Raw genomic sequence first — 47,364 nt, forward strand, 5'->3', positions numbered from 1 at the left:
CGGTGGGAAGCGCGTACGGCATCATTAATGGGATCGGCAATATTTGTGCCGCCTTTATTCCACTGCTGATGGGGATGGTGATGAGATCGGTGGGGTCGGTCAGCTCTGGCTTTTCCGTGCTGGTGGTGTCGCAGATTATCACCCTGCTGGCGGGGGGAATGTTGCTGCTGCGCATGCGTCGCGCAGCAGCAATCAGCGCGTAAGGCTTATTCGCCTTTTTTCGCAGCCTGGATATAGAGCATTTCCAGTGCCAGGGTCGCCGCGGCCAGCGCGGTGATCTCGGACTGGTCATAGGCAGGCGCCACTTCCACCACGTCCATCCCGACAATGTTCAGATCCTTCAGGCCGCGCACCAGTTTGATGGCGCGGTCTGAGGTCAGCCCGCCGATCACCGGCGTACCGGTGCCCGGCGCAAACGCCGGATCCAGACAGTCGATGTCGAAGGTCAGGTACACCGGCATATCACCGACGATCTGCTTAACCTGCGCGATGATGTCATCCACGCCGCGATCGTTCACCTGACAGGCGTCCAGCACGGTGAAGCCGTTGTCTTTGTCAAACTCGGTACGGATACCGATCTGCACGGAGTGGTTAGGATCGATCAGACCTTCGTTCGGTGCGGTGTAGAACATGGTACCGTGGTCGAACTCGCAGCCGTTCGCGTAGGTGTCGGTGTGCGCATCGAAGTGCACCAGCGCCATTTTACCGAAGTGCTTCGCGTGGGCGCGCAGCAGCGGCAGGGTCACGAAGTGGTCGCCACCGAAGGAGAGCATGCGTTTACCGGCAGCCAGCAGTTTCTCGGCGTGGGCCTGCAGCTTTTCGCTCATTTCACGCGCGTCACCGAAGGCGTACACCAGGTCACCGCAGTCCACCACGTTCAGGCGTTCGCGCATGTCGAAGTTCCACGGGAAGCGGTTATGCTCCCAGGCCAGGTTGGTGGAAACCTGACGGATCGCCGCCGGGCCGTGACGACCGCCCGCACGGCCTGATGTGGCCATATCAAACGGCACGCCGGTGATCACCCAGTCAGCATCGCTGTCGTACGGCTGGAAGTTCATCGGAAGGCGTAAAAAACCAAACGCGTTAGATACCAGAGAGTTGTCGTACTGATGACCTAAAGTGCTCATGTCCTGACCTCTTTTAAAGTCGATGCGTTAAAAACAGATGAAAAAAAATCCCCTCCGCGTCGTTAAACCCGACGAGGAAGGGATTGATTCGTAAATCGCTTATTGGGGCGAATTATCGCCGTTAATTCATACGGGTTCAAGTGAGTATAGCATTCTGCCGGATGACGGCTCCGCCTTATCCGGCCTACATTCGTAGGCCCGGTAAGCGCAGCGCCACCGGGCATCAGCGGCACAGCAGCCTGTTGCCCTCACCCCGGCCCTCTCCCACAGGGAGAGGGAGGTCAACCTACTCGTCTTCCAGGTATGTGTACCCGTACAGACCCGCTTCAAACTCTTCCAGGAACTGCTGCTGCAGCGCGTCATCCAGACCGGTGTTTTTCACCTGATCGCGGAATTGCGTCAGCAGGGTTTTCGGATCCAGCTGCACGTATTCCAGCATGTCCGCCACGGTGTCACCTTCGTCGGACAGCTCCACTTCCACGCTGCCGTCAGGGAAGACAAACACGTCAACCGCTTCGGTATCACCGAACAGGTTATGCATGTTGCCAAGGATCTCCTGATACGCGCCGACCATAAAGAAGCCCAGCATTGGCGGGTTCTCCGGGTCGTATTCCGGCATTGGCATGGTCGTTGCGATACCGTCGCCGTCAACATAGTGGTCAATGGCACCGTCGGAGTCACAGGTGATGTCCAGCAGCACCGCACGACGTTCCGGGGCGTGGTTCAGCCCTTCCAGCGGCAGAACCGGGAACAACTGATCGATACCCCAGGCATCCGGCATCGACTGGAACAGCGAGAAGTTGACGTAAATCTTGTCCGCCATACGTTCCTGCAATTCGTCGATAATCGGACGGTGCGCACGGTTGCTCGGGTCCAGCTGTTTCTGCACTTCATGGCACATGTTCAAATAAAGCTGCTCGGCCCACGCGCGCTCCTGCAGGCTAAAGGTGCCTGAAGAGTAGCCGACGTGAATATCATGCAGGTCCATCTGGCTGTCGTGCAGCCATTCGCGCAGTGAACGGCGCGTGCCTGGCTCGTGCATCTCCTGCCAGGTTTCCCACATGCTTTGCAGCGAACGCGGGGCATCGTCTTGCGGAGGCGTCGCTTCGGTGATTTCGCTGCGCTCAACGCCGATGATGTTAGAGACCAGCACCGTATGGTGCGCGGTCACCGCGCGGCCAGACTCGGTGATCACCGTCGGGTGCGGCAGGCCGTGCTCTTCACAGGCATCGCCAATCGCCCAGATAATGTTGTTCGCGTATTCGTTCAGGCCGTAGTTCACGGAGCAGTCGGACTGCGAGCGGGTACCTTCATAGTCCACGCCCAGGCCGCCACCCACGTCAAAGCACTGAATATTGACGCCGAGCTTGTGCAGCTCAACGTAGAAACGCGCTGACTCACGCACGCCGGTAGCGATATCACGAATGTTGGCCATCTGCGAACCGAGGTGGAAGTGCAGCAGTTGAATGCTGTCCAGACGACCGCGCTCGCGCAGAATTTCCACCAGTTGCAGTACCTGGTTTGCCGCCAGACCGAATTTAGATTTTTCGCCGCCGGAGGACTGCCATTTACCGGAACCCTGCGAGGCCAGACGCGCACGCACGCCAAGACGTGGCACCACGTTCAGGCGCTCGGCTTCTTCCAGCACGATAGCGATTTCTGTCATCTTCTCGATAACCAGATAGACCTTATGGCCCATCTTCTCGCCAATCAGCGCCAGACGAATGTATTCACGGTCTTTATAGCCGTTACAGACGATCACTGAACGGGTCATGCCCGCATGCGCCAGTACGGCCATCAGCTCTGCTTTTGAACCCGCTTCCAGGCCCAGCGGTTCGCCGGAGTGGATCAGGGATTCAATGACGCGGCGGTGCTGGTTCACCTTGATGGGGTAAACCAGGAAGTAGTCGCCTTTGTAACCGTAAGATTCACGCGCACGCTTGAACGCGGCGTTAATAGAACGCAGACGGTGTTGCAGGATCTGCGGGAAGCAGAACAGTGCAGGCAAACGCTGGCCCTGCGCCTCACGTGCTTTCACCAGTTTGGCGAGATCCACGCGCGCTTCAGGGACGTCCGGGTCCGGGCAGACGCTGATGTGGCCCAGCTCGTTGACGTCGTAGTAGTTATTGCCCCACCAGGCAATATTGTAAGTGCGCAGCATCTTGCTGGCTTCCTGGGAGCTCATCGCAACCTCCTGCATGGAACGTAGTACACCCTGTTCGCCCGCTGACGAAGGCGAAAAAGAAGACATGTCGTCAGACATAGCGAACCTCAACTCTTTGTATTAAGTGTAAAACAGTTGACTACTATCGCAGCGTTATACGGCGATAACAACCCATAAACGGCTCCGTTTCCCAGCAGAGTATGCTGAAATCCAGACCGTGCGACCGGTTTCTTATTCATATCATTGTAAAACACGTATCCGAACTCTGTATGACAAGGTTCGGCGAAACCACGAGAAAACTCTTGTATTAACAAGAGCGCCCTTGTTCAGTTTTCACAAAGCGTGACCGGCTCTGGAATCCTGAGAAGCGCCGAGATGGGTATAACATCGGCAGGTTTGCAGACTAGAAATGCGGGTTGCGGGAATCAAATGCGCGCCAGAACGGCTGCGCTGAATTAGCGGAAAACGATGGTTCATTATCTCGTATCACCTCCACGGCCGCCTCTGCTGAAACGGACCACAAGCCAAAGCTAAAAGTTCACTGCTTAACCCGGCTGGAAGTGGCGACACGATGAGTTCATCGAGCGCTTTTTTGGTATGAGCCGCGCGCCGCGTTTTATACCGAGAACAGGGGTAAAAAGCAAAAGATAAATACGCGGGTTGCCAGGAGCGTCAGGAAAAATTTCCAGTAATGAATTCAACTCAGTGAGAGCGTTGTCAAAAAAAACTGGAAATCGGGCGAAGAAGTGACCTAAAATAGCCATCCAGATGTTAATCCATCTATACTGATTAACACTCATACTGCCAGTGTCAAAAAACCTGCGGCCTTGGTAGAATTATCTCCTTTGGCTATTCCACACAGCAGCTTGAGCTAACCAAATTCCTCTTAGGTGAAATAAAACATGGCAAAACACCTGTTTACGTCCGAGTCCGTATCAGAAGGACATCCTGATAAAATTGCTGACCAAATCTCCGATGCGGTGCTGGATGCGATCCTGACTCAGGATCCGAAAGCGCGCGTAGCGTGTGAAACCTATGTCAAAACCGGCATGGTTCTGGTTGGCGGTGAGATCACCACCAGCGCATGGGTTGATATCGAAGAGATCACCCGTAACACGGTACGTGAGATCGGTTATGTACATTCTGATATGGGCTTTGATGCCAATTCCTGCGCGGTTCTGAGCGCAATTGGTAAACAGTCTCCAGACATCAACCAGGGCGTTGACCGTGCCGATCCGCTGGAACAGGGCGCGGGCGACCAGGGCCTGATGTTCGGCTATGCAACCAACGAAACCGACGTGCTGATGCCAGCACCGGTGACCTACGCGCACCGTCTGGTGCAGCGCCAGGCTGAAGTGCGTAAAAACGGCACCCTGCCATGGCTGCGCCCGGATGCAAAAAGCCAGGTGACCTTCCAGTATGACGACGGCAAAATCGTCGGCATTGACGCGGTAGTTCTGTCTACCCAGCATGCCGAAGATATCGATCAGAAATCCCTGCAGGAAGCAGTGATGGAAGAGATCATCAAGCCTGTTCTGCCAACCGAATGGCTGAGCAGCGCAACCAAATACTTCATCAACCCAACCGGACGCTTTGTGATTGGCGGCCCAATGGGTGACTGCGGTCTGACCGGTCGTAAAATCATCGTTGATACCTACGGCGGCATGGCGCGTCACGGTGGTGGTGCATTCTCCGGTAAAGATCCATCAAAAGTGGACCGTTCTGCTGCTTACGCTGCACGCTATGTGGCGAAAAACATCGTTGCTGCAGGCCTGGCTGACCGCTGTGAGATCCAGGTTTCCTACGCCATCGGCGTGGCAGAGCCAACCTCCATCATGGTTGAAACCTTCGGTACTGAAAAAGTGCCTTCAGAACAGCTGACCCTGCTGGTGCGCGAGTTCTTCGACCTGCGTCCATACGGCCTGATTCAGATGCTGGATCTGCTGCACCCAATCTACAAAGAAACTGCTGCATACGGTCACTTTGGTCGCGAACATTTCCCATGGGAAAAAACCGACAAAGCCGCTCTGCTGCGTGAAGCTGCCGGTTTGAAGTAATCGACTACCCGCTGCTTAAACAGGCCAGCCTTTGTGCTGGCCTTTTTTATGGCGGGTGGCGGCAATGTTTGGAACCGCTTACACCTCACTTTCTATACCCCGCTTTCAGAATATTCTCTTTGCATGATCGCCTTTCTTCTGCTGTTACATTTCCTTTCAGTTAAGTCTGAAATTCAAACAAACGCGATGCACATCAATTAATTTACCTCTATATTTTCAAAGCTTTAATTATTTTTACGGTTGCAGCTTAGTGTAACCGATTACACCATTGTGATTTGTCTCACATATTTTTACGGGTCGCTCACCTACCCTTAACATCGATAAAACTGATAACCCAACTGGAGGGCATAATGCCTGACAATAATAAACAGGGGCGTACGTCCAACAAGGCGATGACTTTCTTCGTCTGCTTCCTTGCCGCCCTGGCAGGATTACTCTTTGGCCTGGATATCGGCGTGATTGCCGGCGCTCTTCCCTTCATCGCAGACGAATTCCAGATTAACGCACACACCCAGGAATGGGTGGTCAGCTCCATGATGTTTGGCGCGGCCGTCGGGGCCGTCGGCAGCGGCTGGCTCTCTTTCAAGCTGGGACGTAAAAAGAGCCTGATGATTGGCGCGATCCTCTTCGTCGCCGGTTCCCTCTTCTCTGCCGCCGCCCCTAACGTTGAAGTGCTTATTCTTTCCCGCGTGCTGTTGGGGCTGGCCGTGGGCGTGGCGTCTTATACCGCGCCGCTTTACCTGTCAGAAATCGCGCCGGAGAAAATCCGCGGCAGTATGATTTCGATGTACCAGCTGATGATCACCATCGGTATTTTGGGCGCTTACCTGTCCGATACCGCGTTCAGCTACAGCGGCGCATGGCGCTGGATGCTGGGCGTGATCATCATTCCAGCTGTTCTGCTGCTGATTGGCGTCTTCTTCCTGCCGGACAGCCCGCGCTGGTTTGCCGCCAAACGCCGCTTCCACGATGCTGAACGGGTACTCTTACGCCTGCGAGATACCAGCGCAGAGGCGAAGAATGAGCTGGAAGAGATCCGCGAAAGCCTGAAGGTGAAACAGTCTGGCTGGGCACTGTTCAAAGAGAACAGCAACTTCCGCCGCGCGGTGTTCCTTGGCGTGCTGTTACAGGTAATGCAGCAGTTCACCGGGATGAACGTCATCATGTATTACGCGCCAAAAATCTTTGAACTGGCGGGTTATACCAATACCACCGAGCAGATGTGGGGCACCGTGATCGTGGGGCTGACCAACGTGCTGGCGACCTTCATCGCGATCGGTCTGGTCGATCGCTGGGGACGTAAGCCAACGCTGACCCTGGGCTTCCTGGTGATGGCCGCCGGTATGGGGATTCTCGGTACCATGATGCACATGGGCATTCACTCTCCAACCGCGCAGTACCTGGCGGTAGGTATGCTGCTGATGTTTATCGTCGGGTTTGCAATGAGTGCCGGTCCGCTGATTTGGGTTCTGTGCTCTGAAATCCAGCCGCTGAAAGGGCGTGATTTCGGTATCACCTGCTCTACCGCGACCAACTGGATTGCCAACATGATCGTCGGTGCCACGTTCCTCACCATGCTCAACACGCTGGGCAATGCGAACACCTTCTGGGTCTACGCCGGTCTGAACCTGTTCTTTATTGTTCTCACCGTCTGGCTGGTTCCTGAAACCAAACACGTTTCACTGGAACACATTGAACGTAATCTGATGAAAGGTCGTCCGCTGCGCGAAATTGGCGCACACGACTAATCCTCTTGCGGGAGGCGCCTCTTGCGCCTCCCCGCTTCGCGCTTTATGCTCTGCCCCTATGAAAGCACCCCGTCTCCCCATCGCCATTCAGCAGGCCGTTATGCGCAGCCTGCGGGAAAAACTCGCCCAGGCCAACCTGAAGCTCGGCCGTAATTATCCGGAGCCGAAACTCGTCTACCAGCAGCGAGGAACCGCGGCGGGTACCGCCTGGCTGGAATCCTATGAGATCCGCCTGAACCCGGTTCTGATGATGGAAAATCAACAGGCGTTTATTGAGGAGGTGGTACCGCACGAACTGGCACACCTTCTGGTATGGAAACACTTCGGCCGCGTGGCTCCGCACGGCAAAGAGTGGAAATGGATGATGGAGGCGGTGCTCGGCGTTCCGGCACGCCGGACTCATCAGTTTGAACTGGAATCGGTACGCCGTAATACCTTCCCCTACCGCTGCCAGTGCCAGCAGCATCAGCTCACCGTTCGTCGCCATAACCGTGTGGTACGCGGCGAGGCAACCTACCGCTGCGTGAAGTGCGGCGAGCCACTGGTCGCAGAATAACCAACTGAACTTTCAGGAACTTTCCTGATCTGGCTGATTGCATACCGGAACAACTTTCGCTACGTTGCGGGCTCATTTTGACACGGAGTGTAAGATGTCCCGTAATTTCTCTCTCGCGGTTGCCTTTTTGACAACGGCCCTCTCCGGCCAGGCTCTGGCCGACGGTATCAACAGTTTCTCCCAGGCCAAAGCGGCAGGCGTGAAGGTCAACGCTGACGTGCCGGGCGATTTCTACTGTGGCTGCAAAATTAACTGGCAGGGTAAAAAAGGGATCGTTGACCTTGAATCCTGCGGCTATAAGGTGCGTAAAAACGAAAACCGCGCCAGCCGCATCGAGTGGGAACATGTGGTTCCGGCATGGCAGTTTGGCCATCAGCGCCAGTGCTGGCAGGATGGCGGACGTAAAAACTGCGCCAAAGATCCGGTCTATCGTCAGATGGAAAGCGATATGCACAACCTGCAGCCGGCGGTTGGCGAAGTCAATGGCGATCGCGGCAACTTTATGTACAGCCAGTGGAACGGTGGCGAAGGTCAGTACGGCCAGTGCGGTATGAAGGTTGATTTTAAAGAGAAAGTCGCTGAGCCACCCGCCCGGGCACGCGGCAGCATTGCCCGCACGTACTTCTATATGCGCGATCGTTACAACCTCAACCTTTCCCGCCAGCAAACCCAACTGTTTAACGCCTGGAATAAACAATACCCGGTCACCGAGTGGGAATGTCAGCGCGACGAACGCATCGCCAGGGTCCAGGGGAATCATAACCCTTACGTCCAGCGGGCTTGCCAGGCGCAAAAGAGCTAACCTACACTAGCGGCAATTCGCTTACACAGCATGACATATGGAATTTTTGACTATGCGTATTCCTCGCATCTATCACCCTGAACTGATTACCGCTGGCCGCGAAATCGCCCTGTCTGACGATGCCGCCAACCACGTTGGCCGCGTGCTGCGCATGGGGGCAGGCCAGGCGATTCAGCTGTTTGACGGCTCCAACCAGGTTTTCGACGCGGAAATTACGCGGGCGGATAAAAAAAGCGTGCACGTCAATGTGCTGCGCGGCGAAATCGATGACCGTGAATCGCCGCTGCACATTCATCTGGGCCAGGTGATGTCGCGCGGGGAAAAGATGGAGTTCACCATTCAGAAATCCATTGAACTGGGTGTAAGCCTCATTACGCCACTTTTTTCTGAGCGCTGCGGCGTTAAACTGGACGCAGAACGTCTGAACAAGAAGATCCAGCAGTGGCAGAAAATTGCCATTGCTGCCTGCGAACAGAGTGGCCGCAACCGTATTCCGGAGATCCGCCCGGCGATGGACCTGGAAGACTGGTGTGCAGAAGAGGAGAGCGGGCTCAAGCTTAATCTCCATCCGCGCGCCAGCTCCAGCATCAATACGTTGCCGCTGCCCGTTGAGCGTGTACGCCTGCTGATTGGCCCGGAAGGCGGCCTGTCGGCAGATGAAATTGCCATGACGGCGCGTTACCAGTTTACTGATATTCTGTTGGGACCTCGCGTTCTGCGCACTGAGACAACGGCACTCACAGCCATCACCGCGCTACAGGTGCGGTTTGGCGATCTGGGTTGACCCATTAACGGAGAAGAACATGATCAAGCTCGGCATCGTGATGGACCCCATCGCAAACATTAACATCAAGAAAGATTCCAGCTTCGCCATGCTGCTGGAAGCGCAGCGTCGCGGCTATGAGCTCCACTATATGGAGATGAACGATCTTTATCTGATCAACGGTGAAGCCCGCGCACGCACCCGCATCGTTAACGTCGAGCAGAATTACGACAAATGGTACGAATTCGGCAGCGAGCAGGATATTGCGCTCGCCGATCTCAACGTCATCCTGATGCGTAAAGATCCTCCGTTCGACACCGAATACATCTACTGCACCTATATCCTTGAGCGCGCAGAAGAAAAAGGGACGCTTATCGTCAATAAACCGCAGAGCCTGCGCGACTGCAACGAGAAGCTCTACACCGCCTGGTTCTCCGATCTGACGCCGGAAACGCTGGTGACCCGCAGCAAAACACAGCTTAAGGCATTCTGGCAGAAGCACGGTGATATCATCATGAAGCCGCTGGACGGCATGGGCGGTGCGTCTATTTTCCGCGTAAAAGAAGGCGACCCGAATATCGGCGTGATTGCCGAAACGCTGACCGAACTGGGTACGCGTTACTGCATGGCACAGAACTATCTGCCCGCGATTAAAGATGGCGATAAACGCGTCCTGATCGTGGATGGTGAACCCGTGCCTTACTGCCTGGCACGTATCCCGCAGGGGGGCGAAACCCGTGGCAATCTGGCGGCCGGTGGTCGTGGCGAACCGCGTCCGTTAACCGAAAGCGACTGGGAAATTGCCCGCCGCGTCGGCCCAACGCTGAAAGCCAAAGGCCTGATCTTTGTTGGCCTGGATATCATTGGCGATCGTCTGACCGAAGTGAACGTCACCAGCCCGACCTGCATTCGTGAAATTGAAGCGGAATTCCCGGTCTCGATCACCGGAATGCTGATGGACGCCATCGAAAAACGTCTCCAGAAATAACTTACCAATACTATTAGTGACAGCACCCCGGTTTGTCCGCATACTGGGGCTGTCGCTTTTTAAACCAGGAAACAGTACCTCTGACAATGAATTTACAGCATCACTTTCTTATTGCCATGCCTGCTCTCCAGGACCCGATTTTCCGCCGCTCCGTGGTTTATATTTGTGAATACAATGAAGACGGCGCGATGGGCATTATCATCAACAAACCGCTGGAAAACCTGCAGGTTGAAGGGATTCTGGAAAAGCTGAAAATTACAGCTGAAGCGCGCCTGCCGGAAATCCGTCTTGATAAACCGGTAATGCTGGGTGGCCCCCTTGCAGAGGATCGCGGGTTTATCCTGCATACGCCGCCCATTTTCTCTTCCAGTATTCGTATCTCTGACAACACGGTGATCACCACCTCCCGCGATGTGCTGGAAACGCTGGGCACCGCAGAGCAGCCTTCCGAAGTGCTGGTGGCACTGGGTTACGCCTCCTGGGAGAAGGGTCAGCTTGAACAGGAGATCCTGGATAACGCCTGGCTCACCGCACCTGCGGATATGAATATCCTGTTTAAAACCCCTATCGCCGATCGCTGGCGTGATGCGGCGAAACTGATTGGCATTGATATTCTGACCATGCCAGGCGTAGCGGGGCACGCGTAATGAGCGGCACACTTCTGGCCTTCGACTTTGGCACGAAAAGCATTGGCGTCGCCGTCGGCCAGCGTATCACCGGCACCGCTCGCCCGCTCACGGCCCTTAAGGCGAACGACGGCACACCGGACTGGAACCTCATTGAGCGTCTGCTCAAAGAGTGGCAGCCAGACGATGTGATTGTCGGTCTGCCGCTGAACATGGATGGCACTGAACAGCCGCTTACCGCCCGCGCGCGTAAGTTTGCCAATAAAATCCACGGTCGCTTTGGCGTTTCCGTGAAACTCCACGACGAACGATTGAGTACCGTCGAAGCGCGTGCCGGCCTGTTTGAGCACGGGGGTTTCCGCGCACTCAACAAAGGCAGCGTCGATTCGGCTTCTGCCGTCATTATCCTCGAAAGCTATTTCGAACAGGGTTACTGAGCGCCGGGGCCTACAACCGCCCCTGCGCCCGTCGCTCTGCCAGGCTCTGGTCAAAGTTCTGCATCCCCGCCTGCTGACCGGTTTGAATAATCCCGGGCAACTGCCACGTTTTACCTTCGCGGATAAGGTTCGCTGCCGCTGGCGTATTCACCAGCAGTTCATACAGCGCGACGCGCCCACCCTGCAGGTCGGGAAGCAGTCTTTGCGCCAGCACCGCCCGCAGGCTGCCGGCCAGCTGATTACGCACCGGGTCTTTCTCCTGCGCCGGGAACGTATCGACCAGCCGTTCAATCGCCTGAGAGGCACCGCGCGTGTGCAGCGTCGCCAGCACCAGATGCCCGGTTTCAGCGGCCGTCAGCGCCAGGCGGATCGTTTCGCTGTCGCGCAGTTCTCCCAGCAGGATGACATCCGGATCTTCACGCAACGCAGCGCGCAGCGCCTCGGCAAATGAGGGACTGTGCAGGCCGATCTCCCGCTGCTGAATCAGGCAACGTTCGCTCTGATAGACAAACTCCACCGGATCTTCCAGCGTCAGAATATGCCCATCCGTCTGGTGATTAAGAAAATCCACCATTGCCGCAAGGGTGGTAGATTTGCCGCTGCCGGTTGCCCCCGTCACCAGTATCAGCCCACTGTCGTGGGATAAGAGTTCCGGGATAGCCCGGGGTACCCCCAGGGCGGAGAGCTGCGGACAGGCCCGGGGCAACAGGCGTAGCGTGATGGAGTTGCCCTTCATCTGTTTAAAGGCACTTGCGCGCAGACGCTGGTTTCCCGTAAGGGTCACGGCAAAATCCACCTGCCCGCTTGCCCACCATGCCCCCTGCTGCTCATCGTTGAGCCACGTTTTCAGTAACGCATCCACATCGGGAGAGGGAAAGGGAGCCGGTTCAAGGCGGCCTACTCTGCGCCAGCGCGGTGGCGAATCACTGCACAGGTGTAGATCGGAGACATTATGCTTTACACTAAGGGCCACAATTTCTTCCACATCCATACATTACTCCTCGGAAAATGAACAACATTGCGCATAACCTGGCACAGGTCCGGGACAAAATCTCAGCCGCAGCAACACGTTGCGGCCGTGCTTCAGAAGAAATTACGTTACTTGCAGTGAGCAAAACCAAGCCTGCGAGCGCCATCGCAGAAGCGATTGATGCAGGCCAGCGTGCATTTGGTGAAAACTACGTGCAGGAAGGCGTGGATAAAATTCGCTACTTCCAGGAGCAGGGGAATACCGGCCTGCAATGGCACTTTATTGGCCCACTGCAGTCGAATAAAAGCCGTCTGGTGGCAGAGCACTTTGACTGGTGCCATACCATCGACCGTCTGCGCATTGCCACACGTCTGAACGATCAGCGCCCGGCGGAGATGCCCGCGCTTAACGTGCTGATTCAAATCAACATCAGTGATGAAAACAGCAAGTCCGGCATTGCGCTGAGCGAGCTGGATGCGCTGGCGGCTGAAGTGGCCGCGCTGCCGCGCTTAACCCTGCGCGGTTTGATGGCAATCCCGGCGCCTGAGTCAAGTTATGAAAGGCAGTTTGCCGTGGCACAGCAAATGGCTGTAGCATTTGAGGCGCTTAAAGCGCGCTATGAAACGGTAGACACGCTTTCTCTGGGCATGTCGGATGATATGGAAGCCGCCATCGCGGCAGGCAGCACTATGGTGCGCATCGGCACGGCAATATTCGGTGCGCGCGACTACACCCAATAATAAGGAAACCTGAGGAACGCCATGAAGACGTTGACTTTCCTGCTCTCAACGGTCATTGAGCTGTATACGATGGCGCTTTTGCTGCGCGTCTGGATGCAGTGGGCCCGCTGTGATTTTTATAACCCGTTCTCGCAGTTTGTCGTGAAAATCACCCAACCTGTTGTGGGGCCGCTGCGCCGTATTATTCCGGCGATGGGCCCCATTGACAGCGCATCTCTGCTGGTAGCGTTTATTCTGAGCGTTATCAAAGCGATTGTGCTGTTTATGGTCATCACCTTCCAGCCGATCATCTGGATTGCTGCCGTCCTGATCCTGATTAAAACCATCGGTCTGCTGATCTTCTGGGTGCTGCTGGTCATGGCCATCATGAGTTGGGTCAGCCAGGGCCGTAGCCCGGTGGAATATGCATTGATTCAGCTGGCCGAACCGCTGCTGCGCCCTATCCGCAACCTGCTCCCGTCAATGGGCGGCATCGACTTTTCCCCGATGATCCTGGTTCTGCTGCTGTATGTCGTTAATATGGGCATTGCCGAGCTGTTACAGTCCACGGGCGATATGCTGCTGCCGGGGCTGTGGATGGCGCTATGAGTGCAGTAAGCACCTGCACTGATGGGCTGGTTTTACGGCTGTATATTCAGCCGAAAGCCAGCCGTGACAATATTGTTGGACTGCATGGCGACGAGTTAAAAGTCGCCATCACCGCCCCACCGGTAGATGGCCAGGCAAATGCGCATCTGACCAAATATCTGGCAAAACAGTTTCGCGTTGCTAAAAGCCAGGTCATCATAGAAAAGGGTGAACTTGGGCGGCATAAACAGGTAAAAATCCTTAATCCGCAATCCATCCCGACGGAAGTCGCGGCTCTGATTTAACAGGATAAAACGATGCAGAAAGTTGTTCTCGCTACCGGCAACGCCGGTAAAGTGCGCGAGCTGGCCTCGCTATTAAATGATTTTGGGCTGGATGTGGTGGCGCAGACCGAGCTGGGCGTGGAGTCCGCCGAAGAGACCGGCCTGACGTTTATCGAAAACGCGATCCTCAAAGCACGCCATGCCGCACAGGTCACCGGCCTGCCCGCGATTGCCGATGATTCCGGTCTGGCGGTTGATTTTCTGGGCGGTGCTCCGGGCATTTACTCTGCCCGCTATTCAGGCGTGGACGCCACCGACCAGCAGAATCTGGAAAAGCTGCTTGTCGCCCTGAAGGATGTGCCAGACGAACAGCGTACCGCGCAGTTCCACTGCGTGCTGGTTTATATGCGTCACGCTGAAGACCCCACGCCTGTCGTCTGCCACGGCAGCTGGCCGGGGGTGATTACCCGTGAAGCCACCGGTAACGGCGGCTTTGGCTACGATCCGATTTTCTTTGTCCCGACTGAGGGCAAAACCGCTGCGGAACTGACCCGCGAAGAAAAAAGCGCGATTTCCCACCGAGGACGCGCCCTGAAACTGTTACTGGAAGCCCTGCGTAATGGCTAATTTGCCGCCTCTGAGTCTTTATATTCATATCCCCTGGTGCGTGCAGAAATGTCCGTACTGCGATTTCAACTCGCATGCGCTGAAAGGTGAAGTGCCGCACGATGATTACGTTGCGCATCTGCTGGCCGACCTGGATGCCGATGTACCTTACGCACAGGGACGTGAAGTGAAGACCATTTTTATTGGTGGCGGTACGCCGAGCCTGCTGTCAGGCCCGGCGATGCAGACGCTGCTGGACGGCGTGCGTGCGCGCCTGAATCTGGCAGCGGATGCTGAAATTACGATGGAAGCCAACCCCGGTACCGTTGAGGCCGACCGTTTTGTCGAGTATCAGCGGGCGGGCGTGAACCGGATTTCCATCGGCGTGCAGAGCTTTAGCGAGCCGAAGTTAAAACGACTGGGGCGTATTCACGGCCCGGAAGAGGCGAAGCGGGCGGCAAAGCTGGCTACTGGGCTGGGTCTGCGCAGTTTTAACCTCGACCTGATGCACGGCCTGCCGGATCAGTCGCTGGAAGAGGCGCTGGACGATTTGCGTCAGGCGATTGCCCTGAACCCGCCGCATCTTTCGTGGTATCAGCTGACCATCGAGCCCAATACGCTGTTTGGCTCTCGTCCGCCGGTGCTGCCGGATGACGATGCGCTGTGGGATATCTTTGAGCAGGGCCATCAACTGTTGACCGCCGCAGGCTATCAGCAGTACGAAACGTCGGCCTATGCGAAGCCGGGCTACCAGTGCCAGCACAACCTCAACTACTGGCGCTTTGGCGACTATCTGGGCATTGGCTGCGGCGCGCACGGTAAAGTGACGTTCCCTGACGGACGTATCCTGCGTACCGCAAAAACTCGCCATCCGCGCGGGTATATGGAAGGTCGTTATCTCGAACGTCAGCACGATGTCGAGGCGGTGGATAAGCCGTTTGAGTTCTTTATGAACCGCTTCCGCCTGCTGGAAGCCGCGCCGCGTAAAGAGTTTGCCCTTTATACCGGGTTGCCGGAAACCGTGATTCGCCCACACATTGACGAGGCGCTGGCACAGGGGTATCTCACGGAATGTGAGGAATACTGGCAGATCACCGAGCACGGCAAACTGTTCTTAAACTCCCTTCTTGAGCTGTTCCTCGCCGAAGAATCTGAAGGCTGATTCAGGATTTTGCATCCCGTTCTGCCAGCTGAGGGAAAGGCTGGCAGAGTGTGGGGATGGAAAAATCAAAACAACTCCGCAAACAAATGACACCCGAAGAGATACGCCTCTGGTATTTGCTCAGAGGTCGTCGCTTCTTTGGGTATAAGTTTCGCCGTCAGATGCCAATTGGTGCGTATATCGTGGATTTTGTCTGCTTTAAGGCAAAGCTAATTGTTGAGCTGGATGGGGGGCAACATCAGGAAAAAGAGGAGTATGACTCGCATCGTACCGAGTTTTTAAATACCAACGGATGGGAAGTCGTACGGTTCTGGAATAATGAGTTTCGCGTTAACGAAGAGGAAGTGTTGCATATCATTCTTCAACGACTGCAGAGCCTGATGCCCTCACCCTAACCCTCTCCCACAGGGAGAGGGAACGATTACACCCTCTCCCATGGGGAGAGGGCTGGGGTGAGGGGCCCTGCGCGCAGAGGGGCTACTTCAACGTCCCCACCAGCGCCTTCCTGCTGTCTTCCAGCGACACCACGCGTTTACACACGTCTTTACCGAACTGCTGGAAATCGGCTTCCTGATTCTTCCACTCGTTCTGAATCGAGGTCTGCAGACCGCCCAGGCTACCCAGTACGCCCTGCAACGGGTTACCGCCGCCTTTCAGTACCGCTTTGGCGCCCATCTCGTTAATGCTGTCCTGCAGGATACCGCCCATGGCCTGATTCACCAGCTGCTGGCCGTCAGCACGCACCTGATCAATCGCTTTGTAGTGGAAGGTCAGGCCGTCGGTACGATGCTCGATAATCCGGTTCATCTGCTCTTTCAGCTGTTTGTCGAGCTTCGTCAGGCGGGTGCGCATGTTGCTGCTCTCACCCACCTCTTTGGTAATGATCTTATCCAGCGCAACGCGGCCTTTCTCAACGCGGGTTAGCGCGCCTTCGTCAATCCACGGCAGCGCGGTACGCAAATCGGCCTGGTAGTCTCTGGCCTGCTCACGCTGCGCGGCGGTCAGGTTGTACTGTTTGCCATTGAACGTGACATCACCCTGCGGCGTGATGACCAGATTGCCGTTCTCACCTTTAACCTGAACGGTTTGCGGACTTAACACCACGTCATCACGCGGGGTGACGCTACATTTATACTCCGCATGGGCGGTGAATCCGGTTGCCATTAAGGCAACAGCCAGCAACGTTTTGCGCATCTTTAACACTCCCTCAGACAAAATGGGCCAGCTAATGCTGGCCCCTGACTTCTTTATTAGTCCCACCAAACGTCGAAAAGTTCGCTGACGCGAACATCTTCCAGCTTGTGGTCTTCAAGCCATTTACGTACCAGCGCCTGATGTTCTTCGGTGCATTTACCCACTTCCTGTGTGCAGATAAGACCTTCCCACGCCAGATAGCCGCTACCGTCGAAGGCCAGCTTGTTTGGCTCGATCACCTCGTTGATGAACGCATCAACGTCCTGATCGATCTGCTCAACGCTGGTGCCTTCCGGGAAACGCCAGGCAACGGAGAAGCCCACTTCCTGGAATTCTTCGATGTGCATCTTTTTACGCAGACGACGGCTACGATTCTTTGCCATTATTTCACCCTCTCGAACATTAAGTCCCATACGCCGTGACCAAGACGATGGCCACGCTGTTCAAATTTCGTTACCGGACGCGATTCCGGACGCGGTACATAGTCGTTGCTCTCTGACTGGTTTTTATACCCGTCCAGAGACGACATCACTTCCAGCATATGTTCCGCATACGGTTCCCAGTCGGTCGCCATATGGAAGACACCGCCCAGTTTCAGCTTACTTTTTACCAGCTCAGCAAACGGCGCCTGAACGATACGGCGCTTATTATGACGTGCTTTGTGCCACGGGTCAGGGAAAAAGAGCTGAACCATGTTCAAAGAATTGTCAGGAATCATTTTGTGCAGCACTTCTACCGCGTCGTGACACATCACGCGCAGGTTCTCGACCCCCTCTTCGTGGGCGGTGGCCAGACACGCGCCAACGCCTGGAGAATGCACTTCTATGCCAAGGAAGTTCTGCTCCGGGCGGGCTTTCGCCATGGTCACCAGCGAGGTGCCCATACCAAAGCCGATCTCCAGGGTCACTGGCGCATCGCGACCGAACAGGTCGGCAAAGTCGAGCGGCTGCTCGCTGAACTCAACGCCCATCACCGGCCAGTAGTTGTCCAGCGCGTGTTGCTGCCCTTTTGTCAGGCGACCCTGACGGCGGACAAAGCTGCGAATACGGCGCAGCGGGCGACCGTTTTCATCAAATTCCGGTGAAATGACGTCGTTTTTCATAAAAGAGTTGTCTGCTTGTGAGAATGTTCGGGAAACGGGCATTATCCAAAGTTAAGGCTTCTATGCAAGCATGGGAAAGATCCGGTTTACAGCAGATTGACGCTGTGCTGCAATCGGCGTCCCTGATTATACGAATCGATGACCATGCAAGCCTCTCAATTTTCAGCCCAGGTGCTGGACTGGTACGACAAATACGGGCGTAAAACCCTGCCCTGGCAAATTGAAAAAACGCCTTACAAAGTATGGCTCTCCGAAGTGATGTTGCAACAAACGCAGGTTGCCACGGTGATCCCTTACTTTGAGCGTTTTATGGCGCGCTTTCCCACGGTAACCGATCTGGCCAACGCGCCGTTAGATGAGGTGCTGCACCTGTGGACAGGGCTTGGCTATTACGCCCGCGCGCGCAATCTGCACAAAGCCGCACAGCAGGTCGCGACGCGCCACCACGGTAAATTCCCGGAAACCTTCGACGAGGTGGCGGATTTACCCGGTGTCGGACGATCCACCGCGGGTGCCATCCTCTCACTGTCCCTCGGCAAACATTTCCCGATCCTTGACGGTAACGTGAAGCGCGTGCTGGCACGTTGCTATGCGGTTGACGGCTGGCCGGGGAAAAAAGAGGTCGAAAAGCGGCTGTGGGAGATCAGCGAAGCGGTGACCCCGGCAAAGGGCGTGGAGCGGTTTAACCAGGCGATGATGGATCTCGGTGCGATGGTCTGCACGCGCTCGAAACCAAAATGCGAGCTCTGCCCGCTCAATAACCTGTGCGTGGCGTACGCAAATCATTCCTGGGCGCAGTATCCCGGTAAAAAGCCTAAGCAGACGCTGCCGGAGCGCACCGGTTACATGCTGTTGATGCAGCACGGGGACGAGGTCTTTCTGGCGCAGCGCCCGCCGAGCGGCCTCTGGGGTGGTCTATACTGCTTCCCACAGTTTGAAGATGAAGCCACGCTGCGGGCCTGGCTTAAACAGCGCGGCATTGCTGCCGATAACCTGACGCAGCAGACCGCGTTTCGCCACACTTTCAGCCATTTCCATCTGGATATAGTGCCGATGTGGCTTCCCGTGTCCTCCGTTGCCTCGTGCATGGATGAAGGCACCGCTCTCTGGTATAACTTAGCGCAACCGCCATCAGTCGGGCTGGCGGCTCCCGTGGAGCGCCTGTTACAACAATTACGTGCCGGTGCAATGGTTTAGCATCGGCTAAAAAAGAGGAATGAGTATGGCCAGAACCATTTTTTGTACTTTCCTGCAGCGCGACGCTGAAGGCCAGGACTTCCAGCTCTATCCGGGCGAACTGGGTAAGCGCATTTATAACGAGATCTCCAAAGAAGCCTGGGGACAGTGGCAGAAAAAACAGACCATGCTGATTAACGAGAAAAAACTCAGCATGATGAACCCGGAACACCGCAAGCTGCTGGAGCAGGAGATGGTGAACTTCCTGTTCGAAGGTAAAGACGTCCACATCGAAGGTTATACGCCGCCGGAAAAATAACAGCGCGCGGGGGAAACCCCGCCGTTCAAGCAAACACAACACGCACTCCCGGAATGATGAAAAAAATTTTAGCGCTAGCCCTTGTTGCGCCGTTGCTTGTCTCGTGTTCATCCAAAAAAGGCGATGAATACAATGAAGCCTGGGTTAAGGACACCAACGGTTTTGATATTTTGATGGGGCAGTTTGCCCACAACATCGAGAACATATGGGGATTTAACGAAGTTCTTATCGCCGGACCTAAGGATTACGTTAAGTACACCGACGCCTACCAGACCCGTAGCCACATCAACTTCGATGACGGTACGATCACGGTTGAAACCATCGCGGGGACTGACCCTGCGGCGCATTTACGGCAGGCCATTATCAAAACCCTGCTGATGGGCGACGATCCGGGTTCTATCGATCTCTACTCCGACGCCGACGACATTACCATTTCTAAAGAGCCGTTCCTGTACGGTCAGGTCGTGGACCAGACCGGTCAGCCTATCCGCTGGGAAGGCCGCGCCACGAAATTCGCCGACTATCTGCTGCAAACGCGTCTGAAAAGCCGCACCAACGGCCTGAAAGTGATTTATAGCGTCACAATTAACCTGGTGCCGAACCACCTCGACAAGCGTGCGCATAAGTATCTGGGCATGGTGCGTCAGGCCTCACGTAAATATGGCGTGGATGAGTCGCTGATCCTGGCGATCATGCAGACCGAATCGTCCTTTAACCCGTACGCCGTGAGCCGTTCCGACGCGCTGGGGCTGATGCAGGTTGTCCAGCACAGCGCCGGTAAAGACGTGTTCCGCGCACAGGGGAAATCCGGCACGCCGAGCCGTAGCTATCTGTTTGACCCGCAAAGCAACATTGATACCGGTACGGCCTATCTGGCGATGCTGAATAATGTCTATCTGGGCGGGATTGATAACCCAACCTCACGTCGTTATGCGGTCATTACCGCGTACAACGGCGGTGCAGGCAGCGTGCTGCGTGTCTTCTCGAATGACAAAGTGCAGGCCGCAAATATCATCAACAGCATGGCGCCGGGGGATGTGTACGCCACCCTCACCACCCGCCACCCGTCTGCGGAATCCCGTCGTTATCTGTATAAGGTGAATACGGCGCAGAAGAACTATCGTCGCCGATAATCAACACACCTTCTCCTGCAAGGAAAAGGTGTTCTGCTTCCCCTCTCCCTGTGGGAGAGGGCCAGGGTGAGGGCATCAGGCCGCACCCACCCCATCTCACCCCACCCATACGAAAATGTTATTTGCATCACAATCCAAACTGCAAATTAATGTGGATTGCATTTTTTTGCGGGAGGTAACAAAACATATCGTTGCCAACTGATAGAATTGCATCAAATAACAACCCTGAATGTTCCTATAACAACATATCTCCCGCTCACTTGTGAGGAAAGTAACATGAACCTTAAGCTGCAGCTTAAAATATTGTCGTTTCTGCAGTTCTGCCTGTGGGGTAGCTGGCTGACTACACTCGGCTCCTATATGTTTGTGACGCTCAAGTTCGATGGTGCGTCAATCGGTGCCGTCTACAGCTCGCTGGGTATCGCGGCGGTCTTTATGCCAACGCTGCTGGGGATCGTGGCGGATAAATGGTTGAGTGCGAAATGGCTATACATGCTTTGCCACCTGGTGGGCGCGGGCACGCTGTTTATGGCAGCCCAGGTCACCACGCCGGGGGCGATGTTTATGGTGATCCTGCTTAACTCGCTGGCCTACATGCCAACGCTTGGGCTGATCAACACCATCTCCTACTACCGCCTGAAATCCGCCGATATGGATATCGTGATCGACTTCCCGCCTATCCGTATCTGGGGCACCATCGGTTTTATTATGGCAATGTGGGGCGTGAGCTTCGCGGGCTTTGAACTGAGCCATATGCAGCTCTACATCGGTGCGGCGCTCTCCGTGGTGCTGGCACTGTTTACCCTGACGCTGCCGCATATTCCGGTATCTAACCAGCAGAAAAACCAGAGCTGGAGCACCATGCTCGGCCTGGACGCTTTCGCGCTGTTTAAAAACAAACGCATGGCGATCTTCTTTATCTTCTCCATGCTGCTGGGCGCAGAACTGCAAATCACCAACATGTTCGGCAATACCTTCCTGCACAGCTTCGATAATAACCCGCTGTTCTCAGGCAGCTTTATCGTTGAACATGCCTCGGTAATGATGTCCATCTCGCAGATCTCTGAGACGCTGTTCATCCTGACCATCCCGTTCTTCCTGAGCCGCTACGGCATCAAGAACGTCATGCTGATCAGTATTGCCGCGTGGATGTTGCGCTTCGGCCTGTTCGCCTACGGCGACCCAAGCCCGTTCGGCACCGTGCTGCTGGTTCTGTCGATGATTGTTTACGGCTGCGCCTTCGACTTCTTCAACATCTCCGGTTCGGTGTTTGTGGAAAAAGAGGTGAAACCTGAAATCCGCGCCAGCGCACAGGGTATGTTCCTGATGATGACCAACGGCTTCGGCTGTATCCTGGGCGGTGTGGTGAGCGGTAAAGTGGTTGAGATGTATACCACCAACGGCATTACCGACTGGCAGCCAGTGTGGCTTATCTTCGCCGCATACTCGCTGGTGCTGTTCTTCGCGTTTATCGTGCTGTTCCAGTACAAGCATGTACGCGAACCGCACGGCGCACAGCCAGTCGCGCATTGATTATTGTGCCGGGTAGGCGAAGCCGCCACCCGGCTATTTTATTGCAGCAAGCACCCACCCCACCGACAGCAAATCCGCGCTGCCGCCCGGGCTCAGGTTGCGTTCAATCAATGCGTTATCCATTCTACGCAACGCTTCACCATCCCAGCCGTCAGCCAGCAGTTCCCGCGCATAGTCCTGAACGTAGCCCAGCCCCTCAATGCCGCCGCGCGACAACAGATTGCTGTCCTGATTGATTGCCATCAGGCGTAACAGCAGGCCGTGAAGTGAATGTCCGTTCCACTGCGCCAGCGCTTTACGCACCGTCGCAAAACCACTCTCCGCCTCGCCGCGCGCGCCGGTTAAGCCGTACTGCCGGAACTGCCGCTCCCCCGCCGTCGCCTGCCCGCTGCGTTCGGCCAGCTCTCGCGAAACCAGCCCGTGGCAGATGTTACTCACCTCACAACAGAGGCTTTCTGCGGAGATATTTTTCACACGCCCGGCGGCGAAGCAGAGTAAACCAAGGGCAAAAATGCCCCCTTTATGCGTGTTCACCCCGTTCGTCGCGGCATACATCGCCTGCTCACAGGCCATCCCCATCGGGCGGAGGAGCCGTAACTGTTCGCCTGCGGGTTTATCGGCATGCGTGTTACCCAACTCAGCAAAGCGCGAAAACCACGGCGTAATCGCCATAATGCTGCGGACAAACAGCGCGTGATCCATATCGCGATGGGAGCCGTTATTGAGCCTGTCCACCAGCCCCGGTTTCGGTGTCAGCGCCAGCTCCTGCCACAGCGCCTCTGCGGCAAGCGCGGGGACGTCAAGCGGGCGCGGTTTAGTCGCGAGCAAACCAGTCATCGATCATCTTCTCCACGCGCGCCACCACCTGCTCCACAGGATGTTTGCGCGAACGGGAACAGGCGTGGGCCGGTTCATCACAAATCAGGCAGCGTCTGAGATGGGAGCCCAGCGACTGACGTCCAACGTGGCCGTTTTCAGGGCAAATCACATCCAGATCCCACAGCCTGCCAAGCGGGTGCGTCTGCTCCAGCTCCGCACAGTGGGCTTTGATTTCTGCCGCGGGATGGGCCACACACCACAGCGCTTCGGGCCCGGTCGGGAGCCACAGCACCTGGCGGTCCAGCACCTGCCAGCGGTTTTCCCACAGCAGCTGGTCGCACATTTGTAACGCCACGCCCATGGTGTTGCGATAGCGCAGGCTGTCTTTGATCTCCCCGGGTGTTAACAGCGTGAGGGAGATCACCGGTTGTTGATAGTGCGTAAGCCAGTCAGCCTGACGGGCTGCGCGGCGCTCTTTCGCCGCCAGCAGCGCGTCCAGGCTGACACCCGCCCGCACGGGTGTCGCAATGGTCATATTCACTCCTTTACCTGTCGAACGGTGTCGATCACGCTGCCGTCGCGGTAGCGGATCACCCCGACAATTTTGTCTGTGAACTCAATTGGTTTCGGTACGCCTGTCAGCGAAATTGCCCGCTCATAGAGGGCGTTGATATCCACAACCTTCAGCCCTGCTTCCATGAGGCGTTCGCGGATCTCCGGGCGCGCCGGGTTGACCGCAATGCCGTGATCGGTGACCAGCACGTCGATGCTTTCGCCCGGCGTGAGGCGTGTGGTAACGCGCTTCACCACCGTCGGAATGCGGCTACGCAGCAGCGGCGCAACGACAATGGTCAGGTTCGCCGCGGCGGCCACGTCGCAGTGCCCGCCGGACGCGCCGCGCATCACACCATCGGAGCCGGTAATGACGTTAACGTTGAAATCGACGTCAATCTCCAGCGCGCTGAGGATCACTACGTCCAGTTGGTCGCAGCTTGCCGCCTTACTGCCGGGGTTGGCGTAGACGTTAGTGGAGATCTCCACGTGGTTCGGGTTGCGCGCCAGCGAGGCCGCCGCCTGGCCGTCGAAGCACTGGGTATCGAGCAGCTTTTCGATCAGCCCCTTCTCGTGCAGATCTACCAGGCTGCCGGTGATGCCACCCAGCGCAAAGCGTGCCTTCACGCCGCTGCGCTCCATCTTCTCTTCCATAAAGCGGGTGCAGGCGGTGGCCGCCGCGCCGGAGCCGGTCTGCATCGAGAAGCCCGGTTTAAAATAGCCGGAGTGCTCAATCACATCCGCCGCATAGCGGGCAATCATCAGCTCGCGCGGGTTACTGGTGACGCGCGCCGCGCCGACGCTGATTTTTGCCGGATCGCCCACGCTCTCCACCTGCACGATGTAGTCCACCTGATCCTGCACCAGGCTGGCGGGCATATTGGGGAACGGCACCAGCGCTTCCGTCAACAACACCACCTTGCGGGCAAAATGGGCGTCCACCATCGCGTAGCCCAGCGAGCCGCAGCACGATTTCCCGTGCGTGCCGTTGGCGTTACCAAACTCATCGCTGCACGGCACGCCAAGAAACGCCACGTCAATGTTCAGCTCACCGTCCTGCAGCAGCTTTACGCGCCCGCCGTGAGAGTGAATTTGTACCGGCTCGTTCATCAGCCCGTGGGAGATGGCATCCGCCAGCTTGCCACGCATGCCGGAGGTGTAGATCCGGGCGATCACCCCGCTTGCAATATGCTCGATCAGCGCGTCGTTGCAGGTCATCAGCGAGCTGGAGGCGAGGGTCAGGTTTTTGAAGCCCATCCGCGCCAGCAGCGCCACGACGGTGTTGATCACCAGGTCGCCTTCACGAAACGCGTGGTGGAAGGAGATGGTCATTCCGTCCTTCAGGCCGCTACGCCTCACCGCCTCTTCAATGGAGGCGCAGAGTTTACGGCTGTGTTTCGCGTCGCTGTCCGCCAGCCACGGCGTGGCGCTGTGGGCGGTATCAAACGGTTTTAACTCCCGCAGATGGGGAAAATTCACATGGAGAAGTTCTGTCTGGTTCATTGTGTCATCCTTACCGACGCACGCCGGAAGCCGCCGCGCGTTCGAGCACCACCTGCGCGTGGTTAATAATCGGTGCATCCACCATCTTGCCGTTGAGCGACACCACGCCAAGGCCGTTACGTTCGCCCTCTTCTGCCGCTTCAATCACCCGCAGGGCGTGATCTACCTCTTCCTGGGTCGGCGCGTAGGCGTTATGCAGCAGGTCTATCTGGCGCGGGTTGATCAGCGATTTGCCGTTAAAGCCCATCTTGCGGATCAGATCGACCTCGCGCAGGAATCCGGCCTCATCGTTAACGTCTGACCACACCACGTCGAAGGCGTCGATGCCTGCTGCGCGAGCGGCGTGCAGCACGGCGCAGCGGGCGTAGAACAGCTCGGTGCCGTCGCCGCGCTCGGTCTGCATGTCCATCACGTAGTCAAAAGCCGCCAGTGCAATACCAATCAAGCGCGGCGAGCTGCGGGCAATCGCCACGGCGTTGATAACGCCAATGGCCGATTCAATCGCCGCCATCACGCGGGTAGAACCAACCTCGCGCCCGCACTCCTGCTCGATACGCTCAAGGTGGCCTTCCAGCTCGTAGATGTCGTCCGGGGTGTCGGTTTTCGGCAGGCGGATCACGTCCACGCCGGCGCGCACGGCGGCTTCCAGATCCAGCAAGCCAAACGGCGTGCTCAGCGGGTTTATACGCACCACGGTTTCGATGTCCTGATACATCGGGTGCTGCAGGGCGTGGAACACCAGCATTCGCGCGGTGTCTTTCTCGCGCAGAGCAACGGCATCTTCAAGGTCAAACATGATGGAGTCTGGACGGTAGATAAACGCGGTTGAAAGCATGGCGGCGTTGGCGCCCGGCAGGAACAACATACTGCGGCGGAGTTTGCTCATTTCAGCGCCCCCCAGTTAATGGCCTGTTCATCGGCAGCACGCAGAAGCGCGCTTTGCAGGCGGGCGCGGATCACACAGTCCAGCGCCCCTTTGTCTTCAATAATGATAAGTCCCTGGTGCACGTTCATGGCGCGCAATGTCTCGTTGACCACCTGGCGAATTTGCTCGCCAAACTGCTTAATCACTTCACTGTGGATGACTATCTCCAGCTCGCCGTGAGCGGGAGCAATTTTCACCATCAGGTCGCTGGACTCCTGCGTTCCGGCCAGCGCCTCCCTTACAATTTTCATGATAAATTCCTGGTAGTTAAGCGACTTCGGCACTCGCACGGTAGTGTGTTTCGAGGTGCGCGAAGGTGGAGTCCGGGACAATCTCCCGGATCCGGGAAAACTGCTGAGTCTTGAGCAAGCGGCGCACTTCGGACGCTGAAATGGCATTGCCGGTGGCCTTGATGCGCGGCATTTCCACCACCTCAATCTGCGGGCTCAGCAAGGCGTGCAGCGTCTGGTTGTACTGACGGGTGATATCGCAAAACGGCTCGGAGCCGATAAAACGATGGGTAATGCCCAGCGCCGGTGCGATAAAGTCGCGGAAGATCAGCACGTCGATTTCGCTCCACGCCTGCTGCACTTTGCCGGTCTCTTTCAAAAAGTAGGCCGGGAAGGTGGCGCGGGAGATGATGTACTGCGAGCCTTCGTGCACGGTCACATTTGGCAGATGCGCGACGCCCGCACGCACCATTCCGAGGCGCGCGCTGAACGGAAAGAACGAGGCATCTTCACGCACCACAAACAGATGCAGGGCGTCACACTGCATCGCCGCCTGCTCCACCAGATGACGGTGGCCGAGGGTGAACGGGTTGGCGTTCATCACTATCGCGCCAGTCTTCTCCCCGCCCTTGCGCATCCTGCCCAGGGAACGGCAGTAACGCTCGATCCCCTGCGGAGTGTTCTCCATCAGCACGGCGTTGTTGCCGCTCTGGGCAATCGGCCAGAAGCCGCTACGCGCAAAGCGCTCCTTATTGCACGGTCGCGTGCAGAGGAAGAGGTGAAAATGACCGCGCTCCAGCGCCGCATTCTGCACCTCCGCCAGCAGGCGCGCACTGAGGTTCTCGCCGCGAAGCTGCTCGTTCACGGCCACACACTTGATGACGTTGGCGGCAAGACCGGCGCAACCCACCAGTTGCGCGCCAGACCAGGCTTCGACAAACAGCGTGATGTCGTTGTCCAGGCCAAGGCCGCTGTCTGCCAGCAGATAACGGATCTGGCTTAAGCGTTCCGGGTGTTTCGCCACCAGCGTGTGGCGAAAATCGATGGGTTGACTGTTCATGCCGCCTTTCTCAGTGTGCCGCCGCAAGCCCGGTGGCTGGCGCTTCCACAATCACGTTGCTCAGATGACCGATATGCTCGATCTCCACTTCAATGCGATCCCCCTCTTTCATAAACAGCGGCGGATTACGCTTTTTACCCACCCCGCCCGGGGAGCCGGTGATGATCACATCGCCCGGACTTAAGCGGGTAAAGGTGCTGATGTACTCGATCAGCTCCGCAACCTTGTGGATCATGCTGCTGGTGTTATCTTCCTGCACCATGCGGCCATTCAGCCAGGTGCGGATCGCCAGCCTGTGCGGGTCCGGGATCTCATCGGCCGTTGCCATCCACGGGCCAAACGCGCCGGTCTGACGCCAGTTCTTACCGGCTGTAAACCAGGTGTGCTGCCAGTCGCGGGCGGAGCCGTCCATATAGCAGCTGTAGCCCGCCACGTGGCGCAGCGCCTCGTCACGGCTGATGTTTTCCCCGCCCTTGCCGATGATCACCGCCAGCTCGCCTTCGTAGTCGAATTCGCTGGAGTGACGCGGCTTCAGCACCGGCTCGTTGTGGCCGGTCTGCGAATCCGGGAAGCGCACGAACAGCGTCGGTGCCGGGTTGTGCTGGTCAAACTCCTTGCGCTTGTCGGCGTAGTTCATGCCCACGCAGAGGATTTTTTCCGGCTGCTCAATCACCGGTAAGAAGGTGATGGCGCTCATCGGCACGTCCACGGCATCGTTCAGGTAACGGGTGGCCTGCGCCAGCCCGTTGCCCTGCAGCAGCGCTTTGAGGTCGCTGTAGCGGTCGCCGAGACGGCGACCTAAATCAATCACACCTTCGGCCTGGACGATGCCGTAGCTGCGTTTTCCCTGGTATAAAAAGCTTGCGAGTTTCATTGTTCTTTCCTGAAAACTTAAACGAGGAAGTTGCCCAGAATCAGCAGTGAGATAGAGACGTTAATCGCGCCGCCGATACGGGTAGCAATCTGGGCGAAGGGCATCAGGCTCATACGGTTGCCTGCGGTCAGGATCGCCACGTCACCGGTACCGCCCTGGCCACTCTGGCAGCAGGAGACGATGGCGACATCAATCGGGTGCATACCAATCTTTTTGCCGACGAAGAAGCCGGTCGCCACCAGCGAAGAGACGGTGCTGATAATCACCAGCAGGTTAGTCAGCGTGAAGGCCGCGACCAGTTCATGCCATGGGGTGATCGCCACACCGACCGCGAAGAGGATGGGATAGGTCACCGAGGTCTGGAAGAATTTGTACACCACCTGAGAGCCTTCCAGCAGACGCGGAGAGGCACCGTTGCAGAGCTTCACCAGCACCGCCATAAACAGCATGCCAACCGGCGCAGGCAGACCAATCAGCTTGTGGCCGAGCATGCCCAGCATGTAGAGCAGCACCGCCAGCAACGCACCGGAGGCGATGGTGGTGACGTCCGCTTTGCCAGAGAACGCCGGTTGAGAAACGGTGGCATCGGCATTCGCGCGGTTCGGCATCAGCTGACCTTCACCGGTCAGGTGCGGATAACGCTTGCCCAGCTGGTTCAGACAGCCGGAGATGATGATAGCGGTCAGCCCGCCGAGCATAACCATCGGCAGCACACGACCGAGCGCCACGCCCTGATCCATGTGCAGCAGGGTGGCGTAGCCGATGGAGAGCGGGATAGCCCCTTCGCCCACGCCGCCTGCCATAATCGGCAGAATGATAAAGAAGAAGATCTGGAACGGCTCAAGACCCAGCGCCAGACCCACGCCCATCCCCACCAGCATGCCGACGATCTCGCCGCACAGCATCGGGAAGAAGATGCGCAGGAAGCCCTGAATCAGCACGGTGCGGTTCATGCTCATGATGCTGCCGACAATAATGCAGCAGATGTAGAGATAAAGAATGTTGGTGGATTTATAGAACTTCGTGGTGGATTCCACTACCACATCCGGCAACAGGCCGTAATAGACCAGCGCGGAGGGGATAAAGGTGGCGCAAATCGCCGCCGCGCCGAGCTTGCCGACAATCGGCAGGCGTTTGCCGAACTCACCGCAGGCAAAGCCGAAGAACGCCAGCGTCGCCACCATCACCACGATATCGCTTGGCAGTTTTCCGCCCAGACAATCAATGGCAATCAGCGCGCCCGCCAGGACAAACAGCGGCAGAGGAATAATCCCGATTTTCCAGGTATCCATAATATGCCACCAGCGCTCTTTGAGCGATGGCCGCTGAATATCAATCGGGTCTTGGGTAACAGAGAAAGAATCGTCAGTTGTGCTCATAATAAGCCCCTTAGTTATTTTGTGCGTTCAGCTTAGAGTCACAAAGGCTTACTTTATGTGAGGAATGGCATATTAAAAGCGAAGTTTTAATGGCGACTATGGTTTTAATGGTTTCTTTTATTTAATGTGATTTGCCCCTTATTTATTGCCGTGGTTTTTATGGTTTCTTTTCTAAACCGAACAAACAAATAACATTTACACGGTCGTGTTTAAGGGAAAACCCTTTCAGATAATTCTTTTGCAGGCCTTGCTGTGCAAGGGATCACAAGTTTTCGGCAAAGCGGGTATCCACGCGAAAAAAGATGATATATTGACAAACTTCGTTGATACCACGCGTGATTGTTATGAAAGTATCGTTTCAGATTAAGCTGTTTGTTTCGCTGGTTGTCTTTTTCTCAGTGCTTTTTGCTTTGCTGGGCGGATATTATTATGTCGACGTTAGCCGACAGCTTTATCAGGAAATGAGCGCACGCGCAAAAATACAGGCGGAAGAGATCGCCCTTATTCCGTCATTACGAAAAGAGGTCGAACAAAAAGATATCAACGCCATTCACGATTTTATGCAGAAAATAGCCACCCACAGTGATGCCAGTTTTATTGTGATTGGCGATAACAAAGGGCTGCATCTGTTTCATTCCGTTTTTGCGGACAGAGTGGGCCATACGCTGGTCGGCGGAGACAACGAAGAGGTGCTGCGCGGTAAAAGCACCACCACTATCCGCAAGGGAGGATTAGGCATTTCGCTGCGCAGCAAAGCGCCCATTTTTAACGATGCCGGTCAGGTAGTGGGAATTGTCTCGGTAGGCTATCTCACCAGCTATCTTGAAACCATCACCGTCAGTAAAGTGGTTAACATCCTGATCGCCGCCGTACTGTTACTGCTTGCCCTCTTTATCTTCTCCTGGTTCTTTACCCGCAGTATCAAGAAGCAGATTTTCTCCCTGGAGCCGCGAGAGATTGGTCTGCTGGTGCGCCAGCAGAAGGCGATGATGGAGTCCATTTATGAAGGGGTGATCGCCATTGACGATGAACGGCGAATAGAAGTGATTAACCAGGCGGCACGCAAACTGCTGGGCCTGAGCCAGCCGGCCCGGGAACTGCGCGGGCAGCTGATAAGCGAGGTAATCGATCCTGTTCCGTTCTTCGAAACACAAACGATGCTCGCCAAAGATACCCATGACGAGATTTGCCGCTTTAACGATCTCACGGTGATCGCCAGCCGGGTGCGCATCATGCTTGAGAACTCTCTGCAGGGCTGGGTGATCACCTTCCGCGATCGCAACGAGATCGACTCGCTCAGCGCCCAGCTCAGCCAGGTCAAACGCTATGTTGATAACCTGCGCATTATGCGTCACGAGCAGCTAAACCGGATGACCACTCTCTCCGGCCTGCTGCATATGGGCCGCTACGAGGAGGCGATTGGCTACATTCAGGCGCAGTCGGAACACGCTCAGGAGCTGCTGGACTTTATCTCTTCGCGCTTCAGCTCCCCGACACTGTGCGGCCTGCTGCTGGGGAAAGCCGCGCGGGCGCGGGAGAAAGGCGTCGAGCTGAACTTCGACCCGATCTGTCGTCTGGACAGACCGTTCCTCGCGCTGCCTGAGGAGGCGCTGATTTCTATCATTGGCAACCTGCTGGATAACGCCATTGAAGCGACCCAGCGCTCGCCGCTTCCGCATGCTCCTGTGGAAGTGCTGATAAAACTGAGCGAACAAGAACTCATCATCGAAGTGGCCGATCAGGGCGTTGGCATTAAACCGGAGATCCGTGACAGGATATTTGAGCGCGGCATCACCACCAAAACGCGCGGCGATCACGGCATTGGTTTGTATCTGATCGAAAGCTATGTCACACAGGCTGGCGGTGCAATTGAGGTTGCCGATAACACGCCGCGGGGGGCGATTTTCTCACTGTTTATCCCCGCCACGGGAACCGCCCGGCATCCCGCACAGGAACAGGAAGATACCGATTATGCAACATGAACTTATCGACGTACTGATAGTTGAAGACGAGAACGAACTGGCGCAACTGCACGCAGAGCTGATCGGCAAACATCCGCGTCTTAGACTGGTGGGGATTGCCTCGTCGCTGGCGCAAGCGCAGGTTGAGCTTGAAAGTAAACAGCCGCAGCTGATGTTGCTGGATAACTACCTGCCGGACGGGAAAGGCATCACCCTTATCAGTAACCCGATGCTCGCCCGCGCCAATTGTTCGGTGATTTTCATCACCGCCGCCAGCGATATGGACACCTGCAGCCAGGCCATTCGTAACGGGGCGTTTGATTACATCCTGAAGCCAGTTTCCTGGAAGCGGCTCAGCCAGTCGCTGGAGCGTTTTGTGCAGTTTGCTGAGCAACAGCGGGTCTGGAAGATTGTTGACCAGCAGAACGTCGATTCTTTATACCAGCTACAGGCGAAAAACTACCGCCAGGACAACGGCAGCAAAGGCATTGAGGAAAATACGCTGGCGCGGGTGCAGGCGCTGTTTAACGACAAGGCGACGCACTGTTTTACGGTGGATGAGGTGGTGAGTGAAACGGGTCTGAGTAAAACCACCACCCGGCGCTATCTGGAGCATTGCGTGGAGGCAGGTTTTCTGACGGTGGAGATGCTGTACGGCAAGATTGGGCATCCGCGGAGGATGTATAAACGTAGTGCGGTTTGAAGAAAAGTTCCCTCTCCCTGTGGGAGAGGGTTAGGGTGAGGGCAACAGCCCGCACTATCTCAATACATACCCATAAAGCCGTTTAATCCCGTCGGCATCCTTTTCGCTGTAAACGCCCTGCAGCTCCGGCGAGAAGCCCGGCAGCAGGTTAATCCCCTCTTCCAGCGCCAGGAAGTAACGCTGCACCGCCCCGCCCCAGACTTCTCCCGGCACCACGCACAGTACACCAGGCGGATACGGTAGCGCGCCTTCGGCAGCAATGCGCCCTTGCGCATCACGGATGCGCACCAGCTCCACGTTCCCGCGAATGTACGCCTGATTGGCATCCTGCGGATTCATCACCACCGCGGGCAGGCTCTCCTTGCGGAACATCGCCTTCTGCAGATCTTTCACATCAAAACTGACGTAGAGATCGTGCATCTCCTGACACAGCTGGCGGAGCGTGTAATCCCGGTAGCGTACCGGGTATTTCTGATAGATGGTCGGCAACACGTCCGCCAGCGGCGTATCGTCTTCAATATGCTGTTCAAACTGGCCAAGCATCGCCACCAGCTGCGCCAGCTTCTCGCTGCTTTCGGCAGGTGTCAGCAGGAAGAGGATCGAGTTCAGATCGCACTTCTCCGGCACGATGCCATTTTCCCGCAGATAATGCGCAAGGATGGTCGCCGGAATACCGAAATCGGTATATTCCCCGGTTTCAGCATCAATGCCCGGCGTGGTCAGCAGCAGTTTGCACGGATCGACAAAGTACTGATCGCGGGCATAGCCCTCAAATCCGTGCCATTTCGCCCCCGGCTCAAAGCTGAAGAAGCGACGTTCGCTGGCGATGACCTGAGTTGGATGATCCTGCCACGGACGGCCTGCCACCACTGGCGGAATAAACGGTTTGATCATATGGCAATTTGCAATGATCGCCTTACGCGCTTCAATCCCCAGCTCGACGCACTCCGCCCACAGCCTGCGTCCGCTCTCCCCTTCGTGAATTTTTGCGTTCACATCCAGTGCCGCAAACAGGGGATAAAACGGGCTGGTGGAGGCGTGCAGCATAAATGCGTTGTTCAGGCGTTTGTGCGGACAGAAACGCGCCTGACCCCGGATGTGGTTATCCTTTTTATGGATCTGCGAGGTTTGCGAGAACCCGGCCTGCTGTTTATGCACCGATTGGGTCACGAAAATGCCCGGATCGTTCTCGTTCAGCTCCAGCAACAGCGGGGAGGTTTCCGCCATCATCGGAATAAATTGCTCGTAGCCCACCCAGGCAGAGTCAAAGAGGATGTAATCGCACAGATGGCCGATCTTGTCGATCACCTGACGGGCGTTGTAGATCGTGCCATCGTAAGTACCAAGCTGGATCACTGCCAGGCGGAACGGGCGGGTCTCGTCTGCCTTCTCCGGCGCAACGTCGCGGATCAGATTGCGCAGGTACGCGTCGTCAAAGCAGTGTTCGTCAATCCCACCGATAAAGCCAAACGGGTTACGCGCCGCTTCCAGATACACCGGCGTCGCGCCTGCCTGAATCAGGGCCCCGTGATGGTTAGATTTGTGGTTATTGCGATCAAACAGCACCAGATCGCCACGGGTCAGCAGCGCATTGGTCACCACCTTGTTGGCCGCCGACGTACCGTTCAGCACGAAGTAGGTTTTATCCGCGTTGAACACTTTCGCGGCGAACTTTTGCGCATGCTTGGCGGAACCTTCGTGGATCAGCAGATCGCCGAGCTTCACGTCGGCATTGCACATATCGGCGCGAAAAACGTTCTCACCAAAGAAGTCATAGAACTGTCGTCCCGCCGGGTGTTTTTTGAAAAACGCCCCGTGCTGGTGGCCCGGACAGGCAAAAGTGCTGTTGCCCATTGCAACATACTGGCTCAGAGTGTCGAAAAACGGCGGTAACAGGTTCTCTTCGTAACGACTGGCGGCAGACTCCAGTTCCAGGAACTCCTGCGCTTTACCCGAGATGACAGCCGTGGCGCCATCGGGCACGTCCGTCGGCTCTTGCGAGAATAAATAGACCGGTAAATGAAAGCCCGTGCGTTTCAGCAACGCAAGAATGCCACTGCGACTCTCCGCGAGCGTAATGACGACTGCCGCCACATCGGTAAAATCAGTGTTATCCAGCGTCACCTTTTCGCGATGCGTGGACACAGTGGAAACCAGCTCACGGCTGACGGCGATTTTCATGGTTTTCATAGGCGCTATATACCCTCACCGAACGGTGAGACAGGGAGGAGAAAATTCGCGCAATAATGTCACCTTTTATTTTGAGGTGCAAGAAGGAATCAGTATGCACTTCACCACCCAAAGCTAAGCGTAAAAAAGCGCTGGCGTGTCATAATCATGCAATACCTATGATTAAGTAACAGGAGTTTTCCGTGGTTATCGGGCCATTTATCAACGCGAGTGCCGTATTGCTGGGCGGCGTACTCGGTGCAGTGTTAAGTCAGCGATTACCGGAGCGTATTCGCGTCTCTATGCCCTCCATTTTTGGCCTGGCCTCCCTCGGGATTGGCATTCTGCTGGTGATAAAATGCGCCAACCTGCCGGTTATGGTGCTAGCCACCCTGCTCGGGGCGCTAATTGGTGAGTTTTGTTATCTGGAAAAGGGGATTAACAACGCGGTCAGCAAAGCGAAAAACCTGATAGCCCGTCCGGGCAAAGCCAAACACGGCACCCATGAGACGTTTATTCAAAACTACGTTGCCATCATTATTCTCTTTTGCGCCAGCGGCACCGGGATTTTCGGTTCGATGCAGGAAGGGATGACCGGTGACCCCAGCATTTTAATCGCGAAGGCGTTTCTCGATTTCTTCACCGCTACGATTTTTGCCACCACGCTCGGTATCGCGGTGGCCGCGATTTGTGTGCCAATGCTGCTGATTCAGCTGGCGCTCGCCACCTGCGCCACCCTGATCCTTCCGCTGACCACGCCCGCGATGATGGCAGATTTTACCGCCGTTGGCGGTCTGCTCCTGCTGGCAACAGGGCTGCGCATCTGCGGGATCAAGATGTTCGCGGTGGTGAATATGCTGCCCGCCCTGCTGCTCGCCATGCCGCTTTCCGCGCTGTGGACCCACTTTTTCGCTTAAGATTGCGACGAACTGGTGAGAGATTGTGCATCCTGTAACGAAAACAACATTTTTCGTTGACGGCGGAGAGTGAATCGGGTTTAATGCGCCCCGTTGCCCGGATAGCTCAGTCGGTAGAGCAGGGGATTGAAAATCCCCGTGTCCTTGGTTCGATTCCGAGTCCGGGCACCACTTCTTCAGAGCCTGTTCGTTAAGAGATGAGATCCTTAACGGGCAAGACAGTAGTCCCCAGACGGCATGATGATGGTACTTGTGTTACCGCATCAGTTGAACACGGGACTTAAATCCAGAGGATGTTGTCACCATCCTCTGGATTTCTCACGTCCACAATTTACTTCACGAACGTATTTACCCTCAGATCTTCCCTGTGTCAATCTTTTGTAAAGCAAACATCCCTTTTTTTTCCATTTTTAATTTCATCAACTTAGATTTAACTTAAGATTAGTCTTATGCCGCATCCAGCTCCTCCAGCATGTCCCGGACCTTATCCAGGTCACTTTCAACATACTCCAGCGTGACCGCCGGCGTTGAATGACCCAGCAGGTCCTGTGCCATCTTCAGATTACGATCCGGCAAACGCATCAGGTTAGTCGCGATGGTGTGTCGGAATCTGTGCGGGCTGACTGTAAAACCGCATTCTCGTGAAAGTCGTCTGAAAAACGCACGCAACGGCGGATAATCCATGTTGCTGCTGATTTCATTCTTCCGGCCATCAAAGCGAGATAGATTAAACAACTGGTCCTGCATCTTCGCGCCACGTTCAAGGGAAAGGTTATGGAGCCTTTCAAGTCTGGGGCGGAGGTTTTCAGTAATCGGAACCCTGTGTTCCTTATGGTTCTTGGAACCCTCAGGCCGGAGATTAATCCAGCGGTGCTCAAAATTTACATCCTCCAGGCGAATGTGCAGCAGCTGGTTCTGGCGCATTCCTGTCCTCCGCAATGCATCCAGTACCGTTAGCCAGAACCATGCTGGCCGTAAGGCGCTTTTTCTTAACTCCATCATACCAATCCGTTCATCCTCTTCCCTTGCCAGCATGTGCAGATAAATTTTATTCATCTGCACATCAGTCAGTGTTTTTTTGCGTTTGACATCAGGTCGGGTAATTACGCCGTTGAAAGGGTTTTCCCTCATCGTTACAAGCCCATTAACGATGGCGTGATTAAATATAGCGCGCATATGAGTCACTTTATTATTCCATGTCGTTCTGCTCAGTCCTTCCTCATGGATAATTTTTCGGCGCCACGTTAAAACCAGCGTTTTATCAACCTGCTCTGGTGAAATACCTTTCCCGCTAAAGGAAATGAATGATCTGACTACCTTCCTGTAGCTCCACTCCGTAGCCGGGCGCAAAGATTTACTGAAAAAATAATCATCAAGCACTTCTTCAAATGCATTGTTCATATTCACCTCGTATATTGTTATTCTGACTTAAATAATAGTATTAATTTCTTCGTGCAAGCCATACGCTGTCCGGTGGACAGGTTCCTTTTCTGTAAATAATGTCAGCACTCAGCATGTATCCTGACATTTTGGTGTAACGACCGCTTTTGTCCGGCGTATCGTATTTATGGTAATGCCAGAGGCCTTTACCATTTCGTGAATAATGAACGTTCAGAGCTTCAAAGCTTTTTTGTAACTCTGATTTATCCAGTGACACGTTTGTATTCAGCGATAAATATTTAAAAAAACACTCAGGTGAAACAATGAATACAAACTGAGCCAGAATATGTGCAAAACTCTCGCCCTCATTGACACTAACCGTACCGTCAAGGATTGAGGATTTCAGCCAGTCCAGAAACTTTTCTCCTGGAGTGCCAGATTCCATCCCGACCAGCGAAGGCTCTTCAGAAGAAGTAGTTTCAACCTTCGCTTCAACAACAGGAGCACCAGAACCCGACATCTGGTCAAGCACGCTAAGAAGTTCTGCGGTTGATACCGACTCATCCGGGACAGTTTCATCACCTGTTCGTTCATCGGATGACTGTGTATCATGATTATCAAATGCCGAAAGCAACGTAACCTGACCGGTAACATCCTTAGCAGCATAATCACCTGTCTGGTTAGTATCGTAACCTATTGAAGCATTGTTAATTGGCTCTGGAACCGGTGTTATATTTTTGTGACTGGACGTTTGATGCATATCGTCGTCTATTAAATTTGGGATATTGTTTGTTCTGGATTCTTCCTCCCCTTCCTCCCCTGTGGTGATCACCTTATCGCTTTCAGAGGGGCTTGCTGTACCAGAAACGGTTCCTGATTTATTGGCAACGCTGGCAAGCGCATCGCTGATGATGCTGTTGAGAATTCCAGACTGAGCTTTTTGTCCGCTGAGATACAAAAATAGCGCACCTGAAATCGCCGGCCAGCGTTGAAGCCAGATAGCCGCAGCATCCGGGATGAGTTTACTGGCAATGTACATGCCGTTCATTGAAGCCGTTCTCCCCTGCCGGGGACGCACCCGCCAGTTTGCACCGGGTATTTCCATCCCCGGACACCAGGCTTTTCCGTTCGCCAGGCTCCCTTCAATCTGCGACAACCAGTCAAGATGATGAAAAAGCCCAGCCCAGAACACTGCGCATATCCAGGCAGGCCCCTGCTCTGCCTGCTCCTCAGGCGTCGCTCCCGGAGGTAACATCATACCGCGTACCAGCCTCACGGCACTTGCGGCCACGGATAAACTGAGGTTAGTAAAGCTCCCTGGTGTGGAGAACGGCCCCGCCCAGGCTGCCGGTATTTCCTGAACCCGAACAGCCATTTGCTCTAAGGGTTTAAGCCAGAATTCGTCAAAGGCTGACTGTGACAGTGGGCAATTTTCCCGCAACATCCGGACGATCTTCTGTCGCTCCGCAGTTCCCAGTAACAACTGACCGGACCGTACGTTCCTGAACCCTCCCGCTTGTGCCGGCTGCACGGATGGCCTTACTGAGTGTTCCGTTCCGACTGCCAGCCCAAGGCCTGTTAACCATTTCAGTCCACGCATAACCACCCCATAACCAGATTCCGAATTGACGCTACGCTATGGAGACGGTTGTATTTTGCAAGTCAAAAGCCTTAGTTCCTGATTAAACAAAACGAACTTGCATTAATCCTTAAAGGCCGGTTCACAGTTTTCAGATGAAGATAATTAATCAGCATGCTTCCTTAAGTGCCATCAGAAATCTGAGGGGAAGCGACAGGAATGCAAAGATTAGTGGTCTCTGGAATTATCCTCTGCTGGGGTCTTGCGAGTTACGGGCTCATCACTCTAATTACGGGGTATCAGGATGGGATGGTGTATCTCTGGGGGCTTGTTTTGCTATCCCCTTTTTCTCTGAGAGTGGTGAACTGGATGCAGCGCAGACTCATCAACCAGCCCTGCATCCTGAGCTACCATAAGCGCAGCTCAAGGATATTCGTGCATCTGTCGCCAAGCCAGCCAACCGTCAGTATTTCATCCGAACGTGTGGTCTGGTTCTGGAATGGAGTGCTAACCAGTATAGAGGACGCTCTCAGTGGTAAAGAAAACACCATCGTGATTGCCTCCCATCTCCTGACCTCTTATCGAATTAAACGTATCAGAAGGCATCTTCAGATTCAGGCCGGACATTACCGAAGCCATGTCATACATGTCCCCTTCACACCCGCTGCGCGTGCAGTTATGCAACTGGAAATTCTTCTTGCACAGTGGCGTTGGCGTGTACCGTCCAGAGCGTTATGGCCCGTTCTTGTCATACGAAAAACTTTCAATCCGAAAAAATAATTTCCCCTGTTTTGATTATTCACCTGTTGTCACACTGGCTACATCAATGTAGTCGATCTGAACGATCGATTTTCAACGTTATACATCCACTCTGGTGCGCGGTAACGTATCCACAGTGGATACAATAATTAATAACTTAAGTCGAATTAATGTATTAGCCAACACCGGGAAATTATATGAACCGTCTGAACATCACCTCCATCCTTGCCAGTATCATCACTGAACGGGATGAAAATATGCAGCAGCTGGTAGCCCAGCTTTCGGACGGAAAGAAAACGTCTGGCAGCCCTATTGCAATACGTTTTAAACCAGCTGTCAGGGATTTCGTCACACTGGTATCAGGACGCCTGGGTATTTCATCAGCTGAACTGGTCAATATTCTCGTCGAGGGTATCATGCGCGAGACGCTTATCCCCCGACAGGCTGTGATCACACATATCCACGAACGGTTCTGGCTGCTGATGGATGAGCACCGCCTGTCGGTACTGGACGTGGCTCGCCTGCTCTCGGACTGGAATATCGGTCTGAGCGTTCTGGAAAGCCGTGAAAGAACGATGGATTACTTAACTGCACCTTTGCTGAAACAGCTATCTGACTGGTTCTGTGTAAGTACCAGATGGCTGGAAGGAAGTGATCCCCGGCCAGTGTACCTGACCGCTTTCAGCGAATGGATGCAGGTTGCCATGATAATTAAAAAAAGAATTCAGGAATATACATCTGACGACAACCTGACCCGTCCTGACATATTCCTGGTCAAAGAGAATCAATACACCTCAGGAGATATCAAAAACGAATCCGGACATGTTTTCATTTTTATTCGGCGCTATAAAACCGTTAATAACACAACAATTCGTGTAGTTGAATGTATCGGACATTGTCCATCTTCAGGTGCTTATAAAACACAACTTAATTCATTCCTGAGCATGAGCAACATTCTCTTCAGGGCGCATATTCTCAACAGTTTCGACACATTTTATGCATCCGGTTATTTACTGCATGCGCTGAGAGAAGGAAAGATACTTCCGGCCGCTGCACTGTGGGAGATTCAGAAACTTCAACGAACAGAGTCAGGTAAGTTTTCTCAAAATATTTGGACCGAAGAGGAAAGAGAACCTTTTCTTTTCCCTGAGGAATTTATAACACCAGAATGGAGTAAATTTGTTAGCCAAATAACAGCCCTCAATATTAAGTGAAATAACTAGTCAGACACATTGTTTTATTGGTGCGCCAGCGCCAGGGGATTTTTTTGCCTTAAACACCATAAACGACAAAGGATATAAATGATGAAAGCTTCAATTTCAATGATTACACGCTGCGTTTCCCTTGCTCTTCTTGTTTCCGCAGCGCCGTCGGTTAATGCTGCGACGAACTGGATGGAGGCACGCGGTGATGCTATGGGTGGCACCGGCGTGGCATCCGCGCACTACGGTACAGCTGCTCTGTCTAACCCTGCTCTGTTAACTACGTCCGGACCAACCGATGATTTCAGCCTGGTGCTGCCATCGGTGGGCGCCCGGGTCTCTGACCCGGATAAAACCGTGGATAAAGCGGATGATGTTAAGGACCTCTGGGATCGTTTCGACAGCGCCGTCGCTAATCAGTCCGGTGTCAGCGAAAGCGCCGCGGCACTCAAGAGTAAGCTTCAGGATTTGAAAAACACACATGCGAACGGCCAGGTCGGGGCTTCAGTTATTGCAACTGTGCCGAACCAGACACTACCGTTCGCCGTTGTGGTGAAATCATGGGGTACTGTCTCTGTCGATGGTAAGGTAAGCGATCACGACCTGGAATACCTCGACAAGGTCGCCGATGGCACAATCCCCCCTTCTGCAGTGGATACTGACTCACTTACGTCAAGAGCCTACGGTCGTGCGGCTGTGATCACCGATGTCGGCGTGGCCATGGCGCATGAGTTCGAAACTGCAGGACATGCCTGGTCCTTTGGTATCACACCAAAATACCAGCGCGTTGATCTGTTTAACTACAACGTTTCCGTCAGTAATTTTGACAAAAACGACATTGACTCCAGCGAGTACCGCAATACCAAAACCGGTTTTAACGCCGACGTCGGTCTGTCCACAAACCTGAACGATAACTGGACTCTCGGTCTGGCCGTACAAAATATCATCCCCCGCTCAATCGATACCAAAGAAGTAAATGGTGAAAAGGGAACGTTCAAGATTAAACCGCAGGCCACGGCCGGCGCCTCATGGCACAACAGCTTCATCACAACCGCGCTCGATGTCGACCTGACTGAAGCGAGTGGTTTCACCAGTGATAATAAGCGTCAGTTTGCAAGTCTGGGTGCCGAGATTAATGCCTGGAACTGGATGCAGGTGCGCGCGGGTTACCGCCAGAACATGGCTTCCGGAGAAGGCAATGCTTTCACTGCCGGCCTGGGGTTCTCTCCGTTTGATGTGGTTCACCTGGATATCACGGGCATCGCAGGCACTGATCGTACCTACGGGGCGGTTGCACAACTTCAATTCACTTTCTGATCCAGCAAAATGAAGGGGCTGTTTACTGACAGCCCTGGAAGTCCTCAGGAGAACACTATGAAAAAACTCATTCTTTGCTCAGGTATCTCTTTTGTACTTATGGCTCTTGCGGGGTGTAGCCAGAACCAGCTCAATCAGTTTCAGCGACAACTGTCAGATGTCAGCACAATGATATCACCTGGAGAGCAGCATACTTCTGACAAACAGGCTGAACGTAATGAGATTACCCAGGCATTCAGCCTGCCAGTCGGCGTAGATACTGCTGCACTACGCCTGAAGCAACATTATGGTTTTCCCTCAGATGAAGATGTTTCAGCAGCAAGAAACAATGGCCAGGGAAATGCTGGCTGGTCAGCATCGGCAATTTCGGAAGGTGCCAGTTGGTCAGCCCAACCCGGGTCTTATTATCGCATGAGCCGGAACTGGGCAGCTAATGATCGTCTGACAATAGAAGTCACAGGCGATGCTAAACGCAGCAACGTGACCGCAATTTATCGTTCCTCCAATCCGGAGCATCTTAAACCTGAATGGACCGCGCGCCTGTGGAAACAAATTCCGGAAGTCGCAGGCGGTACGAAGGTTAGTCGGGAGGTTGGGCAATGAGCAAGTCACCTTCTACAAGGCCGCAGGAGACTGATATGTCCAGTTTACCAACTGGTGAAAATATCAAAGCCATTGAAAAGCTAATTAGCGATGCCTCAGAGGTTATTGCAAAACGCGAGCGCTCAGTCAGACGTGCAGAACGAAATCTGGAAATAGCCGAAGACCACCTTGCAGACCTGGAAAATCAGAGAGATGAACTCGTCATAGCGAGCTGGGGAGATGCTCCCAATTGGCATGGAATATTTAGTATGAGTGAGGATGCCTCAACTACCATGCGAGCATACCGTGATAAATGGGTCGGTACGATCGCAGGTCTGCGTCTGACTGCCTTCGGCAATATTTATACCGGACAGTCAGTTTACGGGATCGGTTTCACAACAAAGTCTGAAGAAGAACTGGAGCAAACAATCCAGATGGTGGAGTTTGTTCTGCCGTACCTTATTGCTGATGAGCGAAAAGAAAAATCATTAATGATTTATAACTACCCCGCGGTGGACTGCTGCCACAGCTTCGTTTTTAATATCGAAACAGGTACATATGGCATCGCCACAGATCGCTTTATGTCACGTCAGGAAACGATGGAGTTTCCCTCACTGGAATTCGCACTTCGTCACCTCCAGGCAAACACCTTAATAGACGATGTAGATAAACTGAAAAGCCTGAACGATGAGGTGACGGAATGAAAGATGTGTACTGGGTAGTCGAAGCCAACGGGAAGGAAATTGGCGCTATGACACTGGATGAGTTTGAATACATCCACAAGTCCGTAAAGGCAAACTGGATGAACAGGATCGTTGCCGTTATCAGGTTTTTCTTTTTCCCTGCATATAAGAAAACAGGCCTGTACTGGCCTGAAATCGAAGAGGAAGTAAAAGCACTTTTGCAGGTCAGAACTGATGCTCCGCTAACCATTAAATTCGTTCGCGGAGAAATGCCAACTCAGATAAGACTACTATAACGGCCAGTAGCAAGATGCTGCCTCATCAACCATTCAATCTCTATACCCAATAAAAAAGCCCCCGGGAGGGAGCTTTTTATTATTCAGGCGGCCTGATTCAGGACATGACGTAAACGACCGGGCCAGTTGCCCTGGTAATGCGCAAACGTATGCAACACACGACGGCGTTCATCGCAAAGAGAGTTGCCAATAACCACTTCACCTGGCACTCCACACAGCGTTAACTGAATATAAGCCATCCCCGCAGCCAGCGGATCGATATCAGTAGCTGAAACCCACAAATACCGGTGTGGTGAATAACCGGCATCGCGCAGCACAGTGGCAAATGCGAGCGCCATACATCCCGCGCCACAGGCTGGCTCCGCCAGGGTAATAAAAGGCTTGTCCGCAAAATTATCAGCAACGTTGCCGAGCTGCATGCGCGCCATCATGATGCCCACATCCCATGGGGTAAAAAACTGACCACGATATTTATCACCCAGTTCAAGCTGCATGAAAACCTGTCCAAGAAAATCACCCGGTGAATCATCCAGCCCATTGACAACATGGGCCAGCAATTCTGCCATACGGACTACATCCTTCTTTTCATAACGTGCAACTATGCGCAGATATTTCTGCTCCCGCTTTTCGCAGAAACTGAGGGCATTCTGAAGAGCAATAACGCTGCAACTGATGAAGTCTTCAAAAACCTGATGTCGATGGTGATAACGAGCAGTCTGGTTGAAAAGCGAAATGAACGCCTTTTCATGGTTTATTAGATTTTTCATGCATGTTTCCTTTAACGGGAAACACGCCCCTGACAGGGAAACAGTGTTTCCCGTCAGGGTGAAAAAAAGCCACAACAAGTGTTGTGGCCAGTATGTTGAACCGGTTAGCCCGGGTTATCCTGGTTTAGTGTCAGGCCCGAATGCTCCCGTATTGTGCCGCTGGCGCCGCATATGGCGTTACCGCTGTGGTTTCCGTAGAGACAAGGTACATTCTTGCTGTTTCACCGTTGCTCAGTTGCTGCATTTCTTCCGGCCAGGGGCCACTGTCAACGTGATCACCGCGGTCAAAACAGTTATATCCGGAAAAACCTTCATCCACTGATTTCCAGTAATGACGGATCTCACAGTCAAACAGCTCTGACATCTCACCCATAACCTCTCCAGATGGCGGGTACCAGGGGGTATCGAACGTCAGTAATATCGTGCCCAGTGATTCACGGCTCCAGTTGGCTTTATGACCAGCCGGGAACTCCACACCATACAGCTGCGTGTAAAGATCTGCAGTTGTGTTAAGCCCCCGGAACAAACCACTGTTACCGTTCAACTCAGTTGCAAGACGTGACGGCATTATCATCAGCATATCGCAGGGACAACTCGCGGCCGGCATTATACTGAGCCATTCCCAACGCTCCTGCGGATCGAACTGTTCCCCGAAGCTGGCAACACCAAACCAATCAGCATAGTGAACAGCCATCAACTGGGACATTATCTGGCGCGATGAAACTGGAATACTCTCCCATTTAAGTGTTTCCAGGCCGGACTGAACCCAGATCTTCTCCATACGTGCAATAGTAGCGCTGTCGAGCCACGCATCCTTTTCCATTAATTCCAGGAAATGCTGGAACGCCTGGTTTGCCGAAGTAGAAGCCCCCGTACCGGCGGCCGTAAGCATCGGATAAGCAGTAAACTCTGTCGCTTTTGTTGGCTTAAGTATCCCGGCACATCCAGCAAGAAACAGCTTTATGGCCTGCCGTATGGCATGTCGATAACGCGGAGTTTCAGTGCCGGCAATCCAGGACTGCATCACGTCAATACAAACAGATTTCGCGGTGATTTCCAGACGGTTTTTGCACCATGAAAACATAGTTATTACTCCTCTTTAGTTTAGACAGAGGGCATCTCCCTGAGGAGATACCCTCAGGGGATGCTGATGGCCAGGGCCATCAAGTTTATTGTTAAGCAGCCTTGTTCTGTTCCGGTTGTCGGTTCAGTGGCTGCAGTAAAAATTCCGACGCTTCCCGGGCAAACCGGCAGGCGCGGAAAAAGGCTTTTTTATCGTCACGGAGTACCTTCAGCCAACTGGCCAGATAGCTTTCATGCTGAACATCACCGTAAATACCCAGCTCTGCACAAAGAAAAGCACTGCCTGTTTCGGCAATAAGCTCCTCAAAGGCGTAAACCGGATCACCGAATTTTCGCGAAGAAGTTGTTATCCCTTCACGGCTAAGGCGGCGGCTGTGGCCGGTTGCATGAACCAGTTCATGCAGTAGTGTGGACCAATAATCAGCTTCAGAATTAAACTGCGAAGTCGTAGGTATCACAATTCGATCGGTTGATGGCTGATAATACGCCCGGTTTTGTCGGTACGATGTGCAAACCACACCGGTTGCATTCAGTACTGACAGTACCTGCTCCTGTTGTTGTTCACTGAGTATGGAATGCCGCTCCTTTTCTGCCTCTGTTGGCGGCATGCCGGCAACAGCATCCGGCAGTCCATCACACTGGGCGACATTGAAAAGTTGCAGCGGCTTCAGCATTGCAAGCGACTCCATGACGGGATTACCGTCTTTATCGAACAGCTTGTTATCGTTACCATCCGTCGCCTGTTTCTCAAACGGTTTGTAGATGATGGCCATCGAGCTGGTTTCACCCTTACGCACCTGACCACCCACGGCTTTCGCCTGCTGGTATGTCAGCCATCGATCGGATGAAAATCCCCGCTCTTCAGCAGACATCCACAGCAAGGGTATATTCACTCCGCTGTAATGGCGGCCGGTTGTGGCATTCACCGGTAACGCGCTGCCATGTACGTTCTGTGCAGAACGCCACGGCCGGCGCCACGGTGGAACCCCTTTTTCCAGGGCGGCAATGATTTTGTCGGTGACCTGCTGGTAAAGATCGGCTTTCTGAGCCGGCGCGGCCTTACGGCCGCGAATGGATTTGTTCATAAGGATGCAACCTGTAAAAAAGGGCGCATCCTCCCCGGGGCGGAAGAATGCGCCACCGGGAGTGGAAAAAAGTCAGAGATAGTCAGTAATACAACCTAGCGGCGGGTTCCCGCGTAACGGAAAGAGCCATCAGACATCACCTCGCTGACGCTGCTGCGTACGCTGCGAACCGCACTCTCAAACATCGTGCGATCAGCCGGTTTTGCCCGTTTACAGTCGAGACGGATTACCCTGTCAAGCACAGACAGCGCCTGTGAGCGCCAGCTCAGACGTTCCGCATTCCCTACACAGGCAGGTAAATGCCGGAGAGACTGATCGTAGAGCCAGCGAATATTGCTGCGATATTCCTCCACCAGGACATACACCTTTTCTGGCGGACGGGTCTCCTTACGAATTGTCATACCAGTCCCCAGTGGACCGGCCGATGGCATCATAAAAAGATCGTGGTGTTCGTTCAGAACGGCGTCGACTTTGCTCTGCTCCATAAAGGTCTGAAAAGCGTATTCCTTCTCGGGAATTAACAGGTCTGCATTTTCCGACCAGTTTGCATCTTTCGAGGGATTACAACCTTCCGCCCATGCCCTGAGCCATTCGCCGGGGTTTCGGTCATCCGGAACCCGGATGTATATACCAAGATTCTTTTCAAGCAGCAGTGGCCTTTGCATACCGCCCTGCTGTGATAAAAGAGGGCGTAATTCGGTTGAGGTAAAGCGAATCATCAGGACTCCTTAAATTAATAAGGAGGAGACCTCCCCTGGAGGGAAGGTCCCTCCGGGAAGTGTTAATCAGTCAGAACTGATTCAGTCGAAACGGTAACGCAGCCAGGCCATCTGCTGCGCCATCTGCCGTCCCGCCCGTAAAGCCTTACGTGCGGAGGCAAACTGACCGGCGCTGGCCAGTTGCTGATACTGCCAGTCACGCGAACTGTAGCCCGTTCTGCGTGAAATGATGGCGGTAAAACCCCCTTCAGACTGAACGACCTCGGCGCGGAAACTGCTGTGACCGCTACGGTTGGTGAACCATTCGGCCTGCTGCTGCCGCATTGCTTCTGAAATGCGGCTGAGGACGCGCGTGGTATGGGTGATAAGCAACAGTATTATACTGCTCATGGTTTTCTCCTTAGTTGATGCGGAGAAAACCATCACCGCAGATGCAGGGAGGTTGTCCCCGCATGGGTGGGTAAAAACGTCATCAGATGGCTTCTGTCAGAAGCCTCTGCAGATCACTTGGTCATCATTACGGATGAAAAGATGACTGCATTTCATCAGGTTCAAAATCCCGGCTTGCCGGAATTCTTAACCGGTAATCAGCCCCTTTTACAGGATGCAGCCGGTGGCGAAAGCAGTGAAGATGTCGTTTCCCGGACCACAGGGAACTGACCTCCTGTGGATTGGCCCCTATATTTCCATACACTTTTTATCACTTAACCCATGACTGGTTCGTCGCCGCAGATATTCCCGTGGCGAACGATACCCCAGTGCACTA

At 54.5% G+C, this 47,364-nt stretch carries 51 protein-coding genes and 1 tRNA gene (1 of these 52 only partly in view); 29 read left to right on the top strand and 23 right to left on the bottom strand.

Features of this window, described 5'->3' with window-relative positions; all coding sequences use genetic code 11:
• Window positions 1-203: the 3' end of an MFS transporter gene (locus ACMWKA_RS09075; protein ID WP_013098655.1), read on the top strand. The gene continues 1,009 nt to the left of window position 1, outside the view; 203 of the gene's 1,212 nt are visible here — the last part of the coding sequence; its start codon lies beyond the left edge, outside the window; its stop codon occupies window positions 201-203.
• Window positions 204-206: 3 nt separating this feature from the next.
• Here the strand turns inward: ACMWKA_RS09075 and speB are convergent, their stop codons facing one another.
• The 3 genes from speB to yqgB all read right to left on the bottom strand — a co-directional run bounded on the left by speB (window position 207) and on the right by yqgB (window position 3,530).
• Window positions 207-1,127: an agmatinase gene (gene speB, locus ACMWKA_RS09080; RefSeq protein WP_002434404.1), complete on the bottom strand. Its 921-nt coding sequence runs from the start codon at window positions 1,125-1,127 to the stop codon at window positions 207-209.
• A 286-nt stretch (window positions 1,128-1,413) separates the two neighbouring features.
• Entirely contained in the window at window positions 1,414-3,390 is a 1,977-nt protein-coding gene (gene speA, locus ACMWKA_RS09085; protein WP_014833212.1) for a biosynthetic arginine decarboxylase, read from the bottom strand.
• An 8-nt stretch (window positions 3,391-3,398) separates the two neighbouring features.
• Complete coding sequence (gene yqgB, locus ACMWKA_RS09090; protein ID WP_127312443.1) at window positions 3,399-3,530, bottom strand: acid stress response protein YqgB; 132 nt, start codon at window positions 3,528-3,530, stop codon at window positions 3,399-3,401.
• 663 nt (window positions 3,531-4,193) lie between these two features.
• On the opposite strand from yqgB, the gene metK reads away from it, so the two are divergent.
• From metK to ruvX, 8 genes are all read left to right on the top strand, one after another.
• On the top strand, window positions 4,194-5,348 hold the full coding sequence (gene metK / locus ACMWKA_RS09095) for a methionine adenosyltransferase (protein ID WP_013098658.1): 1,155 nt from the start codon (window positions 4,194-4,196) through the stop codon (window positions 5,346-5,348).
• A gap of 350 nt (window positions 5,349-5,698) precedes the next feature.
• Window positions 5,699-7,096 (top strand): galactose/proton symporter, encoded by a 1,398-nt coding sequence (galP, locus tag ACMWKA_RS09100; protein WP_020687062.1) that lies wholly within the window; start codon window positions 5,699-5,701, stop codon window positions 7,094-7,096.
• Between the two features lie 58 nt (window positions 7,097-7,154).
• Window positions 7,155-7,652, top strand: coding sequence for a SprT family zinc-dependent metalloprotease (locus ACMWKA_RS09105; RefSeq protein WP_003860035.1), 498 nt, complete (start codon window positions 7,155-7,157; stop codon window positions 7,650-7,652).
• Between the two features lie 94 nt (window positions 7,653-7,746).
• Complete coding sequence (gene endA, locus ACMWKA_RS09110; protein WP_013098661.1) at window positions 7,747-8,454, top strand: deoxyribonuclease I; 708 nt, start codon at window positions 7,747-7,749, stop codon at window positions 8,452-8,454.
• 52 nt (window positions 8,455-8,506) lie between these two features.
• Window positions 8,507-9,238, top strand: coding sequence for a 16S rRNA (uracil(1498)-N(3))-methyltransferase (gene rsmE, locus ACMWKA_RS09115; RefSeq protein ID WP_058650700.1), 732 nt, complete (start codon window positions 8,507-8,509; stop codon window positions 9,236-9,238).
• Window positions 9,239-9,257: 19 nt separating this feature from the next.
• Window positions 9,258-10,205, top strand: coding sequence for a glutathione synthase (gshB, locus tag ACMWKA_RS09120; RefSeq protein WP_023620782.1), 948 nt, complete (start codon window positions 9,258-9,260; stop codon window positions 10,203-10,205).
• Window positions 10,206-10,291: 86 nt separating this feature from the next.
• A complete protein-coding gene (locus ACMWKA_RS09125) occupies window positions 10,292-10,852 on the top strand; it encodes a YqgE/AlgH family protein (protein ID WP_013098664.1) in 561 nt (186 codons plus the stop codon).
• Window positions 10,852-11,268 (top strand): Holliday junction resolvase RuvX, encoded by a 417-nt coding sequence (ruvX, locus tag ACMWKA_RS09130; protein WP_006811925.1) that lies wholly within the window; start codon window positions 10,852-10,854, stop codon window positions 11,266-11,268. Before ACMWKA_RS09125 ends, ruvX begins: the two co-directional genes overlap by 1 nt.
• 10 nt (window positions 11,269-11,278) lie before the next feature.
• On the opposite strand, the gene ACMWKA_RS09135 is transcribed toward ruvX, so the two are convergent.
• Window positions 11,279-12,259 (bottom strand): type IV pilus twitching motility protein PilT, encoded by a 981-nt coding sequence (locus ACMWKA_RS09135; RefSeq protein ID WP_029883139.1) that lies wholly within the window; start codon window positions 12,257-12,259, stop codon window positions 11,279-11,281.
• A gap of 17 nt (window positions 12,260-12,276) precedes the next feature.
• Here ACMWKA_RS09135 and ACMWKA_RS09140 point away from each other — a divergent pair, with 17 nt between their 5' ends.
• From ACMWKA_RS09140 to ACMWKA_RS09165, 6 genes are read left to right on the top strand one after another with little or no spacing between them, the layout of a single operon-like run.
• On the top strand, window positions 12,277-12,978 hold the full coding sequence (locus ACMWKA_RS09140; protein WP_020687058.1) for a YggS family pyridoxal phosphate-dependent enzyme: 702 nt from the start codon (window positions 12,277-12,279) through the stop codon (window positions 12,976-12,978).
• Window positions 12,979-12,999: 21 nt separating this feature from the next.
• A complete protein-coding gene (locus tag ACMWKA_RS09145) occupies window positions 13,000-13,566 on the top strand; it encodes a YggT family protein (RefSeq protein WP_013098667.1) in 567 nt (188 codons plus the stop codon).
• On the top strand, window positions 13,563-13,850 hold the full coding sequence (gene yggU, locus ACMWKA_RS09150; RefSeq protein WP_020687057.1) for a DUF167 family protein YggU: 288 nt from the start codon (window positions 13,563-13,565) through the stop codon (window positions 13,848-13,850). The genes ACMWKA_RS09145 and yggU overlap by 4 nt, the downstream gene beginning before the upstream one ends.
• A gap of 12 nt (window positions 13,851-13,862) precedes the next feature.
• Window positions 13,863-14,456, top strand: a complete 594-nt coding sequence (locus ACMWKA_RS09155) for an XTP/dITP diphosphatase (protein WP_058680986.1) — start codon at window positions 13,863-13,865, stop codon at window positions 14,454-14,456.
• Window positions 14,449-15,597: a radical SAM family heme chaperone HemW gene (hemW, locus tag ACMWKA_RS09160; protein WP_130626698.1), complete on the top strand. Its 1,149-nt coding sequence runs from the start codon at window positions 14,449-14,451 to the stop codon at window positions 15,595-15,597. Before ACMWKA_RS09155 ends, hemW begins: the two co-directional genes overlap by 8 nt.
• A gap of 56 nt (window positions 15,598-15,653) precedes the next feature.
• Entirely contained in the window at window positions 15,654-15,992 is a 339-nt protein-coding gene (locus ACMWKA_RS09165; protein WP_040021717.1) for an endonuclease domain-containing protein, read from the top strand.
• Window positions 15,993-16,074: 82 nt separating this feature from the next.
• On the opposite strand, the gene ACMWKA_RS09170 is transcribed toward ACMWKA_RS09165, so the two are convergent.
• From ACMWKA_RS09170 to trmB, 3 genes are read right to left on the bottom strand one after another with little or no spacing between them, the layout of a single operon-like run.
• On the bottom strand, window positions 16,075-16,791 hold the full coding sequence (locus ACMWKA_RS09170; RefSeq protein ID WP_014833228.1) for a DUF2884 domain-containing protein: 717 nt from the start codon (window positions 16,789-16,791) through the stop codon (window positions 16,075-16,077).
• 56 nt (window positions 16,792-16,847) lie between these two features.
• Window positions 16,848-17,174 carry a YggL family protein gene (locus ACMWKA_RS09175; protein WP_003862421.1) on the bottom strand — a complete coding sequence of 109 codons (327 nt, stop codon included), beginning with the start codon at window positions 17,172-17,174 and terminating at the stop codon, window positions 16,848-16,850.
• Window positions 17,174-17,893, bottom strand: coding sequence for a tRNA (guanosine(46)-N7)-methyltransferase TrmB (gene trmB / locus ACMWKA_RS09180; RefSeq protein ID WP_020689542.1), 720 nt, complete (start codon window positions 17,891-17,893; stop codon window positions 17,174-17,176). Before trmB ends, ACMWKA_RS09175 begins: the two co-directional genes overlap by 1 nt.
• Before the next feature lie 138 nt (window positions 17,894-18,031).
• On the opposite strand from trmB, the gene mutY reads away from it, so the two are divergent.
• From mutY to ACMWKA_RS09200, 4 genes are all read left to right on the top strand, one after another.
• On the top strand, window positions 18,032-19,090 hold the full coding sequence (gene mutY, locus ACMWKA_RS09185) for an A/G-specific adenine glycosylase (RefSeq protein WP_414760139.1): 1,059 nt from the start codon (window positions 18,032-18,034) through the stop codon (window positions 19,088-19,090).
• Between the two features lie 25 nt (window positions 19,091-19,115).
• Window positions 19,116-19,388: an oxidative damage protection protein gene (locus ACMWKA_RS09190; RefSeq protein ID WP_013098674.1), complete on the top strand. Its 273-nt coding sequence runs from the start codon at window positions 19,116-19,118 to the stop codon at window positions 19,386-19,388.
• Between the two features lie 56 nt (window positions 19,389-19,444).
• Window positions 19,445-20,521: a membrane-bound lytic murein transglycosylase MltC gene (gene mltC, locus ACMWKA_RS09195; RefSeq protein WP_013098675.1), complete on the top strand. Its 1,077-nt coding sequence runs from the start codon at window positions 19,445-19,447 to the stop codon at window positions 20,519-20,521.
• Between the two features lie 276 nt (window positions 20,522-20,797).
• Entirely contained in the window at window positions 20,798-22,054 is a 1,257-nt protein-coding gene (locus ACMWKA_RS09200; RefSeq protein WP_414760140.1) for a nucleoside permease, read from the top strand.
• 33 nt (window positions 22,055-22,087) lie between these two features.
• Here ACMWKA_RS09200 and citG read toward each other — a convergent pair whose 3' ends face one another.
• The 8 genes from citG to ACMWKA_RS09240 are packed head-to-tail and all read right to left on the bottom strand — an operon-like array spanning window position 22,088 to window position 29,396.
• Window positions 22,088-22,891 carry a triphosphoribosyl-dephospho-CoA synthase CitG gene (gene citG / locus ACMWKA_RS09205; RefSeq protein ID WP_414760141.1) on the bottom strand — a complete coding sequence of 268 codons (804 nt, stop codon included), beginning with the start codon at window positions 22,889-22,891 and terminating at the stop codon, window positions 22,088-22,090.
• Complete coding sequence (gene citX / locus ACMWKA_RS09210; protein WP_414760142.1) at window positions 22,869-23,408, bottom strand: citrate lyase holo-[acyl-carrier protein] synthase; 540 nt, start codon at window positions 23,406-23,408, stop codon at window positions 22,869-22,871. Before citX ends, citG begins: the two co-directional genes overlap by 23 nt.
• Before the next feature lie 2 nt (window positions 23,409-23,410).
• On the bottom strand, window positions 23,411-24,928 hold the full coding sequence (gene citF, locus ACMWKA_RS09215; protein WP_414760143.1) for a citrate lyase subunit alpha: 1,518 nt from the start codon (window positions 24,926-24,928) through the stop codon (window positions 23,411-23,413).
• A gap of 10 nt (window positions 24,929-24,938) precedes the next feature.
• Complete coding sequence (gene citE / locus ACMWKA_RS09220) at window positions 24,939-25,814, bottom strand: citrate (pro-3S)-lyase subunit beta (protein ID WP_013098681.1); 876 nt, start codon at window positions 25,812-25,814, stop codon at window positions 24,939-24,941.
• On the bottom strand, window positions 25,811-26,104 hold the full coding sequence (gene citD, locus ACMWKA_RS09225) for a citrate lyase acyl carrier protein (RefSeq protein ID WP_013098682.1): 294 nt from the start codon (window positions 26,102-26,104) through the stop codon (window positions 25,811-25,813). The genes citE and citD overlap by 4 nt, the downstream gene beginning before the upstream one ends.
• Window positions 26,105-26,120: 16 nt before the next feature.
• Window positions 26,121-27,143, bottom strand: a complete 1,023-nt coding sequence (gene citC / locus ACMWKA_RS09230; RefSeq protein ID WP_013098683.1) for a [citrate (pro-3S)-lyase] ligase — start codon at window positions 27,141-27,143, stop codon at window positions 26,121-26,123.
• A gap of 10 nt (window positions 27,144-27,153) precedes the next feature.
• Window positions 27,154-28,017, bottom strand: a complete 864-nt coding sequence (locus tag ACMWKA_RS09235) for a fumarylacetoacetate hydrolase family protein (RefSeq protein ID WP_023621451.1) — start codon at window positions 28,015-28,017, stop codon at window positions 27,154-27,156.
• Between the two features lie 17 nt (window positions 28,018-28,034).
• Complete coding sequence (locus ACMWKA_RS09240) at window positions 28,035-29,396, bottom strand: 2-hydroxycarboxylate transporter family protein (RefSeq protein WP_058684402.1); 1,362 nt, start codon at window positions 29,394-29,396, stop codon at window positions 28,035-28,037.
• A gap of 344 nt (window positions 29,397-29,740) precedes the next feature.
• Between ACMWKA_RS09240 and ACMWKA_RS09245 the strand changes: the two genes are divergently transcribed.
• Both ACMWKA_RS09245 and ACMWKA_RS09250 read left to right on the top strand, forming a co-directional pair.
• Complete coding sequence (locus tag ACMWKA_RS09245; RefSeq protein ID WP_038420564.1) at window positions 29,741-31,378, top strand: sensor histidine kinase; 1,638 nt, start codon at window positions 29,741-29,743, stop codon at window positions 31,376-31,378.
• Window positions 31,368-32,060 (top strand): response regulator, encoded by a 693-nt coding sequence (locus ACMWKA_RS09250; protein ID WP_014833240.1) that lies wholly within the window; start codon window positions 31,368-31,370, stop codon window positions 32,058-32,060. Before ACMWKA_RS09245 ends, ACMWKA_RS09250 begins: the two co-directional genes overlap by 11 nt.
• A 54-nt stretch (window positions 32,061-32,114) precedes the next feature.
• Here ACMWKA_RS09250 and ACMWKA_RS09255 read toward each other — a convergent pair whose 3' ends face one another.
• Window positions 32,115-34,250, bottom strand: a complete 2,136-nt coding sequence (locus ACMWKA_RS09255; RefSeq protein ID WP_058650706.1) for an ornithine decarboxylase — start codon at window positions 34,248-34,250, stop codon at window positions 32,115-32,117.
• 182 nt (window positions 34,251-34,432) lie between these two features.
• On the opposite strand from ACMWKA_RS09255, the gene ACMWKA_RS09260 reads away from it, so the two are divergent.
• Together ACMWKA_RS09260 and ACMWKA_RS09265 are read left to right on the top strand one after the other, a co-directional pair.
• Entirely contained in the window at window positions 34,433-35,146 is a 714-nt protein-coding gene (locus ACMWKA_RS09260) for a DUF554 domain-containing protein (protein ID WP_013098689.1), read from the top strand.
• 95 nt (window positions 35,147-35,241) lie between these two features.
• Window positions 35,242-35,317, top strand: a tRNA-Phe gene (locus ACMWKA_RS09265).
• A gap of 276 nt (window positions 35,318-35,593) precedes the next feature.
• Here ACMWKA_RS09265 and ACMWKA_RS09270 read toward each other — a convergent pair.
• On the bottom strand, window positions 35,594-36,547 hold the full coding sequence (locus ACMWKA_RS09270; protein WP_152043829.1) for a tyrosine-type recombinase/integrase: 954 nt from the start codon (window positions 36,545-36,547) through the stop codon (window positions 35,594-35,596).
• 40 nt (window positions 36,548-36,587) lie between these two features.
• Complete coding sequence (locus ACMWKA_RS09275) at window positions 36,588-38,126, bottom strand: TraI domain-containing protein (protein WP_152043830.1); 1,539 nt, start codon at window positions 38,124-38,126, stop codon at window positions 36,588-36,590.
• Between the two features lie 198 nt (window positions 38,127-38,324).
• On the opposite strand from ACMWKA_RS09275, the gene ACMWKA_RS09280 reads away from it, so the two are divergent.
• The 6 genes from ACMWKA_RS09280 (at window position 38,325) to ACMWKA_RS09305 (ending at window position 42,944) form a co-directional block, all read left to right on the top strand.
• Window positions 38,325-38,885 (top strand): pili assembly chaperone, encoded by a 561-nt coding sequence (locus tag ACMWKA_RS09280; RefSeq protein WP_226869112.1) that lies wholly within the window; start codon window positions 38,325-38,327, stop codon window positions 38,883-38,885.
• A gap of 176 nt (window positions 38,886-39,061) precedes the next feature.
• Window positions 39,062-40,078 carry a hypothetical protein gene (locus tag ACMWKA_RS09285; protein WP_152043831.1) on the top strand — a complete coding sequence of 339 codons (1,017 nt, stop codon included), beginning with the start codon at window positions 39,062-39,064 and terminating at the stop codon, window positions 40,076-40,078.
• 108 nt (window positions 40,079-40,186) lie between these two features.
• On the top strand, window positions 40,187-41,383 hold the full coding sequence (locus ACMWKA_RS09290) for a conjugal transfer protein TraF (RefSeq protein ID WP_226869113.1): 1,197 nt from the start codon (window positions 40,187-40,189) through the stop codon (window positions 41,381-41,383).
• Window positions 41,384-41,440: 57 nt separating this feature from the next.
• A complete protein-coding gene (locus ACMWKA_RS09295; RefSeq protein ID WP_152043833.1) occupies window positions 41,441-41,986 on the top strand; it encodes a hypothetical protein in 546 nt (181 codons plus the stop codon).
• Window positions 41,987-42,021: 35 nt separating this feature from the next.
• Window positions 42,022-42,669 carry a hypothetical protein gene (locus ACMWKA_RS09300; protein ID WP_152043834.1) on the top strand — a complete coding sequence of 216 codons (648 nt, stop codon included), beginning with the start codon at window positions 42,022-42,024 and terminating at the stop codon, window positions 42,667-42,669.
• On the top strand, window positions 42,666-42,944 hold the full coding sequence (locus ACMWKA_RS09305) for a hypothetical protein (protein WP_152043835.1): 279 nt from the start codon (window positions 42,666-42,668) through the stop codon (window positions 42,942-42,944). The genes ACMWKA_RS09300 and ACMWKA_RS09305 overlap by 4 nt, the downstream gene beginning before the upstream one ends.
• A gap of 83 nt (window positions 42,945-43,027) precedes the next feature.
• On the opposite strand, the gene ACMWKA_RS09310 is transcribed toward ACMWKA_RS09305, so the two are convergent.
• From ACMWKA_RS09310 to ACMWKA_RS09330, 5 genes are all read right to left on the bottom strand, one after another.
• The gene (locus ACMWKA_RS09310; protein WP_000793034.1) at window positions 43,028-43,711 is read right to left on the bottom strand and encodes a hypothetical protein; all 684 of its coding nucleotides are present in this window, start codon (window positions 43,709-43,711) and stop codon (window positions 43,028-43,030) included.
• Window positions 43,712-43,841: 130 nt separating this feature from the next.
• Window positions 43,842-44,795, bottom strand: coding sequence for a DUF1281 domain-containing protein (locus tag ACMWKA_RS09315; protein WP_000493293.1), 954 nt, complete (start codon window positions 44,793-44,795; stop codon window positions 43,842-43,844).
• 91 nt (window positions 44,796-44,886) lie between these two features.
• The gene (locus tag ACMWKA_RS09320) at window positions 44,887-45,879 is read right to left on the bottom strand and encodes an ArdC family protein (RefSeq protein WP_152043836.1); all 993 of its coding nucleotides are present in this window, start codon (window positions 45,877-45,879) and stop codon (window positions 44,887-44,889) included.
• Window positions 45,880-45,974: 95 nt separating this feature from the next.
• The gene (locus ACMWKA_RS09325; protein WP_152043837.1) at window positions 45,975-46,598 is read right to left on the bottom strand and encodes a hypothetical protein; all 624 of its coding nucleotides are present in this window, start codon (window positions 46,596-46,598) and stop codon (window positions 45,975-45,977) included.
• A gap of 81 nt (window positions 46,599-46,679) precedes the next feature.
• Window positions 46,680-46,988, bottom strand: a complete 309-nt coding sequence (locus ACMWKA_RS09330) for a hypothetical protein (RefSeq protein WP_152043838.1) — start codon at window positions 46,986-46,988, stop codon at window positions 46,680-46,682.
• Window positions 46,989-47,364: the final 376 nt, after the last annotated feature.

This window comes from Enterobacter sp. 03-F-07-AD-ECC (assembly GCF_047530935.1).
GTDB classification, from domain to species: domain Bacteria; phylum Pseudomonadota; class Gammaproteobacteria; order Enterobacterales; family Enterobacteriaceae; genus Enterobacter; species Enterobacter cloacae.

What these genes read in the sequence shown, in the direction of transcription:
- ACMWKA_RS09155 (WP_058680986.1), top strand. Translation starts at nt 13,863, where the DNA reads ATGCAGAAAGTTGTTCTCGCTACCGGCAACGCCGGTAAAGTGCGCGAG.
- ACMWKA_RS09305 (WP_152043835.1), top strand. Translation starts at nt 42,666, where the DNA reads ATGAAAGATGTGTACTGGGTAGTCGAAGCCAACGGGAAGGAAATTGGC.
- ACMWKA_RS09275 (WP_152043830.1), bottom strand. Translation starts at nt 38,126, where the DNA reads ATGCGTGGACTGAAATGGTTAACAGGCCTTGGGCTGGCAGTCGGAACG.
- yqgB (WP_127312443.1), bottom strand. Translation starts at nt 3,530, where the DNA reads ATGAATAAGAAACCGGTCGCACGGTCTGGATTTCAGCATACTCTGCTG.
- ACMWKA_RS09320 (WP_152043836.1), bottom strand. Translation starts at nt 45,879, where the DNA reads ATGAACAAATCCATTCGCGGCCGTAAGGCCGCGCCGGCTCAGAAAGCC.
- citG (WP_414760141.1), bottom strand. Translation starts at nt 22,891, where the DNA reads ATGACTGGTTTGCTCGCGACTAAACCGCGCCCGCTTGACGTCCCCGCG.
- mutY (WP_414760139.1), top strand. Translation starts at nt 18,032, where the DNA reads ATGACCATGCAAGCCTCTCAATTTTCAGCCCAGGTGCTGGACTGGTAC.
- speA (WP_014833212.1), bottom strand. Translation starts at nt 3,390, where the DNA reads ATGTCTGACGACATGTCTTCTTTTTCGCCTTCGTCAGCGGGCGAACAG.
- ACMWKA_RS09315 (WP_000493293.1), bottom strand. Translation starts at nt 44,795, where the DNA reads ATGTTTTCATGGTGCAAAAACCGTCTGGAAATCACCGCGAAATCTGTT.
- citX (WP_414760142.1), bottom strand. Translation starts at nt 23,408, where the DNA reads ATGACCATTGCGACACCCGTGCGGGCGGGTGTCAGCCTGGACGCGCTG.
- yggU (WP_020687057.1), top strand. Translation starts at nt 13,563, where the DNA reads ATGAGTGCAGTAAGCACCTGCACTGATGGGCTGGTTTTACGGCTGTAT.
- ACMWKA_RS09235 (WP_023621451.1), bottom strand. Translation starts at nt 28,017, where the DNA reads ATGAAACTCGCAAGCTTTTTATACCAGGGAAAACGCAGCTACGGCATC.
- mltC (WP_013098675.1), top strand. Translation starts at nt 19,445, where the DNA reads ATGAAAAAAATTTTAGCGCTAGCCCTTGTTGCGCCGTTGCTTGTCTCG.
- ACMWKA_RS09250 (WP_014833240.1), top strand. Translation starts at nt 31,368, where the DNA reads ATGCAACATGAACTTATCGACGTACTGATAGTTGAAGACGAGAACGAA.
- citE (WP_013098681.1), bottom strand. Translation starts at nt 25,814, where the DNA reads ATGAGCAAACTCCGCCGCAGTATGTTGTTCCTGCCGGGCGCCAACGCC.
- ACMWKA_RS09145 (WP_013098667.1), top strand. Translation starts at nt 13,000, where the DNA reads ATGAAGACGTTGACTTTCCTGCTCTCAACGGTCATTGAGCTGTATACG.
- ACMWKA_RS09140 (WP_020687058.1), top strand. Translation starts at nt 12,277, where the DNA reads ATGAACAACATTGCGCATAACCTGGCACAGGTCCGGGACAAAATCTCA.
- gshB (WP_023620782.1), top strand. Translation starts at nt 9,258, where the DNA reads ATGATCAAGCTCGGCATCGTGATGGACCCCATCGCAAACATTAACATC.
- ACMWKA_RS09170 (WP_014833228.1), bottom strand. Translation starts at nt 16,791, where the DNA reads ATGCGCAAAACGTTGCTGGCTGTTGCCTTAATGGCAACCGGATTCACC.
- speB (WP_002434404.1), bottom strand. Translation starts at nt 1,127, where the DNA reads ATGAGCACTTTAGGTCATCAGTACGACAACTCTCTGGTATCTAACGCG.
- ACMWKA_RS09190 (WP_013098674.1), top strand. Translation starts at nt 19,116, where the DNA reads ATGGCCAGAACCATTTTTTGTACTTTCCTGCAGCGCGACGCTGAAGGC.
- ACMWKA_RS09290 (WP_226869113.1), top strand. Translation starts at nt 40,187, where the DNA reads ATGATTACACGCTGCGTTTCCCTTGCTCTTCTTGTTTCCGCAGCGCCG.
- galP (WP_020687062.1), top strand. Translation starts at nt 5,699, where the DNA reads ATGCCTGACAATAATAAACAGGGGCGTACGTCCAACAAGGCGATGACT.
- ACMWKA_RS09125 (WP_013098664.1), top strand. Translation starts at nt 10,292, where the DNA reads ATGAATTTACAGCATCACTTTCTTATTGCCATGCCTGCTCTCCAGGAC.
- ACMWKA_RS09310 (WP_000793034.1), bottom strand. Translation starts at nt 43,711, where the DNA reads ATGAAAAATCTAATAAACCATGAAAAGGCGTTCATTTCGCTTTTCAAC.
- ACMWKA_RS09245 (WP_038420564.1), top strand. Translation starts at nt 29,741, where the DNA reads ATGAAAGTATCGTTTCAGATTAAGCTGTTTGTTTCGCTGGTTGTCTTT.
- citF (WP_414760143.1), bottom strand. Translation starts at nt 24,928, where the DNA reads ATGAACCAGACAGAACTTCTCCATGTGAATTTTCCCCATCTGCGGGAG.
- ACMWKA_RS09270 (WP_152043829.1), bottom strand. Translation starts at nt 36,547, where the DNA reads ATGAACAATGCATTTGAAGAAGTGCTTGATGATTATTTTTTCAGTAAA.
- ACMWKA_RS09325 (WP_152043837.1), bottom strand. Translation starts at nt 46,598, where the DNA reads ATGATTCGCTTTACCTCAACCGAATTACGCCCTCTTTTATCACAGCAG.
- trmB (WP_020689542.1), bottom strand. Translation starts at nt 17,893, where the DNA reads ATGAAAAACGACGTCATTTCACCGGAATTTGATGAAAACGGTCGCCCG.
- ACMWKA_RS09285 (WP_152043831.1), top strand. Translation starts at nt 39,062, where the DNA reads ATGAACCGTCTGAACATCACCTCCATCCTTGCCAGTATCATCACTGAA.
- ACMWKA_RS09330 (WP_152043838.1), bottom strand. Translation starts at nt 46,988, where the DNA reads ATGAGCAGTATAATACTGTTGCTTATCACCCATACCACGCGCGTCCTC.
- metK (WP_013098658.1), top strand. Translation starts at nt 4,194, where the DNA reads ATGGCAAAACACCTGTTTACGTCCGAGTCCGTATCAGAAGGACATCCT.
- ACMWKA_RS09300 (WP_152043834.1), top strand. Translation starts at nt 42,022, where the DNA reads ATGTCCAGTTTACCAACTGGTGAAAATATCAAAGCCATTGAAAAGCTA.
- citC (WP_013098683.1), bottom strand. Translation starts at nt 27,143, where the DNA reads ATGAACAGTCAACCCATCGATTTTCGCCACACGCTGGTGGCGAAACAC.
- citD (WP_013098682.1), bottom strand. Translation starts at nt 26,104, where the DNA reads ATGAAAATTGTAAGGGAGGCGCTGGCCGGAACGCAGGAGTCCAGCGAC.
- ACMWKA_RS09175 (WP_003862421.1), bottom strand. Translation starts at nt 17,174, where the DNA reads ATGGCAAAGAATCGTAGCCGTCGTCTGCGTAAAAAGATGCACATCGAA.
- ACMWKA_RS09295 (WP_152043833.1), top strand. Translation starts at nt 41,441, where the DNA reads ATGAAAAAACTCATTCTTTGCTCAGGTATCTCTTTTGTACTTATGGCT.
- ACMWKA_RS09135 (WP_029883139.1), bottom strand. Translation starts at nt 12,259, where the DNA reads ATGGATGTGGAAGAAATTGTGGCCCTTAGTGTAAAGCATAATGTCTCC.
- hemW (WP_130626698.1), top strand. Translation starts at nt 14,449, where the DNA reads ATGGCTAATTTGCCGCCTCTGAGTCTTTATATTCATATCCCCTGGTGC.
- rsmE (WP_058650700.1), top strand. Translation starts at nt 8,507, where the DNA reads ATGCGTATTCCTCGCATCTATCACCCTGAACTGATTACCGCTGGCCGC.
- ACMWKA_RS09200 (WP_414760140.1), top strand. Translation starts at nt 20,798, where the DNA reads ATGAACCTTAAGCTGCAGCTTAAAATATTGTCGTTTCTGCAGTTCTGC.
- ruvX (WP_006811925.1), top strand. Translation starts at nt 10,852, where the DNA reads ATGAGCGGCACACTTCTGGCCTTCGACTTTGGCACGAAAAGCATTGGC.
- ACMWKA_RS09280 (WP_226869112.1), top strand. Translation starts at nt 38,325, where the DNA reads ATGCAAAGATTAGTGGTCTCTGGAATTATCCTCTGCTGGGGTCTTGCG.
- ACMWKA_RS09255 (WP_058650706.1), bottom strand. Translation starts at nt 34,250, where the DNA reads ATGAAAACCATGAAAATCGCCGTCAGCCGTGAGCTGGTTTCCACTGTG.
- ACMWKA_RS09240 (WP_058684402.1), bottom strand. Translation starts at nt 29,396, where the DNA reads ATGAGCACAACTGACGATTCTTTCTCTGTTACCCAAGACCCGATTGAT.
- ACMWKA_RS09165 (WP_040021717.1), top strand. Translation starts at nt 15,654, where the DNA reads ATGGAAAAATCAAAACAACTCCGCAAACAAATGACACCCGAAGAGATA.
- ACMWKA_RS09105 (WP_003860035.1), top strand. Translation starts at nt 7,155, where the DNA reads ATGAAAGCACCCCGTCTCCCCATCGCCATTCAGCAGGCCGTTATGCGC.
- endA (WP_013098661.1), top strand. Translation starts at nt 7,747, where the DNA reads ATGTCCCGTAATTTCTCTCTCGCGGTTGCCTTTTTGACAACGGCCCTC.